The organism is Polaromonas sp. CT11-55 (assembly GCF_047303325.1).
GTDB lineage: Bacteria > Pseudomonadota > Gammaproteobacteria > Burkholderiales > Burkholderiaceae_C > Polaromonas.
Map to the genome: position 1 here is coordinate 1 of NZ_JBKBEX010000017.1, position 55,696 is coordinate 55,696.

The following is a 55,696-nucleotide window of genomic DNA, read 5'->3' on the forward strand; positions in this document are numbered from 1 at the left end:
GCTTTGGCGGCGGGTGTGCTCATGGCGGGCTTTCGGTGGGTTGCAATGAAGAATCTCTGGGATGGATTCTGTTTGAACCGATATTCTGAATAAATGACCAAACTTGCATTTAACTAATCCATTAACTGGATTAATGGCCGCCACAGGCGTAGCATCCCGCTCATGGACAAACTCAAAGCCATGCAGGCCTTTATCCACATTGCCGAGCAAGGCAGCCTCACGGCCGCGGCCCAGGTCATGGAGTCCTCCTTGCCGGCCATGGTGCGCACGCTGGCGGGTTTTGAGGCGCAGCTGGGCGTGCGGCTTTTCAACCGCACGACGCGGCGCATCTCGCTGACCGAGGAAGGCCGGCGCCACCTGGAAAGCTGCCGCCAGTTGCTGGCCGCGCTGGCCGATGCCGAGTCGGCACTCTCGGCCGACGCGGCCGAACCCGCGGGCCAGTTGACCATTACCGCGCCCATGCTGTTCGGGCAAATGCATGTGGCGCCCGCCGTCACGCGTTTTGTGCAGCAGCACGAGAAGATGCGCTGCTCCATGGTGCTGCTGGACCGCGTGGTCAACCTGCTGGAAGAAGGCATAGACGTGGGCATACGCATAGGCGAGCCCGAGGACTCCAGCCTGGTGGCGCAGCAGGTGGGCCAGATACGCCGCCTGGTGGTGGCCAGCCCGGCCTGGCTGCGCCGCCACGGCGTGCCCCAACATCCGAAAGACCTGCTCAAGGCCAACTGCGTGCGCGTGACCGACCATTCCCCCACATGGGGCCCGTTCATAGACCAGGGCAAGCCGCTGCGCCTGGCGGTCAGTGGTAATCTGGAGTTCAACCAGATCGCGCCGGCCGTGGCGGCCTGCGCGGCGGGCGCGGGTTTTGGCTCGTTCCTCTCTTACCAGGTGGCGCCGTATTTGCAGACCAAACAGCTGCGCACCGTGCTGGAGGAGTTCGAGCCACCGCCTCGGCCCATCAACATTGTTTACCCGCACGCCCGGCTGCTGCCCATGCGCACGCGGGTGTTTATTGAGTGGATGAAAAAGGAACTCAAGGAGTTCCAGCCTTGAGGGACGGCATTCAGGCACCAGGTAAGAGAAGAAGATACGAAGGAACACAGCGCATGCAGACATTTGACTTTGACCTCTTTGTGATCGGCGGCGGCAGCGGCGGCGTGCGCGCCGCGCGCATGTCGGCCCAGCGCGGCGCGCGCGTGGGCCTGGCCGAGGTCGCGGCCATGGGCGGCACCTGCGTGAACGTGGGCTGCATCCCGAAAAAGCTTTACAGCTACGCCGCCCACTACGGCGACAGCTTTGAGGAGTCGCATGGCTTCGGCTGGGTCGGCGAGAAGCCGGTGTTCGACTGGGACATCCTGAAAGCCAACCGTGCGCGCGAGATCTCGCGGCTTAACGGCGTGTATGTGCAGTTGCTCGAAAGCGCGGGCGTGAAGATCATCAAGGGCTGGGCCCGGCTGCTCGACGAGCACACCATCGAAGTCGACGACCGGAAGTTCACCGCCAAACACATCCTGGTGTCCACCGGCGGCACCCCCACCGTGCCCGCGCTGCCGGGCCGCGAGCATGTGCTGACCTCGGACCATATGTTCGACCTCAGCCCTTTTCCCAAACGCCTGATGGTGGTGGGCGGCGGTTACATCGCCTGCGAGTTCGCGTCCATCTTCAACGGCCTGGGCTCGGAAGTGACGCAGGTGCACCGCCGCGACATGCTGCTCACGGGTTTTGACGAGGACGTGCGCCGCTTTATCGCGGCCGAGATGGGCAAGACCGGCATCACGCTGCGGCTCGGCAGCGAAGTGAGCGCCATCACCAAGACCGACACCGGCCTGCAGGTCGAGTTCAAGGACGGCGCCGCCGGCCTGGAAGTGGACGCGGTGCTTTACGCCACGGGCCGCGTGCCGAATGCGAACGGCATAGGCCTGGAAACCGTGGGCGTGGCGGTCAACGCCGCCGGCGCGATACAGGTCAACGAGCACTACCAGACATCGGTGCCCTCGATCTATGCGCTGGGCGACGTGACGGCACGCATGCAGCTGACGCCGGTGGCGCTGGGCGAAGCCATGGTGGTGGTGGATCAGCTCTTCGGGCCGGCCGCCGGCAAGAAGCCGCGCAACATGAGTTATGAGTTTGTGCCGACCGCCGTCTTTACGCATCCCAACATCGGCACCGTCGGTTATTCAGAAGCCGACGCGCGCGCCAAATTCGGCAAGGTCACGGTGTTCCGCGCCGACTTCAAGGCGCTCAAGCACACGCTGAGCGGCAGCACCGAACGCACGCTGATGAAGCTGCTGGTCGAAGACGCCACCGACCGCGTGGTGGGACTGCACATGGTGGGCCCGGACGCCGGCGAAATCGTGCAGGGTTTGGCCGTGGCCATGAAGGCTGGGGCGACCAAGGCGGTTTTTGACAGCACGATTGGGATTCACCCCACCGTGGCGGAAGAGTTTGTGACGATGCGGGAGCCAGTCAGTACCTAGTGCTGTGTTTGATCCTCGGGTGAAATAAATCGATGGTTCGTCGCTTGAGTTTCACAAAAACGAAGCGATACACTAACGAACGGGCGCGATGCACGCACAGTTCTGTCCTCGATCATCCAGGAGCGCAAGCAACATGGGTAGTTTGATTTTCAACATCCAGAATTTGATAAGGTTCGTCGCATTCAGTGCAACCGTTGCGGCTTGTACATCTTCCTGGGCGCAGCTTAATCCTTTGTGCAAGGCGATGATGAGCAAGCGCTCATATGACGAAGCCGTCAGCCTGATTGCCCAAACAAATGACGTCAACATCGGGTGCAACTCGTCGGGCTCTAAAGTAGCCCTGCCATTGGATTTTGCGATCGAGAGCGCCGCGATCAACCCTATGGCACCGGATCTTGCCGCATTGCTGTTGGCCAAGGGCGCGATGGTGGGCGGCTACCGCAAGGATGTTTTTTTCTTTCGCGATCCGAAACGCCAGCAGGAGTTCGACACCAAGCCGGCCGGAGTCCCGTTTGCAATCACTCCCGAAGAGACACAGTACACGATGTACACGTGGAAGACGTACATCGAGAAGCAGGCCGAAATCTCAAGACAGGAGTTCCTTGAACGCGCACGGCAGCAGGATAGGGAAACAATCGCCGCATTCGGGAAAGTTTTGTTGAGCGTGGCGCGTTCCGCCGCGGCCAACCAGGCACTCAAGCACGGCGGCCTCAGCGCGGTGCCTCAGGCAATTGACAATCCATCGGCAAGAAGCGCAATACCTGTCGCGCCGTAGCCGGCACAGCCGTCGACATACGTTGACTCCTCGAATACCCGTGTGGCAAAGCTAGATGGTTCTTTGGCGACCGCGGGCGGATATCCGGGCGGGAGCGGATACGCAGGCAGTTCGCCAGGCAGCTCACGCCCGAAAAAGCTTTATCCGCTGGTCCGGCATTCCACCTATCCGACGCTTGGCAACACCGAGCAAGAGGCTTGCGCAAATGCAACGAAGAAAATCGATGAGCATATTGCGAATGGACGCTGGGAACGATCATCAATAAATACTAGTCAGCATCCGGGTCTTCCGGCGTGTCGGCATCGGGTTCCCGGTCCTTCAGGCGTTCATCCAGGCGTTTGCGAATAGACCCGGCCTCATCCAGAAACTGCGCCACCGGCACCGCGGGCGCTACGCGCAATGAAGGCGGGTACAGCGTGGACAGGTAAAGCTTGTTGGACAGGCGTTTGTTCTGCAGCCAGTTGGTGCCCAGCAAGGCCACCGTGCCGAGCACGGCGATGCCGGCCACCAGCGCGGCCAGGCCGCGGCGGCGCTGCGGCGCGATGACGGTGAGGTGCACATAGATGCCGGCGGCGGCGCCCAACAGCAGCATCAGGCCCTCAAAGCGCGCCAGGCTTTCGAGCGAGAACATAAAGGCCAGCAGGCCGGCCAGGGTGGACACCGCCTGCACCGCGAGCGAGCTGAAGCAGGCGATGCGCACATGGCGCCAGAACTGCAGGTGGCCGGTGAACAGCTTGGTTGCCAGCGCCCACAGCCCGGCCCAGACGCTGACCGCCAGGACCACCCCGCCCAGCAGGCCGGGCAGTTGCCGCGCAAGCTGCGAAGGCTCGGTCAGCGTGAGCCAGGACTGGCCCAGCACCAGGGCCAACATGCCGGCCAGGGCCAGCAGTGTCCAGCCGGTGGTGCGCCAGGGGAAATGCGGCAGCAACTCCTCGGCCGCCACCGGCGCCTCGGCCAGGCGCAGGCCCAGCTTGAGACGGCCCAGGGCCAGCGCCTCGCCCGCCGGCCAGTCGAACTGCGCACCCTGGCCATGGCGGGCGCGGCCCAGGGCCACGCCGTTGACGCTGTCCAGCACCTGCACGCTGACGCCGCCTTCGGGCGTGCGGCTGATACGCAAATGCTCGCCGGCCACGTGGCTGTCGTCCAGCACCAGGTCGCATGTGAGCGCGCGCCCCACGGTGACGGGCCAGTGCCGCACTTCGAGGCGGCCGACCAGGGCGCCGGTTCGGTCGGTGGCCTGCAGCAGGCCCAGGATAGGGGTGGCGCTCATTTGGCGGCCTCCCACTTGAAGCCGGCGAGGTAATGCGCGACCAGCTTGAGGCCGTTCTCGAAACTCACGCCCTGCGCATCCATGCGGCCCTGCACGCCGCGCGTGGACTGGTTGACCGACATGGTGAGCACCGACACGTCGTAAAGCCCGGTCAGCTTGCGGTAGGCGCTCATGCAGACCACGGCGCGCATGGGCATGCCGCCGGTCTCGACGAAGCGTTCCGAGCATTCGGCGGGCGTGGCCTTGCGCGAGCCGCGTGTGGCGAAGTATTCATTGCCAAAACTTTGCGAATACATCGCGGAAAAGCGCAGCGGCCCCAGCTTGGGCGCGTTGTAGGCCTCGTAGCGCAGGCGTATGTAGCCGGTGTTGAAGTCGCCGGCGTACACATGGCTGTCGATCTGGCAGTCGGTGCGTTCCAGGTCGAAGGCCTTGAAGTCGGGTTCGCGCCCGCGGCCCCAGCAGCGGGCCAGCGCGTCGTCGGGCACCGGCACACTGTAGCCGCCGTGCTTTTGCGCGGTCAGGGGTTGGGCGGTGAAACGCTGCGTCAGCAGGGCCTGGTGCTCGCCGAGCTGGCGCGCGACCTCGGCGTGCGCGGGCTTGGTGATGGGCTGGGCCGTGGCCGCCCTGGCCAGCAGGGCCTGGGCGAATTCGGCGGGGATCAAAAAGCTCAGCAAGTCGCCGTCCAGCCGCTTGGAGACATTGACGCCGACCACCTGGCCCGCGTCGTCAAGCGCCGGGCCGCCGCTCATACCGGGGTTGAGCGCGCCGCCGAAAAAAATGCGCGGGTAAAAGCTGCGCTGCACCAGGCCGTTGTAAGTGCCTTCGGTGACGGCAAAACCTATGTCCAGCGGGTTGCCCAGCGAATAGATGCGCTCGCCGCGCGCCAGCGGGCGGTCGGCGCCGCGAAAGGCCAGCTGCGGTGTCGCGCCCGAGGCCGGCGTCTTCACGCGCAGCAGAGCCAGGTCGTTGCGCACGTCAAAGGCCAGCAGCTCGACCTCGGCCTCCTTGCCGTCCACCGGCACATAGACGCCGCGGTAGCGCTCGGGCTCCAGCGCGAGCTGGCTGGCCACGTGGAAGTTGGTGATGATGAGGCCGTTGGGCGAGACAAAAAAGCCCGAACCCACGCTGGCCTGGGTGTTGGAGTTGCGCAGCAGGGTGCGTATCTGCACCAGCTTGTCGCGCGTGGTCTCGTAAGCGCGCTGGGCGTCGCGGGAAATCTGGGCCGGCGCCGCGGCGGCGCCGCGCGCAGGCGCGGGGGCCTGGGCATGGACGGCCTGAAGGCACAAAGCCCCCAGGAGAACGAAGGCGCCCCACATCGCGCACGACGGCCCAAAGAGTTGCCCAAAGGGCCTGGAATAAGTCATCGACGCATTCTAGGGTCTGAAGATGAAGAACGGCTTCCGGGGAGTTGCCGCACAATGGCAACATACACAGTACACCCCCTACACAGCAGAAAGACAGGCCAGCCCTTCATGCCCTATCTCCCTCCCTTTATCGCCCCCACCCGTTACAGCGACCCGGCCGCAGCACTGGCCCAGGTCCGCGCGATTTACGACCAGCAGATCGCCCATTTGCGTGACGCGATGCAGCGTTACGTGGCCGGCGAAACCCTGCCAGGCCATGTGCGCGCCTGCTACCCTTTTGTGCGCATACACACCGACACGGTGGCGCGCGCCATCCTGGAGACGCCGGACATCGCTCAGCTGAGCTTCGGTTTTGTGGCCGGGCCCGGCCGCTTTGAAACCACGCTGACGCGGCCCGATCTTTTTGGCAACTATTACCTCGAGCAATTCCGCCTGCTGATGCAGAACCATGACGTGGAGCTCGAAGTCGGCACCAGCGCGCAGCCGATTCCCATCCACTTTTCGTTCGCGGAGAACGACCACATCGAAGGCAGCATGACGGCCGCGCGCCGCATGCTGATGCGCGATGTGTTCGACCTGCCCGACCTGAGCGCGATGGACGACGGCATCGCCAACGGCACTTACGAGCCCCTGCCCGGCGAGCCGCAGCCGCTGGCGCTGTTCACCGCGGCGCGCGTCGACTATTCGCTGCAGCGCCTGCGCCACTACACCGGCACTTCGCCGCACTGGTTCCAGAATTTCGTGCTGTTCACCAACTACCAGTTCTACATCGACGAGTTCGTGCGCCTGGGCCACGAGGCCATGGCCGACCCCAACAGCGAATACATCGCCTTCATCGAACCCGGCAATGTAGTGACCCGGCGCACCGGCCTGCCCGCCGCCGAGGGCGACGAGCTCGGCGTGCCGCCGCCGCGCCTGCCGCAGATGCCGGGCTACCACCTGCTGCGCGCCGACCACAGCGGCATCACCATGGTCAACATCGGCGTGGGCCCAGCCAACGCCAAGAACATCACCGACCACATCGCCGTGCTGCGCCCGCACGCCTGGGTCATGCTGGGCCACTGCGCGGGCCTGCGCAACAGCCAGCAGCTGGGCGACTACGTGCTGGCACACGGTTATGTGCGCGAAGACCACGTGCTGGACGAGGAGTTGCCGCTGTGGGTGCCGATTCCGGCACTGGCCGAAATCCAGGTCGCGCTCGAAAAAGCCGTGGCCGACGTGACCCATGCGGTCGGGCCCGACCTCAAGCGCATCATGCGCACCGGCACCGTGGCCTCCACCGACAACCGCAACTGGGAGCTGCTGCCGGGCAACCAGCCGCAGCGCCGCTTCAGCCAGAGCCGCGCAGTGGCGCTGGACATGGAAAGCGCGACCATCGCGGCCAACGGCTTTCGCTTCCGCGTGCCCTACGGCACCCTGCTGTGCGTGAGCGACAAGCCGCTGCACGGCGAGATCAAGCTGCCCGGCATGGCCAACCACTTCTACCGCGAACGCGTGGACCAGCACCTGCGCATAGGCATACGCGCCATCGAGCTGCTGCGCGCCGAGGGCATCACGCAGCTGCACAGCCGCAAGCTGCGCAGTTTTTCGGAAGTGGCTTTCCAGTAAACCGGGCCATGACCCCAGCGCCCCTCGTCCAGATCCGGGAAGCCACGCACGATGTCGTGATCGACATGATGTACGCGCGGCCCGACAACTTCACCGGCCAGGTGATCTACGGCCACAAGCTCTGCTTTCTGCACCCCGAGGCCGAGGCCTGCCTGCGGCGCGCGGTGGCGGGCGCGCGCGCCTTTGGCTTCAAGCTCAAGATTTTTGACGCCTTCCGCCCGCACGAGGCGCAGGAAGCGCTGTGGGCGGTGCTGCCCGTGCCAGGTTATGTGGCCGACCCGGCCAAGGGCTCCAACCACACACGCGGCGTGGCGGTGGACCTGACCCTGCTGGACGACCAGGGCCATGAGCTGGACATGGGCACGCCGGTGGACACCATGACGCCAGCCTCGCACCACTTCTACGCCGACCTTTCGGCCGCGGTGCAGCTCAACCGAATGAAGCTGCTGACCATCATGCTGGAGGCCGGCTTTGTGCACCACCCCGTGGAATGGTGGCATTACCAGCTGCCCGAGGCCAAGGAGTTCGAGCTGGTCAGCAGCGCGGTGTTTGCCGGCTGCCTGGACGCCGCGGCCTAAGCGCCGGGCTTGAGGGCTTCACCGCCCTGCGTGATCTCGGCCCGCATCGTCGGCAGGAACTGCGGGTACTCGCGCTGCATGAAATCCACCAGGGCCTCGCGCACCTTGCAGCGCAAGTCCCAGTTCAGGCCCGAGTTGCCCGAGGTCACCAGCACGCGCAACTGCATGCTGCGCTCGCCGGCTTCCACCACCTGCAGCAGGCACAAACGCTTGTCCCATTCGGGCGCGGCTTCGCAGGCGCGGCGCGCGGCCTGGCGCAGCGGCTCCAGCGGCATGCGGTAGTCCACCCACATAAACACCGTGCCTATGATCTGGGCGCTGTTGCGCGTCCAGTTCTGGAAGGGGTTCTCGATAAACCACTGCAGCGGGATGATCATGCGCCGCTCGTCCCAGATCTTGAGCACCACATAGGTACCGGTAATTTCCTCGACGCGACCCCACTCGCCCTGCACGATGAGCACATCGTCGATGCGCAGGGGCTGGGCCAGCGCCAGCTGCAGGCCGGCGATCAGGTTGCTGAACACCGGCCGGGCCGCGATACCGGCGACGATGCCGATCACGCCGGCAGAGGCCAGCAGGCTGGCGCCCAGCTGCCGCGCGCCCGGGAAAGTCATCAGCATCAGCGACAGTCCCGCCACCAGCACCATGAAGCCGGCGGTGCGCGCGAGCAGCCGCGTCTGGGTGTGGATGCGGCGCGCATTGAGGTTGTCTTCGACCTCGACCGAATGCTGGCCGATCACGCCTTGCGCCACGCCGTCGATGGCGCGCAGGGCCAGCCAGGTCAGGGTGGCCAGCAGCAGCAGGGCATTGCCGTGGCGCACCTGGTAGATCAGCGGCAGCGCATCGGGCGCCGCCTGCCAGACGGCCTGCAGCGCGATCAGGGGCAAGGCGAAACGCGAGGGCCGCCAGCTGCGGCGCGCCACCGCGCTGGAGATGGGCAGCTTGCGCGTGAGGCGCCAGATCACCGCGGCGCCGACGCGGTGCACCACCAGGGCCAGCACCACGGCCACGACGGCCGAGAACAACACGCGCCAGGCGGTGTCTTCCAGGAGATGAAGATCGCCGATATTCATCCGTGGAAAGCTTCTTTCAACCGGCCTTGCGCGGCCGGACCAGGGCCGCGGCGGTTTTGGCGTTGATGCGCGCGGTTTCGACGTCGGCATCAAAGGCCAGCGCCACGCCCATGCGGCGTTTCACAAAACTCTCGGGCTTGCCGAAGAGGCGGATGTCGGAGTTGGGCACGCGCAGCGCCTCGGCCACGCCGTCGAAGACGATGCCCTGGGCATCGACGCCGCCGTAAATCACGGCGCTGGCGCCCGGGCTCTTGAGCGCGGTGTTGACCGGCAGGCCCAGGATGGCGCGCGCATGCAGCTCGAACTCGTTCTGCCATTGCGTGCACATCGTCACCATGCCGGTGTCGTGCGGACGCGGGCTCACTTCGCTGAACCAGACGTCCTCGCCCTTGACGAACAGCTCCACGCCGAACAGGCCCTGGCCGCCCAGGTTGTCGGTCACGGCCTTGCAGATCTCGCGGCATTTTTGCAGCGCGGCGGGGCGCATGGGATGCGGCTGCCAGCTTTCCACATAGTCGCCGCTGACCTGCACATGGCCTATGGGTTCGCAGAAATGGGTTTCCACCTTGCCGTCGGCGCCCAGGGCGCGCACGGTGAGCTGGGTGATTTCATAGTCGAAGTCGATAAAACCCTCGACGATCACCCGGCCATGGCTCACGCGGCCACCGGCCATGGCGTAGTCCCAGGCTTTTTTCACGTCGGCGGGGCCGGAGATCTTGCTCTGGCCCTTGCCCGAGGAGCTCATCACCGGTTTGACGACGCAGGGGTAGCCGGTGGTCGAATCAATCGCGGCCTGCAGCTCTTCCAGCGAATCGCAGAACACATAGGGGCTGGTCGGCAGGCCTAAAGTTTCGGCGGCCAGGCGGCGTATGCCTTCGCGGTCCATGGTCAGGCGCGCGGCGCGGGCCGTGGGGATCACGCGCACCGTGCCGGCGGCTTCGAGCTCCTCGAGCATGGCCGTGGCAATGGCTTCGATCTCGGGCACGACCAGGTCGGGCTTTTCTTTTTCGATCAAGGCTTTGAGCTGGGCCGGGTCGCTCATGGTGATGGTGCGTGCGTGGTGGGCCACCTGCTGGCCGGGCGCGTTCTCATAACGGTCGGTGGCAATCGTCTCCACGCCCAGTCGCTGCAGCGCGATCAGCACCTCCTTGCCCAGCTCGCCGGAGCCGAGCAGCATGACTTTGGTGGCGTGGGGGGACAAGGGGGTTCCGAAAGTTGTCATAGATATAGGTATGGGTAAGCGCCAGGGGGAAGTGGGGAGGGAAGCGGCGGCCGCAGGGGCAAGCACCCGCGCACCGCTTGGGCTTACTTTACTGCACTCGTCCGGCGCCGCCGGGTAGGACGGCTGCTTGCTTTGCCCTTGCCCTGCAACGGACATTGCCGTCAGATGATAATTATTCTCAATAAGAAACCTGAGGGCCAAACGGCAGCCAATGCGCGGTCCCTCCTCTTGAAAGACAACATGTCCGCCACACCCGCCACACCCGCTTCACCCTCCACTTCGGCCGCTACCCCTGCACCCGAGGCCGCACCGCGCAAACGCCGTCCGCCGCGCCGCGTGCAGGTCACCCGCGTGCAGACCTTGAGCCCGCTGATGCGCCGCATCACGCTGCAGGGCGCCGAGCTTGAAGGCTTTGAGGTCAACGACCCGGCCTGCTATATGAAGCTGATATTTCCCGAGCCCGGCCAGACCGAGCCGGAGCGCCCGTTGCCCGACGGCCCCAGGCCGAAGTCCATGCGCACTTACACGCCGCTGGCCGTGCGCGCGGACGCACATGAGGTCGACGTCGACTTTGTGCTGCACGGCGACGGCCCCGCATCCACCTGGGCCGCGCAGGCGCAAACCGGCCAGGTGCTGTTCTTGATGGGGCCGGGCCCCGGCTACAAACTCGCGCTGGACGCGCCGGTCCACCTGCTGATAGGCGACGACAGCGCCCTGCCCGCGTTTGAAACCATCCTGGCCGCCTTGCCCGCCAGCGCACAAGCACAGGTGCTGGTTGAAGTGGTGGACGCAGCCGAAAAACGCCCGCTGCACAGCGCCGCGAACGTGGACGCCCGCTGGGTGGCGCGCGGCGCCGACAACAACAAGGCCGGCACCGCGCTGGAAGCGGCCTTGCGCCAGGCCGGCGCGCCCGCTGCGGATGCCCGCATCTATCTGGCCTGTGAGGCCGCGGCTATGCGGCGCCTACGCCAGTTGCTGATTGAAGAGCTGGGTGTGGAGCGTAGCCGCATTGTGGGGCGCGGTTACTGGAAGCTGGGGACGGTGAACCATCCGGACCATGATTACGGTGAGGATTGAGCCGGTGAGTCCTGCAGGGCTGCATGCAACAAGGCATCGCGGCCGGCCTTGGGCACAGTGACTCGATGAGTGAGGCGCTATGACCTGTTGCGATACCGGGCAAGAAACAACACCCCCGGGAAAGATGCCAATTCTCTGGCAAAAAGCAGGGACAAATATGAGCCAGCGATTGTTTGTGCCGATGCCAATTCCTCGTAAAACCATAGCAAGCAGAAAAGCGCCGGCACCGAAATCCAATGTACGGCGAAAGATGCCTTTCCGAATGTCGATGAAACCAATGCTCGCTTAACGTCTGTAGATGTTTTGGTTACCAAGAACGTGTCCGGCGAAGAATGCATGGCAAGAGATTGCAGCACCCCGACAGCAAATCCTATCAACGCGAATAGATAAATCACCTGCAAAGCCGGGGCTTTTCCAATCGAGAAGCTAGCGATAGTCAGTAGGCCCCACAGAAGAATGAACAAGCCGTTAGTTCGAACTGTGAGCGTCTTATGCATAGGCCTCGGACTAGACAGGTGGTTGCGGTAGCCCCGTCTTCTTGATGGAACATAGGAGAGCCATCGTAAGCGACGCAGGAGCGAGGCGTCAAAATCTACCCCGCCTGCCTCGCATAGCTGACGGTGAGCATCTCCCACTGGTGGCCTTCGGGCTCGTTCCAGTAAACACCCTTGCCGCCGAACTGCGTGTCGACCTGATGGTCCATGGGCCCGCGCACCGTACTGCGATAGGGAATGCCGGCCGCCTGGATGCGCGCCAGGATGGCATCGAACTCCTGCGGGCTCACACGAAAGCAGAAGTGCTGGACGGGAAAGTCTTCGTCGGTGTCGATAAAGTCCAGCGTCAGGCCTTCGTTGACATAGACGGCGGAGAACGGCCCCAGCGCCGTGGGCGCCCAGGGTACGCCCAGCAACTCCGCGAGCTGCCGGGCCGAGGCCACCTTGTCGCGGGCCGAGACGATGGAATGGTCGAGTTCAATGGTCATAGAGGTCTCCCTATGGGGAAACCGCTTTTATAGACCTTTCACACCCGGCCCGTCACACGCGGGCGCCACAAGCCCCCACGCGTTCACAGGTCGAAAAACACCGTTTCCTTGTCACCCTGCATATGGATGTCAAAGCGGTACTGCGGCCCGGCGCCCGTCGTCTCGCGTTTGGCGACCAAAGTGGCGCGCCGCGCGGCCGGCACACTGGCCAGCACCGCGTCCTTGGCATTGGCTTCGGCTTCATCCTCAAAGTAGATGCGGGTAAAGGTATGCACCAGCAGGCCGCGCATGGTCACGCAGACATTGATGAAAGGCGCCTGGCCTGGTGCCTCAACGCCGGGCTTGACGGTGAAGAACTCGTAATGGCTTTGCGGCAGGGTGCCGGTGCCGCAGCGGCCGAAGCCGGAGAAGCCGCGCGCTTCGGCGTCCGCCACCGATGTGACAGGCTGGCCGCTGCCGTCGGGCTGGGCGATCTCGACCATGGCGTCCATGATCGCGTTGCCGGCGCCGTCAAAGACCTGGCCGGTGATGCGTATGTGTTCGCCCTTGGCCTTGGGCTGGGCCAGCACGGGCGTGAACAGGCTTTTGAGGTCGTAGCCGTACTGGGTGGGCGTGAGGCCGTAGGCGAAGAAGGGGCCGACGGTCTGGGAAGGGGTTTGCTTGAGCTGGCTCATGGTGATGGTGTCCTTCCGCCACTTATTCAAAACGCGTGGCCTTGGGGCCGCGCAGCACGATGTCGAACACATAACCGAGTGCGTAGTCGGGCTGGGTCACGTCCAGGCTGAACTTGGAGACCATCAGGTCGCGCACGCTGTCGGGCGCGCCCATGTACATGGGGTCGTAGCGCAGCAGCGGGTCGCCGGGGAAATACATCTGTGTGACCAGGCGGCTCGCGAAGTAGTCGCCAAACAGCGAGAAGTGGATGTGCTGAGGCCGCCAGGCGTTGGGATGGTTGCCCCAGGGGTAGGCGCCGGGCTTGATGGTCTTGAAGCTGTAGCGGCCTTCGTTGTCGGTCATGCAGCGGCCGGCACCCAGGAAGTTGGGGTCCAGCGGCGCGTCGTGCTGGTCGACCTTGTGCACATAGCGGCCGGCCGCGTTGGCCTGCCAGACTTCCACCAGTGTGTTGCGCACGGGCCGGCCGTCTTCGTCGGTCACGCGGCCGGTGACGATGATGCGTTCGCCCAGCGGGTCGCCATTCATGACGGCGTTTTTGGTGAGGTCGTTGTCCAGGGGGCCGAACTGCTCGATGCCGTAGACCGGCGCGTTGAGCTGGGCCAGCGCCTGCTTGATAGGCACCAACGGCTGCTTGGGGCCGCGCAGCAGCGTGGATTTGTAGCCGGGGTAGATATGCGGCGAATGGCTGGTCCAGTCGCGCGGGGCGAGAAAGCTGTTGTTCAGGTCGTCGGGTTTCATGGGATGTCTCCGTGGGTCAGATGGGCGGCCTGGATGCCTTTTGAGGCAGTTTCCGGTGCAGGGAAGACTTTAATCGCCCTGAATGGTTATGTATATTGAGATTTTTTCGCTTTATCCATAACCAAGTATGCCGATAGCGGGTAAATTCAGGCCATGGTCGATGAGCGCATCAAATACCGGCATTTGCAGTGCTTCCTGGCGGTGGCGCAGCACGGCAGCCTGCAAAAAGCGGCCGACGTGCTGGCCGTCACCCAGCCAGCCGTCTCCAAAACCCTGAAAGAACTCGAAGACCTGCTGGCCGTGCGCCTGTTTGAGCGCGGGCGCCGGGGCGCGGTGCCCACGCGCGAGGGCGAGGCCTTTTTGCGCCATGCCGGCGCCAGCGTGAGCGCGCTGCGCGAGGCCGTGGCCAGCGTGGCGCAGACGCGGCGCCAGGGCAATGCGGTGGTTGCGATCGGTGTGCTGCCCACGGTGGCGCCCTGGCTGATGCCGCAACTGCTGCTGCGCCAGGATGCCGAGGCCGGGGACGGCGCTTACACCAGCCTGCGCATACACACAGGCGCCAACCCCGAGCTGCTGGCGCGCCTGCGGCAGCGCGAGCTGGACCTGGTCATAGGCCGCTTCGCCGAGCCGGCCCATATGCTGGGCCTGAGTTTTGAGCACCTGTACGCCGACCCGCTGGTACTGGCCGTGCGGCCCGGCCATCCGCTGCTCGCACAGGATGACGCCAAAGCCGACGTGCTGGCGGCGCTGCAGGGCTTCACAGTGCTACTGCCCACGCAGGGCACGGCGATTCGCCACACGGCGGATGGGTTTTTCCTCTCGCGCGGCCTGGCCCTGCCGGCGCGCACGATTGAAACACTGTCGGTGTCCATCGCCCGCGGCTACACACTGCAAAGCGATGCGGTCTGGGTCTCGCCGCTGGGCGCGGTGCGGCCCGAGCTGGACAGCGGCGTGCTGCTGCAACTGCCCGTGAGCATGGCGGGCACCGAGGAACTGGTGGGGCTCACGCTGCGCGCCGACATGGCGCCCACGCCTGCGCAGCAGGCGCTGATCGCGAACATTCGCCAGTTGGCGGCGGAACGTCGCAGCCTGGTTTAGGCCGTTTCAGCCTGCACGGCGAAGCGCGCGGTCAGCTCGCGCAGCCCCAGTTCATCGAGCACCTCGCGCAAACGCGCTTGCGCTGCGCGGGTCTTGCCGGCCTGGGGCTGGGCGGGCCGGCTGGCCAGGATCAACTCGTTTTTCATCGAATGCTCCCAGCCCACGAGTTCGGTCACGGTGACCTGGTAGCCGTTGGCTTCGAGCTGCAGGCAGCGCAGCACGTTGGTGATCTGGCTGCCGAATTCGCGTGTGTGCAGCGGGTGCCGCCAGAGTTCGGCCAGCGGGGTTTTGGCCAGCGACAGCGCGCGGCTTTTCTTGAGCACGCCGGCCACCTCGGCCTGGCAGCAGGGCACCAGCACCATGTGGCGCGCGCCTTTGGCCAGACCGAAGGCAATCGCGTCGTCGGTGGCGGTGTCGCAGGCATGCAGCGCGGTGACGATGTCGACGGTGGCCGGCAACTGGTCCGAGGTGGTGGCCTCCTGCACCGTCAAATTCAGGAAGGATATGCGCGCAAAACCGAGGCGCGCGGCCAGGCTGCGGGATTTGTCGACGAGTTCGGCGCGGGTTTCTATGCCGTAGACATGGCCGTCCATGGGCTCGCCCGCGTGCGCCACGTTGAAGAACAGGTCGTAGAGGATGAAACCCAGGTAGGACTTGCCGGCGCCGTGGTCGGCCAGGGTGAAACCGGCTTTGCGTGCCGCCACCTCGTTGACGTCATTGAGCAAAGGCTCTATGAACTGGTACAGGTGGTAAACCTGCTTGAGCTTGCGCCGCGTGTCCTGGTTGAGCTTGCCCTCGCGCGTGAGGATGTGCAGTTCCTTCAGCAACTCGATGGACTGCCCGGGGCGCAGCTCTTCAATGACCTGTGCGGCGGGCGCGGGCCTGGTATTGCCTTTGTGTGGTTTTGCGGCGCGCGCGCTGCTGGGGGTTTGCATGGCCCCGAGTTTAGTGGGAGGGCCTGGAGCCAGGCCCCAGCCAACGCAAAGCCCTTTTCGTCACGCCCTCTTCCAGGGGGAAAGGGAGCAAAACCGGGGAAAGAAAAACTAAAAGAGGGGTTTCGGCACTTATGGGCGCATAATCGAGCAGTACGGGTTGCAAAACACCCGCACAAGTTGGTGATCGGTCAGTTTCGCGCGCTACGGCGTTACTTTTGAGTTTGTTGTGCTTTCGGGACCCCATCGCTTTGTTTTTATGTGTTTTTAGGAGTCCCCATGGGCAATAAACTTTACGTCGGCAATCTGCCATACACGGTCCGCGACGAAGACCTGCAACAATCTTTTGGCGCCTTCGGCTCCATTACCAGCGCCAAAGTCATGATGGAACGCGACACCGGTCGCTCCAAGGGTTTTGGTTTCGTCGAAATGGGCAATGATGCCGAAGCACAAGCCGCAATCGCCGGCATGAACGGCCAGTCCCTGGGCGGCCGTAGCATCACCGTGAACGAAGCCCGTCCGATGGAGGCACGTCCTCCCCGCACCGGCGGCTTCGGCGGCGGTGGTGGCGGTTACGGCGGCGGTGGCGGCGATCGCTCCGGCGGTGGCGGCTACGGCGGCGGCGGTGGCGGCCGTTCCGGTGGCGGCGGCTACGGTGGTGGCGGTGGCGGCGGCCGCGGCGGCTACTAAGCCCTGCGATCCCGCTGACTCAGCCTCGCGCTGAGCAAAGCACCAAAGGCTTCAAAACTTCGGTTTTGGAGCCTTTTTCTTTTGGGGCAGCCCTTTCGGCAGGCCCAAGCCCCACACACCCGCAGCCCCTGAAACATCTTTTTCAAATTAACTTGTACACAATTTAATTGTGAGCTATAATTCGTCCATGCCAAACAAAACCGACTCCGTGGACGCCATGCTGCAACTGGACAACCAGCTGTGCTTCGCGCTGTATTCCACCTCGCTGGCCATGACCAAGCTCTACAAGCCCCTGCTCGAGGATCTGGGACTGACCTACCCGCAATACCTCGCGATGCTGGTGCTGTGGGAGCAGGACGGCCTCACGGTGTCCGAGCTCGGCGAGCGGCTGTACCTCGATTCGGGCACGCTGACGCCTTTGCTCAAGCGCATGGAAGCGGCCGGGCTGGTCTCGCGCCTGCGCGCCGTGGAGGACGAGCGCCGCGTGCACATCACATTGACGGCCGCGGGCCGCAAGCTCAAGGACAAGGCCGCCAAGATCCCGGGCTGCATCCTGAGCGCCACGCAATGCTCGATTCCCGAACTGGTGTCGCTGACGCAGCAAGTCCAGTCTTTCCGCAAGCGCCTCACGGCCTGATCCGTTTTACTTTTCACCGATTTTTAACCCGCCCCTGACCGGGGTATTTTCCAAAGGAAGCCACCATGACCACGCTCGAAAAAGTTCTCTACACCGCCCACGCCCACACTACCGGCGGCCGTGACGGCAAGTCCAAGACCGACGACGGCCGCCTGGACGTCACCCTGAGCTCGCCCGGCACCTCGGGCACCGGCACCAACCCCGAGCAGCTGTTCGCGGCCGGCTACGCAGCCTGCTTCATCGGCGCGATGAAGGCCGTGGGCGGCATGAAGAAGATCGACGTGCCCGCCGACGTGTCGATTGACTCCAGCGTCGACCTGGGCAAGATCCCCAACGGCTACGGCATCGCCGTGCGCCTGGACGTGACCCTGCCCGGCATGGACCGCGCCGCTGCCCAGGCGCTGGTGGACGCAGCCCACCAGGTCTGCCCTTACTCCAATGCCACGCGCGGCAATATCGACGTTGTGATCACCCTGAAGTAATCAGGCCTCAGTGTCACTAATGCGGCCCGCCGGTGTTGAACCGGTGGGCCGTTTCATTTACGGTGTGGCGCATGAGTACCGCAGCCCCCACCTCCAACTTCCAGGTCCGCAAGGACGCCCTCGCCGAAACCCGCTGGGAAACCGGCACCTCCCTGCCGCTGGCGCCCGGCCAGGTGCGGCTGGCCATCGAGTCCTTCGCACTCACGTCCAACAACATCACCTACGCGGCCTTTGGCGAGGCCATGAATTACTGGCAATTCTTCCCAACCGGTGAGGAGAGCTGGGGCTGCATCCCGGTATGGGGTTTCGCCACGGTGGTCGAGTCCTTATGCGAGGGTGTCACCGTGGGCGAGAAGTTTTACGGCTACTACCCCATGGGCAGCGAGCTGGTGGTGCAGCCCGCGCGCGTGACGCCCGCGGGCTTTTTTGACGGCGCTGCTCACCGCCAGGCGCTGCCGGTGGTCTACAACCAGTACATGCGCTGCAGCACGGACCCGTTTTACGACGCCGCCACCGAAGACGTGCAGTCGCTGCTGCGCCCGCTGTTCATCACCTCCTTCCTGATCGACGATTTCCTGGCCGACAACGATTTTTTCGGCGGGGGCACTACCCTGCTGCTGTCCAGCGCATCGAGCAAGACCGCTTACGGCACGGCCTTTCAGCTCGCCAGGCGCGCCGGCTTGGCGGTCGTGGGCCTGACCTCGCCGGGCAACATGGCCTTCTGCGAAAGCCTGGGCTGCTACAGCCAAGTGCTGGGCTACGAACAGCTGGACAGCCTGGCCGCCGAGACGCCCTGCATCTACGTCGACTTCGCGGGCAGCGCCCCCCTGCGCCAGCGCATCCACAACCGCTTCGGCCAGCTGCGCTACAACTGCTCCATTGGCGGCACCCATGTCGACGAACTCGCGGCCAAGGGCGGCAGCCGGGATTTGCCGGGCCCCAGGCCGGTGCTGTTTTTTGCGCCGGCCCAGGTCAAAAAGCGCGTCGCCGAGTGGGGCGCGGAAGCCTTCGGCCGCAAGCTGGCGCAAGCCTGGCAGGACTTCACCCGGCAGGTGGGCAGCACCCAGCCGCCCTGGCTCAGCCCCCAGCGGCATGCCGGCCAGGCCGCCGTGCAGGCGGTGTACCAGGAGGTGCTCGCCGGCAAGGGCGACCCGCGCACCGGCCACATCCTGCTGCCCTGAAAAGCTCTTCGCGGGAACAGCCATTTACAAGCCCCCGCTGGCTGGGCCCGGCAACTGCGCCGACAATCGGTGCATGACCGAGAAAAGCCAAGCCCCTGCCAGCGCCGCGCTGCATGCGTATGAGACGCTGACCCCTGACCGCGTGCTCGACGCGCTGGCCAGCGTGGGGCTGCTGGGCGACGGCCGGCTGATGGCGCTGTCCAGCTACGAGAACCGGGTCTACCAGGTGCACCTCGAAAGCCCCGTCGGCGAAGCCGAGCTGGCGGGCGACGTGGTGGTCGCCAAGTTCTACCGGCCGGACCGCTGGAGCGACGCGCAAATCATCGAGGAGCACGCCTTCGCGGCCGAGCTCATGGCGGCCGAAATCCCGGTGGTCGGCCCGCTGGTGCTGGAAGGCGCCACGCTGCACCACTTCGGCGGCTTCAGCTTCAGCGTCTCGCCCAGCCGCGGCGGGCGCCGGCCCGAGCTCGACAACCTCGAGGTGCTGGAATGGATAGGCCGCTTCCTGGCGCGCATACACACCGTGGGCAGCGCAAAACCTTTTGTCCATCGCCCCGCGCTCAACCTGCAGACCTTCGGCTTTGCCCCGCGCGACATCCTGCTGGGCGGCGGCCCGGGCTCCCACGGCTACATCCCGCTGGACATGGAGTCGCGCTGGCGCAAGGCCTTTGACGAAGCCATGCTGGTGGCGCAAACCGTGTTTGAGAGCGTGGGCGACGTGCGTACCCTGCGCCTGCACGGCGACTGCCACCCCGGCAATATCTTGTGGACGCCCGAAGGCCTGCCGCTGGCGGGGCCGCATTTTGTCGACCTCGACGACGCCCGCAGCGGCCCGGCCGTGCAGGATTTGTGGATGCTGGTCTCAGGCGACCGGGCCCAGAGCACCCGGCAACTGGGCGCGCTGGTCGACGGCTACGAGGAGTTCCGCGAATTCGACCGGCGCGAACTCGCGCTGATAGAGCCGCTGCGCACCCTGCGCCTGGTGCACTACAGCGCCTGGCTGGCGCAGCGCTGGCACGACCCGATTTTCCCCATCAACTTCCCGTGGTTCGGCTCCAGCGACTACTGGAAAGGCCAGGTCGACATGCTCGAAGAGCAGACCGAGGCCATGCAGGAAGCGCCGCTGGTCGTCTAGCCGGGAGACGGCGCGGCGACGCTCAGGCCAGCAACGCGTTCACCCGCCGCACATAGGCCGCCGGGTCATTCGGCATGCCGCCCTCGGCCAGCAATGCCTGGTCGAACAGGATGTGCGCGAGGTCGTCGAAGTGTTCGCCGCTTTCGAGCTTTTTGACCAGCGGATGCTGAGCGTTGACTTCCAGGATGGGCTTGACCTCGGGCACCGCCTGGCCGGCCTGCTTGAGCATGCGGGCCAGCTGGGTCGACATGTCGCCGTCCTGCACCACCAAGCAGGCCGGTGAGTCGACCAGGCGGGTGGTGGCGCGCACGTCCTTGGCCTTGTCCTTGAGGGCCTCCTTGAGCTTGTCGAGGATGGGCTTGAACTGGGTTTGCGCCTCTTCGGCGGCCTTTTTCTCGTCCTCGTCCTGCAGCTTGCCCAGGTCCACCGCGCCCTTGGCGACCGACTGCAGCGGCGTGCCGTCGAAGTCGTGCAGGTAGTTGAGCGCCCACTCATCGACGCGGTCGGCCATCAGCAGCACTTCGATGCCCTTCTTGCGGAAGATCTCGAGCTGCGGGCTGTTCTTCGCCGCGGCCAGCGTGTCGGCGGTGATGTAGTAGATCGCGTCCTGGCCTTCCTTCATACGGGCCTTGTAGTCGGCGAAACCTACGCTGACGGTGTCCGTCGTTGAGCTGGCGAAACGCAGCAGCTTGGCCAGGCGCTCGCGGTTCGCGAAATCCTCGCCCAGGCCTTCCTTGAGCACGGCGCCGAATTCGGCGTAGAAGGTCTTGAACTTCTCCGCGTCATTGGCGGCCAGGTCCTCGATCATGCCCAGCACGCGCTTGGTGCAGCCTTCGCGAATGGCCTTGACGGCGCGGCTTTCCTGCAGCAACTCGCGCGAGACGTTGAGCGGCAGGTCGGACGAGTCCACCACGCCCTTGACGAAGCGCAGGTAGGTCGGCATCAGCGCCTGGGCGTCGTCCATGATGAAGACGCGCTTGACATACAGCTTCACGCCCGCGGCCTTGTCGCGGTTGAACATGTCCATGGGCGCCTTAGACGGAATGAACAGCAGCTGCGTGTACTCGGTCGAGCCCTCCACGCGGTTGTGCGTGGTAGCCAGCGGCGCCTCGCTGTCGTAGCTGAGCTGGCGGTAGAACTCGTCGTACTGGTCCTGAGTGATGTCTTTCTTGGCGCGCGTCCACAGGGCCGCGGCCTGGTTCACGGTTTCCCACTCGCCGGTCGTCACCATCTCGCCGGGCTGGTCGTTTTCGCCCTCTTTCCATTCCTCTTTCTGCATCAGGATGGGCAGCGAGATGTGGTCGGAGTATTTGTTGATGATGCCCTTGAGCTTCCAGGCATTGAGGTAGTCGAGCGAGTCCTCCTTGAGGTGCAGGATGATGCTGGTGCCGCGCTCGGCACGTTCGATCTCGCTGACCTCGAACTCGCCGGTGCCGTCGCTGGCCCAGCGCACACCCTGGCCCGCCGGCAGGCCCGCGCGGCGGCTTTCCACCGTGATCTTGTCCGCCACGATAAAGCCCGAATAAAAACCCACGCCGAACTGGCCTATCAGCTGGGCGTCGTTCTTCTGGTCACCCGAGAGCTTGGCCATGAAGTCGCGCGTGCCGCTCTTGGCGATGGTGCCCAGGTTGTCGATGGCTTCCTGCTGCGACAGGCCTATGCCGTTGTCGGTGATGGTCAGCGTGTTCGCGGCCTTGTCGAAGCTCACGCGCACCTTGAGTTCGGCATCGTTCTCATAGAGCGCAGCGTCATTGAGCGCCTCGAAGCGCAGCTTGTCGCAGGCGTCCGACGCATTGGAAATCAGCTCGCGCAGAAAGATCTCGGGGTTCGAGTAGAGGGAGTGCGTGACCAGCTTGAGCAGCTGCGCTACCTCGGCCTGGAAGGAAAGGGTTTGTTTTTGCATGGTCTGAGGCATGATTGTTACTGATTAGTTACAAACCAACTATCTCGAGGCGAGAAGTTGTTTCTTTGAGGTCGTATTTACCATTGTTACGTGTAATTCTTTTGGATTCATTTACGAATAAACTCAATCTTTTCAACGATCTGACGTGATAAATTCCCCACTCCGGTGCTCTGTTACGGTTACAAATGTGCGTTTTTTTTGAAATACCTAGTTACAGTCCATTCACCTTCACATTTTGTCCCCCCGTTAACCCGTTCATTCAACCGGAGAACAGTCATGAAAAAGCTTATTTTAGTAATCGCCCTCGGTCTTGCCGCCATTGCCTCCGTGCCCGCCCAGGCAGCTACGGCTACTGGCAACTTCAATGTCACGATCAATCTGACATCGGCATGCCAGATTTCAACCGCACCGAGTACCCTCACCCTCGCCTACACCTCGTTCGGCGCAGCTCCCACGCCAGTCACCACGCCGTTTGCCGTTCAGTGCACCAACACCCTGCCGTACACCATGAGCATCGGCAGCGCGACTGCCACCATGGCAGGCGTGAACCTCGACTACTCCCTGGTGATCCGCAATTCCGGCGACACGGCTGATATCACCGGCTCGCAAACTGCCGGCGCGGCAGCCACCAACTATCTCATCAAGGCCTCCATGGCCGGCGGCCAGCAGGGCACTTGCGCCACCGCCACCTGCAACGCCACGGCATCCCGCACGCTGACCATCACCTACTGAGCCCCTCCCGGGCTTGATGCCAGGCACCACTGCCATGACCCGCAAAGCCGCCCTTGGTATTGCCTTGCTGCTGGCCGCCGCCGCCAGTTATGCGGGCACGGCGGCCGGGCAGTTTTCGGTCCAGATCACGCTGACCGACCCACGCAACACCACCGGCAACGGCAACGCTTGCATCAGTGCAAGCGGCGCGGGTGCAGGCGGTAGTTCGGTACAGGTGCGCTGCAACACCGATGTTTTTGTCAGCATCGCGCCGACCGGCAATGCCAACGCCTTGGGAAATGCCAGGTTCCTGCCGGGCTTTCGCCCCACCCGCGACTCTCTGCTGCCCGATTACTGTCGCAGCGAGGCCTCCCGCAACGATCCCGGGTCCCGCACGGCCTGCCGGCTGGATGACCAGCGCCAGGCCTCGGCCGGCGATGAAGCCGACGACGGATGGGAACTCGAAAGCCGGCGTTACGCCATGGGCCCGGAAGCCGCCGAGATCGAAAAGCAGGCCCGTTTGCGCTTCCAGGACGTCAAGGGAACACTCACGGCGGTACGCCTTGCCCACGCAGGCAACCAGCCGAAATCTATCGAGATGCTGGTATCCTTCTAGGGATGAACGTCCCTCCGCGCCGAAGCAGCCTCGTCACCTACGCTCTCCTGCTCAGCCTGCTGGCGCCCTGGGCCGCCGCCACGGCCGGCGTGTTTTCCGTGACGCCGGTGCGCCTTTACATGACGCCACGTGATCGCGCCATCGCTGTCACTCTGACCAACGAAGCGGACACCGAAGTGGTGCTGCAGGCCGATATCAACACCTGGAGCCAGAAGGCGGACGGCACCGACGAATTGGTGCTGACTGAAGACCTGATCCTGGCCCCGCCCATCATCAAGCTGGCCCCCAAAGCGCGGCAGGTGGTGCGTCTGGCACTGTTAAAACCGGCCGACGCCAGCCGACAGCTGACCTATCGCATGATCATCCGCGAAGTCCCGGAAATACAGTCCGCCCCGGGCATACAGGTTCCCATTGCGCTGGCCCTGAGCATGCCGGTGTTTATCACCCCTCCCGCGGCCAAGCGCCAGGTGAGCTGCACGGTCCAGCGCCCCGAAGCCAAAACCGTGAGCCTGCAGTGCGGCAACACAGGCACAGCCTATGCACAGATCCGCGAAGCAACGCTGATGCGGGGTGAGCAGGCCTTGGCCAAGTTCGAAGGCGGCAGCTACATCCTGCCGGGCGCCAGCAAATTCGTCGGCCTTAAAAGCGAGCAGGCGATCACGGCGGGGGAAGCCAAGCTCGTGGTGACCTTTGACGACGGGCAAAGCCAGACGACCAGTATCACCCTGCCTTGACCGAAAGCCCCATGACGAGGAGGCGTCGGCAGGTCTTACGAATGCATTCCCTGGCCATCGGCATCGCCGGCCTGTGCTGCGCCCTGGCCGCGCAGGCCCAAACCACTGCGCCCGCCAACGCTGCGCCTGCGGCTCGCGCCGCCAATGACCGCCTGCTTCCGCTGGAAGTCTTCATCAACAGCACCAAAGGCGGGGTCTGGACCCTGCTGGAGCGCAACGGCATTCTGTATGCGCCCGAGGACGCTTTTGAGGAATGGCGGCTGAACCGCCGCCCCAGCGCACAGGACATCGATTTCCAGGGCCAGCGCTGGTACGCCCTCTCGTCCATCCCGGGCTTCGAGGCGCGGCTGAACTTTGCCGAGCAGTCCGTCGATCTGGTGTTTTCGCCCTCTGCCTTCAATGCGGTGCGCCTGACGCAGGAATCCGCCATGCGCCCGCCGCTGTCGCCGTCCATCCCGGCTTTCTTTGCCAACTACGACCTGAACTACCTCACCACCCATGCACGCGACACGGGCAGCGGCGCAGCGACCGCCCGCGACCTGGGCGCCTTGACCGAATTCGGGTTTTCAGGGCAGTGGGGACTGCTGACCAGCAGCTATGTGGGGCGCAACCTGGTGAGCCAGGACCCGACGCTCAAGGCCTCATGGCGGCGGCTGGAAACCACCTATACGCGCAATTTCCTGGAGTCCAACAGCACCTTGAGGCTCGGCGACAGCAGTACGCGCACCGGTATTTCAGGGCGCCCGGTCTACTTCGGCGGTGTGCAGTTCGCCAAGAATTTTTCCCTGCAGCCCGGCTTCGTCACCCAGCCCATTCCCACGGTCACCGGGTTATCTGCGGCGCCCAGCACCGTGGAGCTGTACGTCAACGACGCGCTGCGGCAGACCTCCAAAGTGCCTTCCGGCCCCTTCAGTATCGACAACTTCCCCGCGCTGACAGGCGCCGGCGAGGCACGGGTGGTGGTACGCGACATCCTGGGCCGTGAGACCGTCATCACCCAATCCTTTTTCAGCAATGCCAACCTGCTGGAAGAAAACCTCAGCGACTGGAGCTTCGAGGCGGGCGCGATACGCAACCAGCTGGGCATCGAGAACGCCGACTACGGCCCGCGCTTTGTGTCGGGCCTGTGGCGCCAGGGCCTGACCAAAAGCATCACCGTTGAGGCCAACGGCGAATGGTCCCGGCCCCTGGCGCGCGTGGGCGCGGGTGCCAGCTACGAGCTGCCCTTCCAGATGCTGGGCCAAACCGCGGTCTCGTTCAGCCGCAGCGACACCGCCGGCCGCGGCCACAACTGGCTGGTCGGCATAGAACGCACCGGCCTGCGCCATGGCGTTTCGCTGAGCGCGGAAGGTGCCTCGCGCGGCTACCGGCAACTGGGCATAGACACGGCAAACCCGCTGCCGCGGCTGCAAACCACCGCCAGCTACAGCTACAGCACCGACAAGTTCGGCGCGTTCAACATCAGCTACGCAGGTTTTGACAACTATGACCAGGGCAAGCTCGACACCCTCAGCGTCAACTACACCATGCGGCTCGGGCCGCACAGCGCCCTGACGCTCAGCGCCACACGGCTCAGCGGAATCTCCACCGGCACGTCGGTGGGCGCGACATTGATCGTGCCGCTGGAAAACCGCATCACGATTGCCTCCGGCGTCACCAGCCGCAGCGGCACCACCGAAAGTTATGTGAATGCCAGCCGGGCCTTGAGCGCCGAAACCGGCTGGGGCTGGCGCACGGCGCTGGGTTCGCGTGCCGACGGCGGCTATACCGAGGGCGGCGCTTACTACCAGGGCAGCAAGGGCCTGTTTTCGGCCGACGTCAGCGCGGGGCAAACCCAGCAGAACCTGCGCCTGGGCTTGATAGGCGGCATGGTCGCGGCCGAAGGCCGGGTTTTCGCAACACGCAGGGTGCAGGACAGTTTCGCCATTGTTGAAGTCCCCGGCTATGCCAATGTCGGCGTGGGCTTCCAGGGCAGCACGCTGACCCGTACCGACAAGGATGGCGTCGCGCTGCTGCCTCGTTTGCTGCCGTTCCAGCGCAACAGCGTGCGGCTGGATCCGACCGAGCTGCCCATCAGCGCCGAACTCGACTCGATCGAGCGGGAAGCCGTGCCGGCCCTGCGCAGCGCCGTCAAAATCAGCTTCCCCGTGCGCTCGGGCCGCGGCGCCCTGATACGCATCGTGCTCGACGGTGGCGAGCCTGCGCCGGCCGGCGCAGAAGTCGAGCTCGTTGGCGACAAGAAAGAATTTTTTGTCGCCCGGCGCGGCGAGGCCTTCGTCACCGGCCTGCAAGCCACCAACAGCCTGCGCCTGAAATGGAATGGCGCAAGCTGCACCTTTACCGTCGAATTGCCGCCCGGCAACCTCGAAGACATCACCCGCGTGGGCCCGGTCCACTGCCCAGGAGTCAAACCGTGAATCCCTTCAACCCCTGGCGCCTCGCCACCGCGGCATGCCTGTCCCTGCTGGGCACGGCGCAGGCCATGGCCGCGCTGGTCTGCAACGCCACGGCCACACCCGTACAGATGGTGTACTTTGAAAACGATCCGAGCCCCACGGACGGCGCGTGGACCGTCACCATCAATTGCTCGCGTGGGCCCACGGACCCAACCACATCCGCCTACACGCTGCGGGCCGACGACGGCTTCAACCCGGGCGCAGGAAGCAGCAACCAGGCGGTGAACGGCACCGGCACGGCCAATCAGATGGCCTACGACCTCTTCAGGACGGCGCCTGGCAACGGGGAATGGGGCTACACCAATGCCACGGACTTCGCGGGAACCGTCAACTTCGGCACGGCCTTGACGGCCAGCGTCACGCACGTCTTCTACAGCCGGATTGCCGCCGGGCTCAACAAGAACGCCAAGGTATTTACCGATACCGTGACCATGCGGCTACGCTATGACAACGGACCGGGCAATACGGACGTCTTTCCGACTTTTCCCGTGAGCATCAACAACCAGTCTGTCTGCCTGCTGAGCACGCCGCCAGGGAACGTCGTGTTCAACTACACCTCGTTCCAGGCCACCCCCGCCACGGCCAGCGCGGCCTATGCCGTACGCTGCACCATAGGCGAAACCTACACCATGGCATTGGACGCGACGGCGGGAACCTTGCTGAGCCTCAATTACAGCCTGGCGCTGAGCAATCCCGGGGGCCAGACCGGTACCGGGTTTCCGCAGAACTTTACGATCAACGGCACCATCGCCGCAGGGCAGTCCGGTACCTGCGGCGGGGCCACGTGTACGAGTGCGGTATCGCGCACCCTGACCGTCAGCTATTGATACTGAGCCTGCCGCCCTGGGGCCTTGCGCCGTGACTTTTGTCACGGATTCATGGCCACTGAGTCCGCAAAAATGGCGCAGCGCGGCTCCATTCACGATACTGCTACAAGACGTTACCATCACCGGATAACGATCGCCGTGCGCTCAGAGGCATGGGCGATGTAACGGAGTCATCGATGAGTGTCTCTCACCTTTTGCGCATCGCCCTGGCAAGCCTTGTGTGCACCTGCGCGCTGCAGGCGCATGCGGCTATCAGTTGCGCACTCGCGTCCACCTCGGTCGATCTCAATTACGTCAACGGCCAGGCCACCAATGCCAATGCCTCAGGCACCATTACCCTGAACTGCACGCGCCTGGCGGGCGATGCCAACACCCAGACCTATTGGGTCAGCATTGATTTTGGGAGCCGCACGGGCACCCCTCGCCGCGTCTTTCGCCATGGGGGAGGCACCATCAATGCCGACCGGCTCGACGTCAGCATCTACAAGAGCGCCACCACGACCGACTGGACCAACACCGGGACCGCGCGCGTCAACGGGACACTCAACTTCGGCGCCGCGCTGAGCGCCAGCGTGGTGCTAACCTATGACTTCCGCGTGGGCTCAGGGCAAACCGGCAACACGGCGGGAATTTATGACGAGGCATTCATTGCCAGCCTGCAGCTGACCACGGCCGGCGCCGTCGTCGCGACCACCACCTTCGTCCCGACCGTGAGCATCACCGCCCAGTGTTTCGTGGGCCAGGTGGCCAGCGGCAACGCGGCAACGGGCGCTGTCTCCCCCTCCACCCTGACGCTGCCCTACACCTCGTTTTCGCCCACCAACCAGACGGCCAACATGACTTTTACGGTGCACTGCACACGCAACACCACCTATACGCTGGCGGTTGCGCCCGCCTCGGGCACCATGCTAGGCCTGAATTACACCTTGGCCATGAGCCCACCAGGAACGCCCGCCATCACCGGCACCGGCCTGGCCCAGTCCTACACGATCACAGGCACCATTACTTCCGGTCAAGCAGGCACCTGCTCGACCGCCACCTGCTCGGCGACCCAAAACACCACGCTGACGATTACTTACTGAAGGCCTGTTCCCGCCCAATGCGTGGGAGGCCGGTCAAACCGGGATCAACCGGCGCCCGCATTCCGCCACATCGCGCGCAGCATCACAGACCTTCCGACGTCGTTCGCGCAGCCCTTGCCCGTCCAAATTGAGAAATTCCCGGGAAATTATCAATTTTTGCGATTTACACGCGAAAAAATCTTTTAGATCAATTTTTTTCGTGAAAAATACCAAAAACTTCACGCATTAATTACAGAATCAATTTTTACTAAATTTATCAATTTAACTAAAATGGCCGTTACTACTTACAGTTTCAGGAGTAGACGCCATGCGAAATTTCAAGACAGCTTTGGGCACCCTGCTTGCAACGCAGGCTTTGCTGGCGACCCCAGTGCTCCATGCGCAAAGCGCTTCCGCGTCATTTGGCGTCACTATCGTGCTGAACACCTTCAGCGAGGCCGCCACGGCAGACCACCGCTGCACCCATCGCGGCCGTAACGACGGTCCCAAGGAAATCGTGCGCATCAGCTGTCCCGCCACAGTGGACGTGCAGGCGATTGCCAGCGCCTCGAATGGGAAGGCAGGACAGCAGCAACGCATGAACGCGCTTGCCGTCCTGGCCGGAACTCCCATGCGTTCCACGGAACCGCTTGAGCTGACCATCTCCTGGTAGCCGGCAGCGGCGCCCACGCCGCCCATGGCAGGAATCAAAGCCTCGACTCAGGCGCTTGAGGAGGCCCCCAACCACCGCACCAACTGCCGCGCCACTTCCGCCCGCCTGAGCAACTCCATGTGGTTCATGCCCTGCGCGATCCACTGGTTCTCGGGCGGAAAGGCCAGGCAGCGGCCAGGCTCGGCATGCAGGCCCAGCGCGCTGTCCAGCGACACCAGGCCGTCACCCACCATCTTGCGCGCCAGCGCCTCCCGCACCGCGACCATGGGCCCCTTGCCGGGCGCCAGCGTGGTGGCCGCCACGGTGTAGCAGGCCACGCCGGCCGGCAAGGGCACGGGCTGGCGCGTGTCCGGCCCGCGCTCGAAGCGTCCCGCGTCGTGCCAGTCGGCACGCAGCAAGTTGCCGTGGCGCAGGTCGGTGATGCCGGCGCTGCGCAGCTGGCCGATCTTCGCGAAAGGTTTGGTCACGATGTTGCCGCCCAGCACGCCGTCCACCCAGCTGCCCAGGCGCTCCAGCGGCGCGCCGTGGTGCGGCGTTCCCAGGAACACCAGGGCCTTGAGCTGCGCCGGCCAGCTATAACCGGCCGCGGCCGCCTGGTGGCAGGCGCTGCGCGCGACCAGGCCGCCCATGCTGTGCGTCAGCAACGTGATGTCCTCCACCGGCCGCGGCCAGGCTTTGACCAGCTGCTGCAGCAGGCCGGCCAGCTGTTCGCCGTTGTCCGAGGTGTGCAGGCCGGTGTTGTAGTGCAGGTAAAGCGGGGTGTAGCCCAGTTCGCGCGCCAGCTGTTCGCCGTGGCCGCTGTGCCCACCGGCAGGCGCATGGCTGTTCCACTGCAGGTCGTTCATGCACAAGCCGTGCAGCATCACCAGCAGCTTGCCGCTCGCGCCCGGCAGCCGCCCGGCCAATGCCTGCGGCTCCAGCAGCAGCGGCAGGCCCGCGCAGCGCAAGCGCATGGAAATCGCCAGCGGGTTGGCCGTCTCCTGCAGGCGGTCGCCAAGCACACCGTTGAGTGCCGACAACATGGCCTCGCGCTGCGGGGTCGAGGGGCGCTGGTCCGCCGGCGTCGCCGCGCGCGACAGCAGCGCGTTGGCCGCGCCGCCGGCCAGCCGCGTCACGCCCTTGATGCCGCCATAGACCAGGCCGGTGATGCCCCGCGCACGCACGCCGCTGCCGCCCGGCATGCGATCGATGAACTTCGCGCCCAGCGGGCCGAAGGGCTTGGCGACGGCTTTGTAGACATTGCCCTGCACGCTTTCGGCCAGGCCCGTGACGCCCAGGGTGGCCTGGGTGGCGAGTTGCGCCAGCCCCTGGATGTCGGAAACATGCAGCCAGGTGGGCAGCAACCCGCCGGGGAAAGAAGGTGGCGCGGACAGTGGCGCGGAAGAGGGCGCGCCGCCGGGCTGCTCGGGTGTAGGCATGCCCGATTGTGGGGGCAGGGCCCCGCGCGCGCCAGCGAATGTTGCGGCGCGATCTATTTGCAGAGGCTGAACAGCTCCGCCGGCGCGGCCGGCTCGACGATGCCGCCGCTGGGCGGCAGCGCCGGCACGGGTTCAGGCGCGCCCGGGTTGAGCACGTTGTGGATGCGCGCGGCCAGCACAAAGCGCGGGTAGGCCGCGTCGCCCACCGTGTTGCTGCCGTTGGCCAGCAAGACCACGTCATAGCCGCTGCCGTAGCTCGCGTTGGCCGCGGCGAAGCTGACCGTCTGCCCGGCCGCGCCGTAGCTGCCCGGCCCGCCCAGCGCCGCCAGCCCCATGCCTATGGGGGCGAACTTGCCGCCGCCCAGCGCGGCCGGCGTGCGCATGCGCGCGAGGCTGGCCGCCGAGATCACGGCGCCGCTTTTGAGCGCGCCGTTCCAGCGCACCATGTCCGAGGCGGTGGAGACCACACCGCCGGTCGCGTCAAAACCCGAATTGAGGTCGGGGCACACGCGCCAGGCGTCGCCGGGCTTGACGCGGGAATAGCCGACGGCGGCGCCGGGCCGCGGCTGCGGGCCCAGCAGGTAGGAGGCCGACATGCCCGCGGGCTTGAACAGCAGCTGCGTGTAAGCGGCCTCCAGCGGCTGCCCGCCGGCGCGTTCGATCACACGGCCCAGCACGATGTAGCCGGCATTCGAATAGTCATAGGCCGTGCCCGGCACGGCAAACAGGCCCGTCGCCTGCATGTTGGCAAACAGCCTTGCCCGGCTGAGGGGCGGCTCCTGCAGCACGGCCGGCATGCCGTCCAGCAGCAGATCGTCGGGGTCTTTCTCGGCGCCGGGAATGCCCGCCACCATGCCCATGACCTGGGCAATCGTCGGGTCCGGCTGGTAACGCAGCTCGGGAATCCAGCGCGACAGCGGGTCCGCCAGCGAAAGCTTGCCCTGCTCCTGCAGTTTGAGCAGCGCGGCCGCCGTGAGCTGCTTGGTGACCGAGCCTATCTTCACCGGCGTGCTGGGCGTCATGGGCACGCCGGCGCGCACATCGGCCGCGCCATAGCCGCGCGTGTAAAGCACGGCGCCGCCCTTGCCGACCGCGAGCTGCAGGCCCGGCAGTGCGCCAGGCACATATTCGGCGACCAACGCGTCGATCTGCGCGGCCACGGCCGGCGGGATCGGAGGCGGCGCCTCAGCCTGGGCCTGCACGACGCCGGCGGCCAAGGCCAGGCCGCAAGTGACGGCCGCGCGAGCCAACAAGTGTTTTGAAAAAATCCGGGCGGCATGGCAAGCGTGCATTCAGGCGTCCCTCCGTTTTTATGAATCCCTGGTGCAGCTTACTTTCCCCGACGCCGGTTTAGCAAGGGAAAACGCCTGCGCGCCCATGGCAAATAAAACCGGCCCGGGCAGCTCAATAAGCGGAGGATGATCCCAAATGGCGAGGCCCAAGTCGGGCGTTCACACACCTCACCACACATCGCGCGAATCGCGCAAATCGCGCAATTGCGGCCCCGCTGACGGCGCAGTAAAGCCGGTCGGATCAACCCCGCGAGGGCGTCCTGTGCGGCGCCGGGGCGGCCGCCGCGCGCAGGCGCAACACCGCCGAGAGCTGGGCCTGCCGGTTTTCCGGCTCCGCTTCACGGGAGGTCTGTTCCGCGCAGTAGGCGAACAGGTCGTCCAGTTCGCTGGATTTGTCGAACACCGCGTCGGCGCCCAGGTCCGCGGCGCGGCGGCGGATTTCTTCCGTGGCGTAATTGGTGAGCACCACGACCTTCTGGTAGGGCTCGCGCTTGCGGCAGCCCGCCAGCACGCCCAGACCGTTGCCCTCTTTGAGGAAGAGGTCGACGATGGCCAGGTGCCACTCGCCATCGTGCGAACTCAGCCACTGGCAGGCCTCGGCCTGGGTGGCTCCATGGCCCGTGACCTGGACAGAGGCGATCTCCTGGAGCGCCTCCATCAGGTTTTCCAGGACGATCTCGTTGTCTTCGACCAGATAAGTAATCAGTGCCATGAAACCCACTTTAGGCTGCGGCCGGGCAAACGCTGCCGTCCGTTGGCGCGCGTCCGGGTAGGACAGGGCACTGCTGCCGGCCACGCCGCCGGCAAGGTTAAAGGGCGCTAAAACCGCTCGTGCGGCGCCAGATAGCGCCACTGCCCCACCGGCAAATGCCCCAGATTGACCCGGCCAATGCGCACGCGCTTGAGCCCGGTCACAAACAACCCCACCTGCTCACACATGCGGCGGATCTGGCGCTTTTTGCCCTCCTTGAGCACAAAACGCAGCTGTTCGGGGTTTTGCCAGGAGACCTGCGCGGGCCGCAGCGCCTGGCCGTCCAGGCTCAGGCCGTGGTTCAGCAGGGCCAGTTTCTCGGGCGGGAACAAGGCCTGCACATTGGTGGTTTCGTCCCCTTTTTCAGTTCTGTAACTGACGCGCACCAGGTACTCTTTTTCAATCTCGGAGTCTTCGCCTATCAGCTGGCGCGCGATACGGCCATCCTGCGTCAGCACCAGCAGGCCTATGGAGTCGATGTCCAGGCGCCCCGCCGGCGCCAGGCCGCGCAGCTGTTCATGGCCCCAGCGCATGCGGCTGTTGCATTCGCGCCAGCGGTTTTGCGGCTGCACCAGCGCCACGGCCGGTTCATGGCCGTCCTCGGCCTGGCCGCTGACATAACCCACCGGCTTGTTGATCAGGATGGTGACCTGCAAGCGCTGCTGCTGCTCGGCCTGGCGGTCAACCTCGATGCGCGCGTCCACGGCCACGGGCTGGCCCATCACGGCCGGCGCGCCGTTCACGCGCACCCAGCCGCGCGCGATCCAGTCGTCGGCCTCGCGGCGCGAGCACAGGCCCAGTTCGGCCATGCGCTTGTTCAGCCGCACGGTGGCCGGGGGTGCGCCCGGCACAGCGGGCGCTTTGGGAATGCGAACGGCGGCGCCCACGGGTTTGGGGCCTGCGCCGGGTTTGAGGGGGTCTTGCATGGACTGTGTACTTTAGGGGCCGGCCTGGGCGGCCAGATCACCTCTTATTGTCCCACTCAGCCCATCAGCCCACCCAGAGCCGGTAACCCACCGCGGTTTCCGTCAGCAGGTGTTTGGGCTGGGCCGGGTCGGCCTCGAGCTTCTGGCGCAAATGGCCCATGTAGATGCGCAAATAGTGGTTCTGCCCCGCATGCGAAGGGCCCCAGACCTCGCGCAGCAGCTGCCGGTGCGTCAGCACCCGGCCGGCATGGCTGACCAGCACTGTGAGCAGGCGGTATTCGATGGGTGTGAGATGTACTTCCGCGCCGGCGCGGCGCACCAGGCGCGCCTGGCGGTCCACCTGCACGTCGCCGAAGCTGAACAGCGGCTCCTCGGGCGTGCCGTCGGTGCCGGCGCCGCGCGGTCGGCGCAGGTTGGCGCGCACCCGGGCCAGCAGTTCGCCCACGCCAAAGGGTTTGGTCAGGTAGTCGTCGGCGCCGGCATCCAGCGCGGCGATCTTGTCGGCCTCGTCGGTACGCGCCGAAAGCACCACGATGGGCACGGCCGACCAGCCGCGCACGTCGCGAATCACCTCCAGGCCGTCGCCGTCGGGCAGGCCCAGGTCCAGCACCAGCAGGTCGGGCTTGCGCGTGCCGGCCTCGGTCAGCCCGCGCTGGGCGGTGTCGGCCTCAAAGACCTGCCAGCCTTCAGCCTCCAGCGCCGCGCGCACAAAACGGCGTATCTGCGGCTCGTCTTCAATGACGACGGCGACGGGTGCGGGATGGGACATGGCTAAGGAAAAAGGAGATCAGGCGGTTTCGGGCAGGCCCTGGGGCGGCGGGCGCCGCGGCAGGGTGATGCTGAATTCTGCACCACCGCCGGCCGCCTGCGGCAGGCTCGCGGCCGTGATCTGCCCGCGGTGCGCCTGCACCACCGCCTGGCAAATCGCCAGGCCCAGGCCCACGCCCGGCGTGGCCGACTCGGCCTCGCCCCGCGTGAATTTTTCAAACAGCTCCTGCTCGCGCCCCTTGAGCGCGGCGGGCAGTCCGGGCCCGTGGTCGCGCACCGTCAACAGCAAGGCCGTGTCCGTCACCTCTGCGCGAACCTCTATGGGCGGCTGGCCATACTTGGCGGCGTTTTCCAGCAGGTTGACCAGCACGCGCTCCATCAGCGCCGCGTCAAATTCCACCAGCGGCAGGTCGGTCGGCAGCGACGTCACCACGGCCCGGCCGGCCAGCGCGTGTTGTGCCTGGCGTATTGCCGAGCCGACGATTTCCTCGACCGACTGCCAGTCGCTGCGCAGGTTGACCGCGCCGCTTTGCAGCCTCGCCATGTCCAGCAGGTTGTTGACCAGCGCGCTCAGGTGGCGTGCCTCGCCGGCGATCGCGCGCGCCGCCTGCGATTGCTCGTCGCTGAGCGGCGGCGCGGTGCGCTGCAGCGAATCGGCCAGGCCTATCAGCGCCGTCAGCGGCGTGCGCACGTCGTGGGAGATCGCCGCGAGCAGCATGTTGCGCAGTTTTTCCGACTCCATCTGCACCACCGCCTGCTGGGCCACGTCCACGTAATGCACACGCTCCAGCGCGATCGCGACCTGGCGCGCCAGGGTCTCGAGCTGCTGCACCTGCTCGGGAATCAGCAGCCAGCGCGCTTGCGCGGGCTTGACGGCCAGCACGCCGCGCACCCGCATAGGCGCCTTCAGCGGCAGGTAGTGCCAGGCCTGGGCCGACAGGGTGGCGGTGGCCAGCCCGGCCGGCTGCTCGTTGCGAAACACCCAGTCGGCCACGCTGGCGTCAAAGTCGGCCGGCGGCTTCACGGGCGGCAGCAGCTGGTCGTGGCCGTCGGTCGCCAGCACCAGCGCCTGGCCGCCGAAGTTGCGCTGTGCGGCCGCTTCGCCGAGTTCCACGACCTGCTCGCTCAGCAAGGCCGCCGACAAGTCGCGCGTGAGTTCGAACAGCGACTGCGCGCGACGCTCGCGGCTGGCCGCGATGCGCGCCTGGAAACGCAGGCCCGCCGTGAGCTGGCCGGTCAGCAGGCCCACCACCAGCATCACGCCGAAGGTCACCAGGTACTGCACGTCGCTGACGGCAAAAGACAGGCGCGGCGCGACAAAGAAGTAATCAAAAGCCGCAACGTTCAGGAAGGCGGCCAGCGCCGCCGGCCCGCGCCCGAACTTCAGCGCCACCAGCACCGTGCCCAGCAGGAAAAGCATCACGATGTTGGCCAGGTCAAAAAAATTCAGCAAGGGGTGGGCCAGAACGGTGATAACCGCGCTGGCGGCCGCGGCCCAGCCATAACCGGCCAGCTTGCCGCGCCAGGCCGCGGCTTCATCTTCCTCGGCCGAACGCTGCACCGCACGCGCCAGCCGCCGCGCGCTGTCGGCGTGGCCCACCTCCACAATGTCCAGCGTGGGCGCCAGCATGGCCAGCCGGCGCGTCATGCTGGGGCCGCTCCACAGCGCGCGCCAGCCCGGCAGCTGCGGCCGCCCCACCACCAGCGTGGCGCAATTGAGCTGCTGCGCCTGCGCCACCAGCGCCGCGGCCGCATCGCCGCCCGTCAGCACCGCCGTGGCCGCGCCCAACTCTTCGGCCAGCTGGATCACGGCCAGGATGCGGTCGCGGCTGGCGACCTCCAGCAGCTGCAGGCGCGGCGTTTCCACATACGCCGCATGCCAGCGCACATTGAGCTGGCCGGCCAGCCGCGCGGCCGTGCGCACCGTCTGCTCCGCGCCCTCGCGCGGGCCTATGCAGGCCAGGATGGCGCCTTCGGTGTTCCAGACCGGGGTGATGGATTTTTCGACGCGGTAGCTGCGCACGTCGTCTTCCACATGCTCGGCCGTGCGCCTGAGCGCAATCTCGCGCAGCGCGATCAAATTGCCCTTGCGGAAAAAATTCTGCGCCGCGCGCTCGGCCTGCTGCGGCATGTAGACCTTGCCGGCCTTGAGCCGCGCCATCAGTTCGTCGGGCGTGACGTCGACCAAAATGATTTCATCGGCGCCGTCCAGCACCGTGTCCGGCACGGTTTCATGCACGCGTATGCCGGTGATGGCGCCCACCGTGCCATTGAGGCTTTCCAGGTGCTGTACATTGACGGCCGACCAGACATCGATGCCGGCCTCCAGCAGCTCATGCACGTCCTGCCAGCGCTTGGCGTGGCGCGAGCCCTCCACATTGCTGTGCGCGAGCTCGTCGACCAGCAGCACCGCCGGCTTGCGCGCCAGCGCCGCGTCCAGGTCGAACTCCTTGAGCGTACGCCCGCGGTAGGCCACTTCGCGCAAAGGCAGCTGTTCCAGCCCGGCCAGCAGCTCCAGGGTTTCGCTGCGGCCATGGGTTTCCACCACGCCGACCAGCACATCGCGGCCGGCCTTGCGCTCGCGCTGCGCGGCGCTGAGCATGGCGTAGGTCTTGCCCACACCGGCGCTGGCGCCGAAGTAAATGCGCAGCCGTCCCCGGCGCGCTTTTTCCTCCTCGCCGCGCAGGCGGTCCAGGAGCTCGTCGGGGTCGGGGCGGGAGTCGGGGAAGCTGGCCATGATCAGTGCCTCATGGTATCGGCTTAACGCAAAGCCTCCAGCGCCAGGTTCAGCCGCAGCACATTAACCTGGGGCTCGCCCAGAACGGCCAGCAAAGGCTGCCCGGTGTGCTGCGCGACCAGGGCCTGGACTTTTTCGACCGGCAGATTGCGCGCCTTGGCCACGCGGGCCACCTGGTAAAGCGCCGCGGCGGGACTGATGTGCGGGTCCAGCCCGCTGGCCGAGGCCGTGACCAGGTCCACCGGCACAGGGGCGGTATTGCCGGGGTCGACCGCCTTGAGCGCCGCCACGCGGCCCTTGACGGCATCGACCAGCGCGGGATTGAGCGGCCCCTGGTTGGCACCGCTGGAAGCCGCGGCGTTGTAGGGCATGGGGCCGGTGGCCGAGGGGCGGCCCCAGAAGTGGCCGGGATCGCTGAAGTTTTGCCCAATGAGGCTGGAGCCGACCGGCTTGCCGTCGCGAACCATCAGGCTGCCGCCGGCCTGCGCCGGGAACAGCGACTGCGCGGCGCCTGTCACCACCAGCGGATAGGCCACGCCGGTCACCAGAGTCAGCACGGCGAACAGCACCAGTGCGGGACGAAGAATGTTTTTCATGGGTTTTCCTTAAACAAGGTTCATGGCCACGAGCAGCAGATCAATCGCCTTGATGCCGATAAAGGGCACGACCAGGCCGCCCAGGCCGTAGATCAACAGGTTGCGGCGCAGCAAGGTGGCGGCGCCCACGGCGCGGTATTTCACGCCTTTGAGCGCCAGCGGGATCAAAAACATGATGACCAGTGCGTTGAAAATCACTGCCGACAGGATGGCCGTCGAGGGGCTGCCCAGGCGCATCACATTGAGCGCGGCCAGCTGCGGGTAGGTGCTCACAAAAATCGCCGGGATGATGGCGAAATACTTGGCCACGTCGTTGGCAATCGAAAACGTGGTCAGCGAGCCGCGCGTCATCAGCAAGGCCTTGCCGGTTTCCACGATCTCCAGCAGCTTGGTGGGATTGGAGTCCAGGTCCACCATATTGCCGGCCTCCTTGGCGGCCTGGGTGCCGCTGTTCATGGCCACCGCCACGTCGGCCTGGGCCAGGGCCGGCGCGTCGTTGGTGCCGTCGCCTGTCATCGCCACCAGCCGGCCTTCGGCCTGGTACCCGCGTATCAGTTTCAACTTGTCTTCGGGTGTTGCCTCGGCAAGGAAGTCGTCGACACCGGCCTCGGCGGCGATCGCGGCGGCCGTGAGCTTGTTGTCGCCGGTGATCATCACCGTCTTGATGCCCATGCGGCGCAGCTCGCCGAAGCGCTCCTTGATGCCGGCCTTGACGATGTCCTTGAGCTCCACGATGCCCAGCACCACGGCGCCATCGGCCACTGCCAGCGGCGTGCTGCCGCGGCGCGCCACTTCGTCCGCCGCGCGCATCACCTCGGCCGGCACGTTGCCACCCAGCGCCTCCACATGCTTGCGTATCGCGTCGACCGCGCCCTTGCGCAGCTGGCGCGTGCTGCCGTCGGGGCGTTGCACGTCCATGCCGCTCATGCGTGTCTGGGCGGTGAAGGGAACCTCGTGGCTCTCTCCCACAAGCGACTCACTGGCGCCCATGCGCTGAGCCAAAGCCACAATGCTGCGGCCCTCGGGTGTTTCATCGGCCATGGAGGCCTGCATCGCGGCAGTGGCCAGTTTGGCACCGGTCATGCCGGGCGCCGGCAAAAAACTCGATGCCTGGCGGTTGCCGTGGGTGATGGTGCCGGTCTTGTCCAGCAGCAGCACGTCCACGTCCCCGGCGGCTTCCACCGCGCGGCCCGAGGTGGCGATCACATTGGCCTGCATCATGCGGCTCATGCCGGCCACGCCCACGGCCGACAGCAGGCCGCCTATGGTGGTCGGGATCAGGCAGACCAGCAGGGCCACCAGCGCGGTGATGCTGACCACCGTACCCGCACCGGCGGCTTGCACGCTGAACACCGAGTAGGGCAGCAGCGTGACCGTGACCACCAGGAAGACGATGGTCAGCGCCACCAGCAGGATGGTGAGCGCGATCTCGTTGGGCGTCTTCTGGCGTTTGGCGCCCTCGACCATGCTGATCATGCGGTCCAGGAAAGACTCGCCGGGGTTGACCACGATGCGCACCACCAGCCAGTCCGACAGCACACGCGTGCCGCCGGTCACGGCCGAGAAGTCGCCGCCCGACTCGCGCACCACAGGCGCCGATTCGCCAGTGATGGCGCTCTCATCGACCGAGGCCACACCCTCGATGACCTCGCCGTCCAGCGGAATCATGTCTCCGGCTTCGACCAGCACCACCGCGCCCTTGCGCAGGTTCTCGGCCTGTTCGGGCAACCAGGCGGTGCCATGGAAAACCTTGCTGTTGGCTTCCTTGAACTTCTTGGCCCAGGTGCTTTTTTTCAGGCTGCGCAGCGAGGCGGCCTGCGCCTTGCTGCGGCCTTCGGCCAGCGCCTCGGCGAAGTTGGCAAACAGCACGGTGAACCACAGCCAGATCGCCACGGCAAAGATAAAGCCTGCCGGCGCCTCGCCCTGCCCCTGCAAGGCCTGCAGGCCCAGCAAGGTGGTGAAGATGCTGCCGATGTACACGACAAACATCACGGGGTTGCGCCACTGCACGCGCGGGTTCAGCTTGCTGAAGGAGGCCGCGATGGCTGGTTTGAGCAGCGCGGGGTCCAGCAGCACAAAAGGTTTTTGGGTGTTCATATCGATTTCTCTTTCGCGGCGGTTCAGTGCGCGGGCCAGAGCATCAAATGCTCGACCACCGGGCCCAGCGCCAGGGCCGGCACGTAATTGAGCAAGCCCACCAGCAGCACGGTGCCTATCAGCAGCAACACGAACAGCGGGCCGTGCGTGGGCATGGTGCCGGCCGTGACCGGCAGGCGTTTCTTGGCGGCCAGCGCGCCGGCAATCGCCAGCACCGGCACGATGACGCCGAAGCGGCCCAGCCACATCACCATGCCCAGCAGCGTGTTGTAGAAGGGCGTGTTGGCCGACAGGCCGGCGAAGGCGCTACCGTTGTTGTTGCCGGCCGAGGTCAGCGCATAGAGGATTTCAGAAAAGCCATGCGCACCCGGGTTGGCGATGCCGGCCTTGCCGGCGCCGGCCAATACCGCGATGGCCGTGCCGGCCAGAACCAGGATGGGCGTGACCAGGATGGTGATCGAGGTCAGCTTCATCTCGTGCGACTCGATTTTCTTGCCCAGGTACTCGGGCGTGCGGCCAATCATGAGGCCGGCGATAAACACCGCGAGGATGGCAAAAATCAGCATGCCGTAAAGCCCGGTGCCGACGCCGCCGAACACCACCTCGCCCAGCTGCATCATCACCATGGGCACCATGCCGCCCAGCGGCGTGAAGGAGTCGTGCATGGCATTGACCGCGCCGCACGATGCCGCCGTGGTGATGACCGCGAACAGGCTGGAGGCATTGATGCCGAAGCGGGTTTCCTTGCCTTCCATATTGCCGCCGGCCTGCAGCGCGCTGGCCGCCTGGTCCACGCCCAGGGGCGGCAACAGCGGGTTGCCCGCCTGTTCGGCCGGCGTGATGGCCACCACGGCAACCACAAAGATCAGCGTCATCGCGGCCAGCACGGCCCAGCCCTGGCGCGTATCGCCCACCGCGCGGCCAAAGGCAAAACACAGGGCCGCGGGAATCAGGAAGATGGACAGCATCTGGAAAAAATTACTCAGCGCCGTCGGGTTCTCATACGGGTGGGCCGAGTTGGCGTTGAAGAAACCGCCGCCATTGGTGCCCAGCATCTTGATGGCCTCCTGCGAGGCGACCGGGCCCATGGCCAGGGTCTGCGTGCCGGTTTTGGCGTCTTCCATGACGGGATTGCCCTTGTCGTCTTTCAGGGCCTGGCCGTCAGGGCCGTTTTTCGGCTGCTGGTAGCTGGTGACTTCGAGCGTGCTGACGTCCTTGTAAGCGTCAAAATTCTGGATCACCCCTTGGCCCACGAGGAAAATCGCAAACACCAGCGACAGCGGCAGCAGCAGCCAGGCCGTGACGCGCGTGATGTCCACCCAGAAGTTGCCGATGGCGCCGGTCGCACGCGCGGCAAAGCCGCGGAACAGCGCAAAGACCACGGCAATGCCGGTGGCGGCCGAGAAAAAGTTCTGCACAGCCAGCGCCAGCATCTGCGTGAGGTAGCTCATGGTCGACTCACCGGCATAGCCCTGCCAATTGGTGTTGGACACAAAACTGACGGCGGTGTTAAAGGCCGAGTCGGGCGAGACGGCGGCCATGCCGGCCGGATTCAGCGGCAACCAGACCTGCAGGCGCTGCAGGGCATAAACGGCGACCACGCCCAGCGCATTAAAGGCCAGCAAAGCCAGCGCGTAGTGCGACCATTTCATGTTCGTATCGGCCGAGGTGCCGGCCAGGCGGTACAGCGGCGCTTCCACCCGATGCATCCAGCCGGGCAACCGGCCCGCATACAGGCGCTCCAGCCACAGGCCCAGCGGCCAGGCGGTGGCCAGCAGCGCAATCAAAAAGAGAGCCAGCAGGCCCCAGCTTGAGGCGTTCATCAAAACTCCTCGGCGCAGATCAGCGCATAAACGAGGTAAGTGAGCAGCAGGATGGCGCAGACGCCGCCAAAGCCGTACAAAACGTCCAGGGGGATCATGAGCGGCTCCCTTCGGGCTTTTCGAGCTTCTCAAAGCCCCAGACCAGCAGGACCGTCACACCCCAAAGGGCGGCGGCGCCAACCATAAACGCAAGATCCATGATCTTTCTCCAACGAATAACGATGGAGAAAGTGTCGGAGCCAGCGTGTAAAAACGGGGATGAAAGACGGGCGGCCGGTATAAAGAAAGCGTAAAAACCGGCCGCAATACCGCGCCGGTGCCTGGGGCCTGTAGCCGTTTACCCCGCAAGCCAGCGGATTGCGCTGCCAATCACCATATAAAGGCCTATGGCCAGCAAGCCCGCAAAGAACAGGCGCTTGAAGGTTTTTTCATCGAGCCGGCCTCGCAGCACCTGGCCCACCGCCATCCCCAGCAAGGCCGCGGGCAAGGCCACCAGCCAGCCCCAGCCACCGGGCAGGGCAGCGGCCGAGAACGCGCCTTCAAGCACGAGGCGCCCAAAAAGCGCGACGGTGGAAACCGTGAAAGACAGCCCCAGCGCCTGTACAAGTTCATCCTTCCTGAGAGCCAGAGCCTGCAGGTAAGGCACCGCCGGAAACACAAACACACCGGTGGCCGAAGTGATGGCGCCGGTGATGAGTCCTATGGCGCCGGATAAAAAGTGCTCACCGTGACGCGGCACAGCCAGCGGAACGGCCACCAGCCCCAGCACCGCATAGGCCATCAAGGCCGCCCCCAGGCCCGCCGAGGCCGCATTGGCATTGAGGGTGACCAGGCTCACGGGCGCCCACAGCGTTCCGGCGACCACGCCCAGTTGCAGCGGCCAGAGGCGCCTGAGCAGCCGGCCCAGCGCAGCACCGTCCCACATCTGCCAGGCATTCGTCAGAAACGAAGGCAGTATCAGTATCACCGCCGCCTGCGCGGGCGGCATCACGCCGGCCAGCAGGCCCATGGACAGCGTCGGCAGGCCCAGGCCGACCACGCCCTTGACCAGCCCGGCCAGCAAAAATACGGCGGCGACGATGGCGACCAGCAGGGTATCGTGCCCCATGTCCGCGAAGTTGTGCAAGTTCATGAAACCGATTCTGCGCAGAGGCGTGTCCCGCGCTCAAGCGGTAATATGCGCTGGCAGCCTTCGCTTTTGCCGAAGGCTCAACAGGTTCCCACACCGCCATGCCCGCAATGCCCGCCAACATTCGCTTTGACTTGGTCGACCTCCGGCTGTTTCTGCACGTGGTCGACACCGGCAGCATCACGGCCGGCAGCAAACTCTCGCACCTGGCGCTGGCCTCGGCCAGCGCGCGCATACGCGGCATGGAGGACGCCCTGGGCGTGCCGCTGCTCGAACGCCTGCGCGGCGGCGTCAAGCCCACCAAGGCGGGCCTGGCCGTAGCCCACCATGCGCGCCTGGTGCTGCAGCAGATAGAGCGCATGCACGGCGAGATCGCCGACTATGCGGGCGGCCTGGCGGGCCGAGTGCGCCTGCTGTCCAACACCGCCGCCATCACCGACTACCTGCCGCAGGCGCTCGCGGCCTTCCTCAACACCCATCCCGGCATTGATGTGGACCTCGAAGAGCGCCCCAGCCACCTGATCGTCTCGCAGCTGCTGGCCCAGGCGGCCGAGCTCGGCATCGTGGCCGACTCCGCCGATGTCTCCAGCCTTGAATCCCGGCCTTTCCGGCGCGACCAGCTGGTACTCATCGCGCCACGATCCGCCGGCTTCGGCCGGCTGCGCCAGGTCGCGTTCGCACAAGCCCTGGCCCATGATTTTGTGGGCCTGGGTGAAGACAGCGCGCTGCAGCAGCACCTGGTGCTGCAGGCCGAACGCCTGGGGCTGCGCATGCGCACGCGCATACGGCTGCGCAGCTTTGAGGCCGTGTGCCGCATGGTGGAGGCCGGTGTCGGCTTGGCCGTGGTGCCGGCCGTCGCGGCCGAGCGCCATGCGGGCGCGGGCAAACTGCGCATGCTCAAACTCACCGACGCCTGGGCCGACCGGCAACTGCTGATTTGCGCGCGCCGCTTCGACCAGTTGTCGCTGCCGGCGACCAAGCTGGTGGAGGCGCTGTGCGCACCCCATAAGGAATAAAGTCATGCCCATGAACACCCAAGCCGACCCCCACACCATCACCAGCCTGCCGCAACTCGAGGCGCTGTTCGGCGCCGTCGGCGAAGCCTCCTTCAAAAAAGAGGTGGACTATTTGCACCCGGCTTACCAGGCGCTGATCCAGGCCTCGCCTTTCGCGGTGCTCGCCACTTCGGGGCCTGGCGGGCTGGACGCCTCGCCGCGCGGAGACCCGCCGGGCTTTGTCGCCATCCAGGACGACAAGACCCTGCTGCTGCCCGAGCGCCGCGGCAACAACCGCATCGACAGCCTGCGCAACCTGCTGGTCGACTCTCGGGTGGCCTTGCTGTTCCTGGTGCCCGGCGTCGGCGAGACGCTGCGCGTGAACGGCCGTGCCCGCATCACGGTCGCGCCCGAGATGCTGCAGCGCTTTGCCATGGAAGGCAAGCCGCCCCATTGCGTGCTGGTGATCAGCGTGGAATCGGTGTTCTTCCAGTGCGCGCGGGCCCTGCAGCGCTCAAAGCTCTGGCAGGCCGCGCCGCCAAGCCGGCCCGATGTGCCCACACCGGGCGCCATGCTGCAGGCGCTGACGGCCGCCGCCATAGACGGCGAAAAGTACGACCGCGAGCTGCCGGCGCGGCAACAGTCCACACTCTACTGATGGCACACACCACCCCCGAATCCATGGACCTGCTGGCCCGCTCCTGGCGGCGCTGCACCAGCGCGCTCGTGCCGCGCACCATCACCGGCAGCGTGTTTGACCAGCTGCTGGCGCGCTATTCAGAGCCGCACCGCCGGTACCACACGCTGCAGCACCTCGCGGAATGCCTCGCGCATGTCGAGGCGGTCCGCCACCTGGCCGAACAACCGGGCGAAGTCGAGTTCGCGCTGTGGTTCCATGACGGTATTTACGACACGCAGCGCCATGACAACGAACGGCAAAGCGCCGACTGGGCACGCGCCGTGCTGCAGGGCCATGGCGCGGTGCCGGCCGCCGTGCAGCGGATCGACGAATTGATCATGGCCACCTGCCACAGCGCGCTGCCGGTAACGCCCGATGCGCAGCTGCTGGTGGATATCGACCTGTCCATCCTGGGCGCCTTGCCCCCGCGTTTTGCCGAATACGAAGAACAGATACGGCAGGAATACGCTTTTGTGCCCGAGGACCTCTTTCGCCAGAAACGCGGCGAAATTCTTCGCGCCTTCCTCGCCCGGCCAGTGATTTACAGCACGCCGCATTTCCAGGCCGCGCTGGAAGCACGCGCACGGGGCAACCTGCGCCTGGCCATCGCCGGTATCACCGGCTAGCTCACCGGCCAGGGCTTACCTGCCAGGGTTGGTGCGCGCGGCCAGGCCCTCGTCCTTGCCCGCGAACACGCTGGAGCGCAGCGCCTCCAGGTCCAGCACGCGCAGGCCACCGTATTCGATGCGGATAAAACCCTGGTCCTGCAGGGCGCTGAGCGCCTCGTTCACGCGCTGGCGCGACAGGCCCACCAGGTAGGCCATCTCCTGCTGCGTGATGCGCAGCATCTGGCCCACTCCCGGGTAGAGCACCGGATTGAACAGCGCGGCCAGGCTGCGCGCCACGCGGATGTCGGGATTGTTCATGCGGTCGATTTCGCGCGCGGCGATGAACTGGCCCAGGCGCTCGTTGAGCTGGTTCATCACAAAGCGGTTGAAACCAATGGAATGGTCCAGCAGCCAGTGGAAGGTGTCTATCGGCAAACCGGCCACCACACTTTTGCGCAGCGCCTGGATGTTGTAACGGTAGGGCTCGCGCTTGAGCGCCGTGCCTTCGCCAAACCAGCCGCCGGGCGGCAGACCGGCAAATGTCATGGTCATGCCCTGGGCGTTGTCGCTGCTCATCTTGAGCAGGCCTTCCACCACGCCGAACCAGTAGGTCACCGGCCTGCCGACACGGCAGACATAGTCGCCCGGCGCGGCGTCGCCGACCTGCAGCACCGCCACCGCGCGTGCGCGCTCATCCGGCAGCAGCAGGGGCAGCCAGGGAATGCCGCGCAGCTCGTCCGGCGTGGGCGCCCTGCGGCGCAGGTGAAGGGGTGACTCGGTGGCCATGCTCGCAATGTTCAAGCAAGAAAGAGGGTGGGTAGATCAGGGAAAGCCCGGGCGGGCGCAACCCTTGGATTGTCGTTGGGCAGACAGTTGGCCGCGCCTCCAAAGCATAGCATCGGCCTCGCGTAGACAGGCCGCCAAGAGCCCACCGCAATCCCATCACGACCAGGAGACACCCGCCATGACAAGCCTTTTCACCGCCTCGAAAGCCGGCTTACCGCCGCCCGCTGATCACCTGACACGCCGCCGCATGCTGGGCGCGCTCGCGGCCATTCCCGCCGCCCTCTACGGTCCCGCGCGCGCGCAAGACAGCAGCCCGGTCCGCATCGCGCAATCCATCGCGCTGAGCGGCCCGCTGGGCGAGCTGGGCCAGGCCATGCACCAGAGCGCCAAGGCCTGCTTTGCCGGCATCAACGCCAGGGGCGGCGTGAACGGCCGGCCCATAGAGCTCACGGCGGCCGACGACGGCTACGACGTCAAGCGCGCGCTGGGCAACGTCAAGGGCTTTATCGACGACAAAAGCACATTCGCGCTCTTCAACTGCATGGGCACGCCCATGATCGAGGCCATGCTGCCGCAGGTGATCGACTCGGGCATGCCGTTTTTCGCGCCGTTTTCGGGCGCGCTGTCGGCACGGCCGGCCAACGCGCGCAATGTCTTTAACATACGCGCCAGCTACGCCGACGAGGCCGAGCAGCTGGTGCAGCACCTGGCCACCATCGGCATACGGCGCATCGCCATCGTCTACCAGAACAACTCCTTCGGCAAGGAAGTCTTCGACGCCACCCAGCGCTCCATGGCCAAGCACAAGCTGGAGGCGACCGCGACGGTCACCGTGGAAAACAACGCCTCGGACGCCGGCCCCGCGGCCGAAAAAATCGCGGCCTCCAACCCCGAAGCCGTGCTGGTGGGCCTGGCCGGCAAGCCGACCATCGATTTCGTGAAAGCCATACGCGCGCAGCGCAAGGGGCTGTCGCTGTATGCGCTGTCCATCATGGGCGCGGCCGCCACGCTCAAGGCCATGGGCGAGGACGCCACCGGCATCGCGGTCTCGCAGGTGGTGCCGCTGCCGGGCAACACCGTGGTGCCCATGGTGCGTGAATTCCAGCAGGCCTGGAAGGCCGCCGGCGTGGCGCTGGAGCCTTCGCACCTGGCGCTGGAGGGCTATATCAATGCCCGCGTGTTCGCCGAGGCGCTGCGCCGCGCCGGCAAAAACCCGACGCGCGCCGCCTTCATCGACAGCACCTGGAATTTGAAGCGCTACGACCTGGGCGGCTTTGAAGTGAGCTTCAGCGATTCGGCCCGCAACGCCTCGCGCTTCGTGGAACTGACCATGGTTTCGCGCGACGGGCGCTTTATCCGATAAACCGGCCGGACCCCGGGGACACCCCAGTAGGACTTACCCGGAAATTGTCGTCGCAATGACACCATAGCGTCAAAGCCGGTCCTACTATTCGCCCCATACCAGCGGTTTTCCTGAAAAACCGCGCACAACGGAGACAAGAAGCGAATGCAGACCACGTTCCCACGATTGCTGCTCAAACATGCGGCCGAACGCCCCGGCGCCCCGGCCATGCGCGAAAAAGAGTACGGCATCTGGCAGGCGCACAGCTGGGCCGGCATGGCGCAGCTGGTGGAGCACATTGCCTGCGGCCTGCACCAGCTGGGCCTGCAGCGCGGCGAGCACATGGTCATCATCGGCGCCAACCGGCCGCGCCTCTATGCCACCATGCTGGCCGCGCAGGCGCTGGGCGCCATACCGATTCCGCTGTACCAGGACGCGGTGGGCGCCGAATGCATTTTCCCGATCAACAACGCCGACGTGCGTTTCGCGCTGGTGGAAGACCAGGAGCAGGTCGACAAGCTGCTGGAAATACGCGGCCAGTGCCCGCAGCTGGCGCACATTGTTTACGACGACCCGCGCGGCCTGCGCAACTATGCAGAGGACGGCCTGCAGTCGCTGGACGCGCTGCTGGACGCGGGCCGCGGTTTTGTGGCCGGCCAGCCGGGCTTCTTCAAGGCCGAGGTCGAGAAAGCCCGCCCCGACGACGTGGCCGCGATGTTTTTCACCTCGGGCACCACGGGCAATCCCAAGGGCGTGGTTCACACCCACAACACCTTGCTGGACCGCGCCAAGGCGGGTGCCGATTTCGACAGGCTGACCTCCAACGAGGAAGTGCTGGCCTACCTGCCGCCGGCCTGGATAGGCCAGAACATCTTCAGCTACGCCCAGTGGCTGGCCTGCGGCTATGTGGTCAACTGCCCCGAAAGCGCGAGCACGGTGACGATTGACCTGAAAGAAGTCGGCCCGACCTATTACTTCGCGCCGCCGCGCATTTTTGAAGGCCTGCTGACCACGGTGATGATCCGCATGGAAGACGCCGGCCGCATCAAGCGCGGCATGTTCCATTACTTCATGGGCGTGGCCAAACGCGCCGGCCCCGCGCTGATGGACGGCAAGCCCGTGGGCGCGCTGGACCGCGTGCTGTACGCGCTGGGCGGCCTACTGGTCTACGGCCCGCTGCGCAACACCCTGGGCTTTTCGCGCGTGCGTGTGGCCTACACCGCCGGCGAGGCGATTGGCCCCGACCTCTTTACCTTTTACCGTTCCATAGGCATCAACCTCAAGCAGCTCTACGGCTCGACCGAGACCGCGGTGTTCGTCTGCCTGCAGCCCGACAACCAGGCGCGCGCCGACACCGTGGGCGTGCCCATCCAGGGTGTGCAGATCAAGGTGGCCGAGAACGGCGAGATCCTGGTGAAGTCGGCCGGGCTGCTCAGGGAATACTATAAAAACCCCACGGCCACCGCCGAGGTGCTGAGCGCCGACGGCTGGTACCACACCAGCGATGCCGGCTTCCTGGACGCCAGCGGCCACCTCAAGATCATCGACCGCGTGAAAGACGTGGGCCGCATCAAGGGCGGAGCCAACGACGGCGCCATGTTCGCGCCCAAGTATGTGGAAAACAAGCTCAAGTTCTTCCCCCACATCAAGGAAGCCGTGGCCTACGGCGACGGCCGCGAAAAATGCTGCGTGATGATCAACATCGACTTCGATGCCGTCGGCAACTGGGCCGAGCGCCGCAACCTGCCCTATGCCGGCTACACCGACCTGGCGCAAAAACCCGAGGTCTACCAGCTCATCAAGGAATGCGTGGAGAAGGTCAACGCCGACCTCAGCGTGGACGCCCTGCTGGCCGGCTCGCAGATCAGCCGCTTCCTGGTGCTGCACAAGGAACTCGATGCCGACGACGGCGAGCTCACGCGCACCAACAAGGTCCGGCGCGGTTTTATCGCCGAGAAATACCAGCCGCTGATTGACGCCCTTTACGGCGGCAAGACCGAGCAGTTCATTGAAACCGTGGTGAAGTTTGAAGACGGCCGCAGCGGCAGCGTAAGCGCCACGCTCAAGATCAGCGACACCCAGACCTTTGCACCCGTGAAGGCGGCAGCATGAGCAAGAAAATCGGCGACGTCATCCTGGACGTCAAAAATATCTCCCTCAGCTTCGGCGGCGTGAAGGCGCTGTCGGACATCTCCTTCAATGTGAAGGAGCATGAAATACGCGCCATCATCGGCCCCAACGGCGCCGGCAAAAGCTCCATGCTCAACTGCATCAACGGCGTGTATGCGCCGCAGCAGGGCTCCATCACCTTTCGCGGCCAGACCTTCAAGCACATGAACAGCCACCAGGTGGCCGTGATGGGCGTGGCGCGCACCTTCCAGAACCTGGCGCTGTTCAAGGGCATGAGCGTGCTCGACAACATCATGTCGGGCCGCAACCTCAAGATCAAAAGCAACCTGCTGCTGCAGGCCCTGCGCATAGGCCCGGCCGAAAAAGAAGAAATCATGCACCGCGAGGCGGTCGAAAAAATCATCGACTTCCTGGAAATCCAGGCCTACCGCAAGACGCCCGTAGGGCAGCTGCCCTACGGCCTGCAAAAACGCGTGGACCTGGGCCGCGCCCTGGCCATGGAGCCGCAGGTGCTGCTGCTCGACGAACCCATGGCCGGCATGAACGTCGAGGAAAAACAGGACATGTGCCGATTTGTGCTCGACGTCAACGACGAGTTCGGCACCACCGTGGTCCTGATCGAGCACGACATGGGCGTGGTCATGGACATCTCCGACCGCGTGGTCGTGCTCGACTACGGCAAAAAAATCGGCGACGGCACCCCTGACGAAGTCCGCAACAACGAAGACGTGATCCGGGCCTACCTCGGAACCAGCCACTGACATGTACAACAAAACTCAGACCACTTTAGATCGCCCCGTCTTTTCCAGCGGCCGCAGCGGAACTGGCTTTGCCAGGCCGCAAGCGGCGTCCCCCGGAGGGGGAGAGGCCGCTACGCGAAGCGAGTCGGCAACAGGGGGGAACCCAAAATGCTAGGTTCGTTCCTGGAAACCATCATCGGCGGCCTGATGTCGGGCATGCTGTACTCGCTGGTCGCGCTGGGCTTTGTGCTGATCTACAAGGCCTCGGGCGTCTTTAACTTCGCACAGGGCGCCATGGTGCTGTTCGCGGCGCTGGCCATGGCGCGCTTTTCCGAATGGATTCCGCAGTGGACCGGCCTGGACAGCAAGTTCATCAACAACGCGCTGGCCTTCGCGGCCGCGCTGGCCATCATGGTGGTGATCGCCTGGCTGATCGAAAAACTGGTGCTCGGCAAACTCGTGAACCAGGAAGGCGTCGCGCTGCTGATGGCGACCCTGGGCATCTCGTATTTCCTGGACGGCTTCGGCCAGACCATCTTCGGCTCCAGCATCTACAAGATCGACGTGGGCATGCCCAAGGACCCGATCTTCCTGCTCGAAAGCGTGTTCCAGGGCGGCCTGCTGGTGAACCAGGAAGACCTGGTCGCCGCGCTGATCGCCACCGCCCTGGTGGCGGCGCTGGCCGCCTTCTTCCAGTACACCGGCACCGGCCGCGCGCTGCGCGCCGTGGCCGACGACCACCAGGCCGCGCAATCCATAGGCATACCGCTGAACCGCATCTGGGTCATCGTCTGGAGCGTCGCGGGTTTTGTGGCCCTGGTGTCCGGCGTGATCTGGGGCAGCAAGCTGGGCGTGCAGTTTTCGCTGTCGGTGCTGGCGCTCAAGGCCCTGCCGCTGGTGATCCTGGGCGGCCTGACCTCGGTGCCCGGCGCGATTGTGGGCGGCCTGATCCTGGGCGTGGGCGAAAAACTCGCCGAAGTGTTTATCGGACCCTACGTCGGTGGCGGTATCGAGATCTGGTTTGCCTATGTCCTCGCGCTGTGTGTCCTTCTGGTCAGGCCACAAGGATTGTTTGGCGAGAAGATCATTGACCGTATTTAAAGCCGCTACTACCTAAAGAAAAACCATGTTCTACAGAGAAAACGGCCAGTTCAAAACCAGCTACCGGTCCGACCAGCAGATTTTCCCCATCCTGCAGGACCGCATCGCCATAGGCCTGCTGCTGGCCTTTGCCTTTGTCGCCGTGCCCCTGCTGGCCAGCGACTATTTGTTCCGCGCCATCCTGATTCCTTTCCTGGTCTTTTCGCTGGCGGCGGTCGGGGTCAACATCCTGGTCGGCTACTGCGGGCAGATCTCGCTGGGCTCGGGCGCCTTTATGGCGGTGGGCGCTTACGGCGCCTACAACTTCTTTGTACGCATCCCCGGCATGCCGCTGATTCCGGCGCTGATTCTGGGCGGCCTGTGCGCCATGCTGTTCGGCATCCTGTTCGGGCTGCCCAGCCTGCGCGTCAAGGGCCTGTACCTGGCGGTGACCACGCTGGCCGCGCAGTTCTTCAGCGACTGGATGTTCCTGCGCATCAAGTGGTTCACCATGGACACGCCCTCGGGTTCGGTGTCGGTGTCCAACCTGCAGGTCTTCGGCCTGCCGATTGAAAGCGCCGTCAGCAAATACCTGTTCTGCCTGGCCATCGTGGTGGTGATCACCCTGCTGGCCAAAAACCTGGTGCGCAGCGCCATAGGCCGCGAGTGGATGGCGATTCGCGACATGGACGTGGCCGCCGCGGTCATCGGCATACGCCCCATGTACGCCAAGCTCAGCGCCTTCGCGATCAGCTCTTTCATCATCGGCATCGCCGGCGGACTCTGGGCTTTTATCTACCTGGGCGCCTGGGAGCCCGCCGCCTTCTCGGTGGACTATTCCTTCCGCCTGCTGTTCATGGTGATCATCGGCGGCATGGGCGCCATCATGGGCAGCTTCTTCGGCGCCGCCTTTATCGTGGTGCTGCCGATTGTGCTGAGCCAACTGCTGCCGGTGCTGGCCGGCTGGCTGGGCATCTCGATTTCCACCGCGGGTGTCTCGCACGCGGAACTGATGATTTTCGGCGGGCTGATTGTGTGGTTTTTGATTGTCGAGCCGCACGGGCTGGCCAAGCTGTGGGCCGTGGGCAAGCAGAAATTGCGGCTATGGCCATTTCCTCATTAAGGCCTTCCGGTGCGCCGGCCCTAGGGTTAAGGATTACTCGAAATCACCAATGCGCAATGGATGGTTAGGTCGTTTACTGAGGTGCCCCTTTTTTCACGGTGTTTATAAATTTTCCAGGAGACAACAATGAAGATTCGTAATGTGATGTTGGCGGTGGCAATCCTCGCCACCGGCGCTTCGTCCCTTGTGACGACCAGCGCATTCGCCCAGGCCAAGGAGCAGTTCTTTCCGGTGCTGTCCTACCGCACCGGGCCTTACGCGCCCAACGGCGTGCCCTGGGCCAACGGCTATGTGGACTACCTCAAGCTGGTCAACGCGCGCGGCGGCATCAACGGCGTGAAGATCTCGTTCGAGGAATGCGAAACCGGCTACGACACCGCGCGCAGCGTGGAATGCTATGAGCGCCTGAAGGGCAAGAACGGCGGCGCCACCCTGGTGCAGCCGCTGTCCACCGGCGCCACCTTCGCCATCACCGAAAAAGCCCCGATCGACAAGATCCCGGTGGTGACCGTGGGCTACGGCCGCAGCGAAAGCGCGGACGGCTCCATCTTCAAGTGGAACTTCCCGATCGCCGGCACCTACTGGGTCGCCGCCGACGCCATCCTCCAGGCCATCGCCAAGAAGGAAGGCGGCTTCGACAAGCTCAAGGGCAAGCGCATCGCGCTGGTCTACCACGACTCCCCCTTCGGCAAGGAGCCGATTCCGCTGATGCAGGAGCGCGCCGCCATGCACGGCTTCACGCTGCAGCTGCTGCCCGTGACCGCGCCCGGCGTGGAGCAGAAAGCCACCTGGCTGCAGATCCGCCAGTCGCGCCCCGACTACGTGGCGCTGTGGGGCTGGGGCATCATGAACACCACGGCCATCAAGGAAGCGCAAGCCACCGGCTACCCGCGCGAGAAGATGTACGGCGTGTGGTGGGCCGGCGCCGAGCCTGATGTGAAAGACGTGGCCGAAGGCGCCAAGGGCTACAACGCCGTGACCATGCAGCACGGCGCAGAGCCCAACTCCAAGCTGGCCAAGGACATGCTGACCCTGGTGCACGGCAAGGGCCAGGGCACGGGCCCGAAAGAAGAAGTCGGCCAGGTGCTCTACATGCGCGGTGCCATGAGCGCCATGCTGGGCGTGGAAGGCCTGCGCGCCGCGCAGGAGCGCTTCGGCAAGGGAAAAATCATGACGGGTGAACAGGTCCGCTGGGGCCTGGAAAACCTGAACCTGACCCAGGCCAAGCTGGACGCGCTGGGTTTTGCCGGCGTGATGCGGCCCATCAGCACCTCCTGCACCGACCACATGGGCTCGGCCTGGGCGCGCATCCACACCTGGGACGGCAAGGAGTGGAAGTTCACCTCCGACTGGCTGCAGGCCGACGAACAGGTGATCAAGCCCCTGGTCAAGGCCACGGCCGCCAAGTACGCGACCGAGAAAAAACTGACGGCGCGCACACCGGCCGATTGCCAATCCTGATAGTGGCTTGACCACCCCTCCCGCCGCGGCGGGAGGCGGCGGCTCCCCGGAGCCGTCAATTGAAAGGGCCGGTGGCACGGCTTTTTCAATTGGCTTCACCGACACGGACACACAACAATGAGTGACTCACCCGACATCGTTCTCAACGTCAACGGCATCGAGGTTATCTACAACCACGTGATCCTGGTGCTCAAGGGCGTCTCGCTGCAGGTCCCGCAGGGCCGCATCGTGGCCATCCTGGGCGGCAACGGCGCGGGCAAGACCACCACGCTGCGCGCGATCTCCAACCTGCTCAAGGGCGAGCGCGGCGAGGTCACCAAAGGCTCCATCGAGCTGCGCGGCGAGCGCATCGAAAACCTCTCGCCGGCCGACCTGGTCAAGCGCGGCGTGGTGCAGGTCATGGAAGGGCGGCACTGCTTTGCCCACCTGACCATCGAAGAAAACCTGCTGACCGGCGCCTACACGCGCGCCGGCAAGGCCGAAGTCGCGGCCAATCTCGAGAAGGTCTACAACTACTTTCCGCGCCTCAAAACCCGGCGCACCTCGCAGGCGGCCTACACGTCAGGCGGCGAGCAGCAGATGTGCGCCATAGGCCGCGCGCTGATGGCCACCCCCTCCATGGTGCTGCTGGACGAGCCCTCCATGGGCCTGGCGCCGCAAATCGTCGAGGAGGTCTTCAACATCGTGCAGGACCTGAACCAGAAAGAGAAGGTCACCTTTTTGCTGGCCGAGCAGAACACCAACATGGCGCTCAAGTACGCCGACTACGGCTACATCATGGAAAGCGGCCGCGTGGTGATGGACGGCGCGGCCGCCGACCTGGCCAACAACGAGGACGTGAAAGAGTTCTACCTCGGTGTGGGCGGCGGCGAACGCAAGAGCTTCAAGGATGTGAAAAGTTATAAACGCCGCAAACGCTGGCTTGCATAGGGCCCCCACGCTCCGCCGCTGCGCGGGTCGCTGCCCCCCGAGGGGGCGCTGCGCCTGCGGCCCGGCAAAGCCGGTTCCGCGGCCCCTGCTGGCTTGAAGTCTTTGCAGCGCACTGAGGTATTGACAGGATTTGGACGATATCGAATGACAACACATTACGACACCCTCGAACACCGGCCGCACGCAGAGCGCGAAGCCGCCCAGTTCGCCACGCTGCCGCAGCAGGTCGCGCACGCACAGTCCCACGCGCCGGCTTTTGCCGGCATCCTCAAAGGCGTGGACGCCTCGGCCGTCACTTCGCGCGCGGCGCTGGCGCGCCTGCCGGTCACGCGCAAGTACGAGCTGCTGGCGCTCCAGCAGGCCTCGCGCGAAGCGGGCGGCGATCCTTTTGGCGGCTTCAGCGCGCTGCGTTATGGCGCCGCCATGCCGCGCGTCTTCGCCAGCCCCGGCACGATTTACGAGCCCGACAGCACACGCAAGGACTACTGGCGCATGGCGCGGGCGCTGCACGCCGCGGGCTTCAGGGCCGGGCAGCTGGTGCACAACTGCTTCAGCTACCACTTCGTGCCGGCCGGCACCATGATGGAAAGCGGCGCCCATGCGCTGGGCTGCACCGTCTTCCCCGGCGGCACCGGCCAGACCGAGCAGCAGGTGCAGGCCATGGCCGAGCTCAAGCCCGTCGGTTATGTCGGCACGCCCAGCTTCCTCAAAATCATTGTCGACAAGGCCGCCGAGATGAAAATCGGCCTGCCCAGCGTGACGCGCGCCATGGTCTCGGGCGAAGCCTGCCCGCCCAGCCTGCGCGACTGGTTCGCCGAGCACGGCATTGCCGCCTACCAGTGTTATGCCTCGGCCGACCTGGGCCTGATCGCCTATGAAACCGAGGCCCGCGAAGGCCTGGTGCTCGACGAAGGCGTGATTGTGGAAATCGTGCGCCCCGGCACCGGCGACCCGGTCGCCGAGGGCGAGGTCGGCGAGCTGGTCGTCACCACGCTCAACCCCGACTACCCGCTGATCCGCTTCGGCACCGGCGACCTGTCGGCCGTGCTGCCCGGCAGCTGCCCCACGGGCCGCAGCAACACCCGCATCAAGGGCTGGATGGGCCGGGCCGACCAGACCGTCAAGGTGCGCGGCATGTTTGTGCACCCCGGCCAGGTCGCCGACATCGCCAAACGCTTTCCCGAAGTGCTCAAGGCCAGGCTGGTGGTCAGCGGCGAAATGGCCAACGACAGCATGCACTTCCAGGCCGAGGCGGCGTCCGTCCCCGAGGGGCTGGACCAGCGCATAGCCGACGCCATACGCGACGTCAC

General features: G+C 65.2%; 51 protein-coding genes (1 of these 51 cut by a window edge). 30 read left to right on the forward strand and 21 right to left on the reverse strand.

Translation table 11 applies throughout. The annotated features are described in order from the left end of the window. Positions 1-162 precede the first annotated feature (162 nt). The 3 genes from ACEN8I_RS15775 to ACEN8I_RS15785 all read left to right on the forward strand — a co-directional run bounded on the left by ACEN8I_RS15775 (position 163) and on the right by ACEN8I_RS15785 (position 3,252). Positions 163-1,053, forward strand: coding sequence for a LysR family transcriptional regulator (locus tag ACEN8I_RS15775; RefSeq protein ID WP_413329454.1), 891 nt, complete (start codon positions 163-165; stop codon positions 1,051-1,053). A 53-nt stretch (positions 1,054-1,106) separates the two neighbouring features. After that, positions 1,107-2,477 carry a glutathione-disulfide reductase gene (gene gorA / locus ACEN8I_RS15780; protein ID WP_413329455.1) on the forward strand — a complete coding sequence of 457 codons (1,371 nt, stop codon included), beginning with the start codon at positions 1,107-1,109 and terminating at the stop codon, positions 2,475-2,477. Positions 2,478-2,610: 133 nt separating this feature from the next. Then, positions 2,611-3,252, forward strand: a complete 642-nt coding sequence (locus ACEN8I_RS15785) for a hypothetical protein (RefSeq protein WP_413329456.1) — start codon at positions 2,611-2,613, stop codon at positions 3,250-3,252. 268 nt (positions 3,253-3,520) lie between these two features. On the opposite strand, the gene ACEN8I_RS15790 is transcribed toward ACEN8I_RS15785, so the two are convergent. Both ACEN8I_RS15790 and ACEN8I_RS15795 read right to left on the reverse strand, forming a co-directional pair. Further along, positions 3,521-4,522 (reverse strand): FHA domain-containing protein, encoded by a 1,002-nt coding sequence (locus ACEN8I_RS15790; RefSeq protein ID WP_413329457.1) that lies wholly within the window; start codon positions 4,520-4,522, stop codon positions 3,521-3,523. Further along, positions 4,519-5,886 (reverse strand): S1 family peptidase, encoded by a 1,368-nt coding sequence (locus tag ACEN8I_RS15795; RefSeq protein WP_413329458.1) that lies wholly within the window; start codon positions 5,884-5,886, stop codon positions 4,519-4,521. Before ACEN8I_RS15795 ends, ACEN8I_RS15790 begins: the two co-directional genes overlap by 4 nt. Before the next feature lie 108 nt (positions 5,887-5,994). Between ACEN8I_RS15795 and ACEN8I_RS15800 the strand changes: the two genes are divergently transcribed. Next, positions 5,995-7,494 (forward strand): AMP nucleosidase, encoded by a 1,500-nt coding sequence (locus ACEN8I_RS15800; RefSeq protein WP_413329459.1) that lies wholly within the window; start codon positions 5,995-5,997, stop codon positions 7,492-7,494. A gap of 8 nt (positions 7,495-7,502) precedes the next feature. After that, on the forward strand, positions 7,503-8,072 hold the full coding sequence (gene ddpX, locus ACEN8I_RS15805; protein WP_413329460.1) for a D-alanyl-D-alanine dipeptidase: 570 nt from the start codon (positions 7,503-7,505) through the stop codon (positions 8,070-8,072). Here ddpX and ACEN8I_RS15810 read toward each other — a convergent pair. Together ACEN8I_RS15810 and purT are read right to left on the reverse strand one after the other, a co-directional pair. Continuing rightward, entirely contained in the window at positions 8,069-9,145 is a 1,077-nt protein-coding gene (locus ACEN8I_RS15810; protein WP_413329461.1) for a mechanosensitive ion channel family protein, read from the reverse strand. The genes ddpX and ACEN8I_RS15810 overlap by 4 nt on opposite strands. A gap of 16 nt (positions 9,146-9,161) precedes the next feature. Beyond that, positions 9,162-10,367, reverse strand: coding sequence for a formate-dependent phosphoribosylglycinamide formyltransferase (gene purT / locus ACEN8I_RS15815; protein ID WP_413329462.1), 1,206 nt, complete (start codon positions 10,365-10,367; stop codon positions 9,162-9,164). Positions 10,368-10,607: 240 nt separating this feature from the next. Between purT and ACEN8I_RS15820 the strand changes: the two genes are divergently transcribed. After that, complete coding sequence (locus ACEN8I_RS15820; protein ID WP_413329463.1) at positions 10,608-11,444, forward strand: siderophore-interacting protein; 837 nt, start codon at positions 10,608-10,610, stop codon at positions 11,442-11,444. A gap of 592 nt (positions 11,445-12,036) precedes the next feature. Here the strand turns inward: ACEN8I_RS15820 and ACEN8I_RS15825 are convergent. The 3 genes from ACEN8I_RS15825 to pcaH all read right to left on the reverse strand — a co-directional run bounded on the left by ACEN8I_RS15825 (position 12,037) and on the right by pcaH (position 13,839). Continuing rightward, a complete protein-coding gene (locus ACEN8I_RS15825) occupies positions 12,037-12,426 on the reverse strand; it encodes a VOC family protein (protein WP_413329464.1) in 390 nt (129 codons plus the stop codon). An 83-nt stretch (positions 12,427-12,509) separates the two neighbouring features. Next, on the reverse strand, positions 12,510-13,100 hold the full coding sequence (pcaG, locus tag ACEN8I_RS15830; protein ID WP_413329465.1) for a protocatechuate 3,4-dioxygenase subunit alpha: 591 nt from the start codon (positions 13,098-13,100) through the stop codon (positions 12,510-12,512). 22 nt (positions 13,101-13,122) lie between these two features. Continuing rightward, positions 13,123-13,839, reverse strand: a complete 717-nt coding sequence (pcaH, locus tag ACEN8I_RS15835; protein ID WP_413329466.1) for a protocatechuate 3,4-dioxygenase subunit beta — start codon at positions 13,837-13,839, stop codon at positions 13,123-13,125. Positions 13,840-13,992: 153 nt separating this feature from the next. Between pcaH and pcaQ the strand changes: the two genes are divergently transcribed. Then, a complete protein-coding gene (gene pcaQ, locus ACEN8I_RS15840) occupies positions 13,993-14,937 on the forward strand; it encodes a pca operon transcription factor PcaQ (protein WP_413329467.1) in 945 nt (314 codons plus the stop codon). Here pcaQ and ACEN8I_RS15845 read toward each other — a convergent pair. Further along, positions 14,934-15,872, reverse strand: coding sequence for a class I SAM-dependent methyltransferase (locus ACEN8I_RS15845; RefSeq protein WP_413329468.1), 939 nt, complete (start codon positions 15,870-15,872; stop codon positions 14,934-14,936). The genes pcaQ and ACEN8I_RS15845 overlap by 4 nt on opposite strands. 276 nt (positions 15,873-16,148) lie before the next feature. Here ACEN8I_RS15845 and ACEN8I_RS15850 point away from each other — a divergent pair, with 276 nt between their 5' ends. The 5 genes from ACEN8I_RS15850 to ACEN8I_RS15870 all read left to right on the forward strand — a co-directional run bounded on the left by ACEN8I_RS15850 (position 16,149) and on the right by ACEN8I_RS15870 (position 19,994). Beyond that, on the forward strand, positions 16,149-16,559 hold the full coding sequence (locus tag ACEN8I_RS15850) for an RNA recognition motif domain-containing protein (RefSeq protein WP_413329469.1): 411 nt from the start codon (positions 16,149-16,151) through the stop codon (positions 16,557-16,559). Positions 16,560-16,746: 187 nt separating this feature from the next. After that, a complete protein-coding gene (locus ACEN8I_RS15855) occupies positions 16,747-17,196 on the forward strand; it encodes a MarR family winged helix-turn-helix transcriptional regulator (RefSeq protein ID WP_413329470.1) in 450 nt (149 codons plus the stop codon). Positions 17,197-17,261: 65 nt separating this feature from the next. Continuing rightward, positions 17,262-17,678, forward strand: a complete 417-nt coding sequence (locus ACEN8I_RS15860) for an organic hydroperoxide resistance protein (RefSeq protein WP_074579398.1) — start codon at positions 17,262-17,264, stop codon at positions 17,676-17,678. Positions 17,679-17,749: 71 nt separating this feature from the next. Further along, positions 17,750-18,859 (forward strand): DUF2855 family protein, encoded by a 1,110-nt coding sequence (locus ACEN8I_RS15865; protein ID WP_413329471.1) that lies wholly within the window; start codon positions 17,750-17,752, stop codon positions 18,857-18,859. A 73-nt stretch (positions 18,860-18,932) separates the two neighbouring features. Next, positions 18,933-19,994 (forward strand): serine/threonine protein kinase, encoded by a 1,062-nt coding sequence (locus ACEN8I_RS15870; protein ID WP_413329472.1) that lies wholly within the window; start codon positions 18,933-18,935, stop codon positions 19,992-19,994. 22 nt (positions 19,995-20,016) lie between these two features. On the opposite strand, the gene htpG is transcribed toward ACEN8I_RS15870, so the two are convergent. Beyond that, positions 20,017-21,897 carry a molecular chaperone HtpG gene (htpG, locus tag ACEN8I_RS15875; RefSeq protein ID WP_413329473.1) on the reverse strand — a complete coding sequence of 627 codons (1,881 nt, stop codon included), beginning with the start codon at positions 21,895-21,897 and terminating at the stop codon, positions 20,017-20,019. Positions 21,898-22,173: 276 nt separating this feature from the next. Between htpG and ACEN8I_RS15880 the strand changes: the two genes are divergently transcribed. The 7 genes from ACEN8I_RS15880 to ACEN8I_RS15910 all read left to right on the forward strand — a co-directional run bounded on the left by ACEN8I_RS15880 (position 22,174) and on the right by ACEN8I_RS15910 (position 28,975). After that, entirely contained in the window at positions 22,174-22,629 is a 456-nt protein-coding gene (locus ACEN8I_RS15880) for a spore coat protein U domain-containing protein (protein WP_413329474.1), read from the forward strand. Positions 22,630-22,663: 34 nt separating this feature from the next. Beyond that, positions 22,664-23,224 carry a hypothetical protein gene (locus ACEN8I_RS15885; RefSeq protein ID WP_413329475.1) on the forward strand — a complete coding sequence of 187 codons (561 nt, stop codon included), beginning with the start codon at positions 22,664-22,666 and terminating at the stop codon, positions 23,222-23,224. Between the two features lie 2 nt (positions 23,225-23,226). After that, positions 23,227-23,958: a molecular chaperone gene (locus ACEN8I_RS15890; protein ID WP_413329476.1), complete on the forward strand. Its 732-nt coding sequence runs from the start codon at positions 23,227-23,229 to the stop codon at positions 23,956-23,958. Between the two features lie 41 nt (positions 23,959-23,999). Then, positions 24,000-26,375, forward strand: coding sequence for a fimbria/pilus outer membrane usher protein (locus ACEN8I_RS15895; RefSeq protein ID WP_413329478.1), 2,376 nt, complete (start codon positions 24,000-24,002; stop codon positions 26,373-26,375). After that, on the forward strand, positions 26,372-27,241 hold the full coding sequence (locus ACEN8I_RS15900; RefSeq protein ID WP_413329479.1) for a spore coat protein U domain-containing protein: 870 nt from the start codon (positions 26,372-26,374) through the stop codon (positions 27,239-27,241). Before ACEN8I_RS15895 ends, ACEN8I_RS15900 begins: the two co-directional genes overlap by 4 nt. Before the next feature lie 176 nt (positions 27,242-27,417). Then, entirely contained in the window at positions 27,418-28,323 is a 906-nt protein-coding gene (locus ACEN8I_RS15905) for a hypothetical protein (protein WP_413329480.1), read from the forward strand. Positions 28,324-28,630: 307 nt separating this feature from the next. Next, positions 28,631-28,975, forward strand: a complete 345-nt coding sequence (locus ACEN8I_RS15910; RefSeq protein WP_413329481.1) for a hypothetical protein — start codon at positions 28,631-28,633, stop codon at positions 28,973-28,975. A gap of 47 nt (positions 28,976-29,022) precedes the next feature. On the opposite strand, the gene ACEN8I_RS15915 is transcribed toward ACEN8I_RS15910, so the two are convergent. The 11 genes from ACEN8I_RS15915 to ACEN8I_RS15965 form a co-directional block, all read right to left on the reverse strand. Next, the gene (locus ACEN8I_RS15915; RefSeq protein ID WP_413329482.1) at positions 29,023-30,393 is read right to left on the reverse strand and encodes an esterase/lipase family protein; all 1,371 of its coding nucleotides are present in this window, start codon (positions 30,391-30,393) and stop codon (positions 29,023-29,025) included. A 53-nt stretch (positions 30,394-30,446) separates the two neighbouring features. Beyond that, positions 30,447-31,646, reverse strand: a complete 1,200-nt coding sequence (locus ACEN8I_RS15920) for a serine hydrolase domain-containing protein (protein WP_413329483.1) — start codon at positions 31,644-31,646, stop codon at positions 30,447-30,449. Positions 31,647-31,926: 280 nt separating this feature from the next. Continuing rightward, complete coding sequence (locus ACEN8I_RS15925) at positions 31,927-32,397, reverse strand: response regulator (RefSeq protein WP_413329484.1); 471 nt, start codon at positions 32,395-32,397, stop codon at positions 31,927-31,929. A 107-nt stretch (positions 32,398-32,504) separates the two neighbouring features. Further along, on the reverse strand, positions 32,505-33,362 hold the full coding sequence (locus ACEN8I_RS15930) for a pseudouridine synthase (RefSeq protein WP_413329485.1): 858 nt from the start codon (positions 33,360-33,362) through the stop codon (positions 32,505-32,507). Between the two features lie 64 nt (positions 33,363-33,426). After that, a complete protein-coding gene (gene kdpE, locus ACEN8I_RS15935; protein WP_413329486.1) occupies positions 33,427-34,131 on the reverse strand; it encodes a two-component system response regulator KdpE in 705 nt (234 codons plus the stop codon). A gap of 18 nt (positions 34,132-34,149) precedes the next feature. Beyond that, on the reverse strand, positions 34,150-36,867 hold the full coding sequence (locus ACEN8I_RS15940; RefSeq protein WP_413329487.1) for a DUF4118 domain-containing protein: 2,718 nt from the start codon (positions 36,865-36,867) through the stop codon (positions 34,150-34,152). A 23-nt stretch (positions 36,868-36,890) separates the two neighbouring features. Further along, a complete protein-coding gene (gene kdpC / locus ACEN8I_RS15945) occupies positions 36,891-37,463 on the reverse strand; it encodes a potassium-transporting ATPase subunit KdpC (RefSeq protein ID WP_413329488.1) in 573 nt (190 codons plus the stop codon). 9 nt (positions 37,464-37,472) lie between these two features. Beyond that, complete coding sequence (gene kdpB, locus ACEN8I_RS15950; RefSeq protein ID WP_413329489.1) at positions 37,473-39,560, reverse strand: potassium-transporting ATPase subunit KdpB; 2,088 nt, start codon at positions 39,558-39,560, stop codon at positions 37,473-37,475. Between the two features lie 23 nt (positions 39,561-39,583). After that, entirely contained in the window at positions 39,584-41,383 is a 1,800-nt protein-coding gene (gene kdpA, locus ACEN8I_RS15955; protein WP_413329490.1) for a potassium-transporting ATPase subunit KdpA, read from the reverse strand. Continuing rightward, positions 41,383-41,481, reverse strand: a complete 99-nt coding sequence (locus tag ACEN8I_RS15960; protein ID WP_413329491.1) for a potassium-transporting ATPase subunit F — start codon at positions 41,479-41,481, stop codon at positions 41,383-41,385. Before ACEN8I_RS15960 ends, kdpA begins: the two co-directional genes overlap by 1 nt. A gap of 239 nt (positions 41,482-41,720) precedes the next feature. After that, a complete protein-coding gene (locus ACEN8I_RS15965) occupies positions 41,721-42,515 on the reverse strand; it encodes a sulfite exporter TauE/SafE family protein (RefSeq protein ID WP_413329492.1) in 795 nt (264 codons plus the stop codon). Between the two features lie 119 nt (positions 42,516-42,634). Between ACEN8I_RS15965 and ACEN8I_RS15970 the strand changes: the two genes are divergently transcribed. The 3 genes from ACEN8I_RS15970 to ACEN8I_RS15980 are packed head-to-tail and all read left to right on the forward strand — an operon-like array spanning position 42,635 to position 44,812. Further along, entirely contained in the window at positions 42,635-43,528 is an 894-nt protein-coding gene (locus ACEN8I_RS15970; protein WP_413329536.1) for a LysR family transcriptional regulator, read from the forward strand. Between the two features lie 10 nt (positions 43,529-43,538). After that, positions 43,539-44,165 carry a pyridoxamine 5'-phosphate oxidase family protein gene (locus tag ACEN8I_RS15975; RefSeq protein WP_413329537.1) on the forward strand — a complete coding sequence of 209 codons (627 nt, stop codon included), beginning with the start codon at positions 43,539-43,541 and terminating at the stop codon, positions 44,163-44,165. Beyond that, positions 44,165-44,812: an N-methyl-D-aspartate receptor NMDAR2C subunit gene (locus tag ACEN8I_RS15980; RefSeq protein ID WP_413329493.1), complete on the forward strand. Its 648-nt coding sequence runs from the start codon at positions 44,165-44,167 to the stop codon at positions 44,810-44,812. The genes ACEN8I_RS15975 and ACEN8I_RS15980 overlap by 1 nt, the downstream gene beginning before the upstream one ends. 15 nt (positions 44,813-44,827) lie before the next feature. On the opposite strand, the gene ACEN8I_RS15985 is transcribed toward ACEN8I_RS15980, so the two are convergent. Then, positions 44,828-45,580, reverse strand: a complete 753-nt coding sequence (locus ACEN8I_RS15985) for a Crp/Fnr family transcriptional regulator (protein WP_413329494.1) — start codon at positions 45,578-45,580, stop codon at positions 44,828-44,830. A 178-nt stretch (positions 45,581-45,758) separates the two neighbouring features. Between ACEN8I_RS15985 and ACEN8I_RS15990 the strand changes: the two genes are divergently transcribed. The 8 genes from ACEN8I_RS15990 to ACEN8I_RS16025 form a co-directional block, all read left to right on the forward strand. Next, complete coding sequence (locus ACEN8I_RS15990; protein ID WP_413329495.1) at positions 45,759-46,943, forward strand: ABC transporter substrate-binding protein; 1,185 nt, start codon at positions 45,759-45,761, stop codon at positions 46,941-46,943. Positions 46,944-47,087: 144 nt separating this feature from the next. Next, positions 47,088-49,034, forward strand: coding sequence for an AMP-dependent synthetase/ligase (locus ACEN8I_RS15995; RefSeq protein WP_413329496.1), 1,947 nt, complete (start codon positions 47,088-47,090; stop codon positions 49,032-49,034). After that, positions 49,031-49,813, forward strand: a complete 783-nt coding sequence (locus ACEN8I_RS16000) for an ABC transporter ATP-binding protein (protein WP_074579355.1) — start codon at positions 49,031-49,033, stop codon at positions 49,811-49,813. Before ACEN8I_RS15995 ends, ACEN8I_RS16000 begins: the two co-directional genes overlap by 4 nt. A gap of 147 nt (positions 49,814-49,960) precedes the next feature. Further along, the gene (locus ACEN8I_RS16005) at positions 49,961-50,893 is read left to right on the forward strand and encodes a branched-chain amino acid ABC transporter permease (RefSeq protein WP_413329497.1); all 933 of its coding nucleotides are present in this window, start codon (positions 49,961-49,963) and stop codon (positions 50,891-50,893) included. Positions 50,894-50,918: 25 nt separating this feature from the next. Continuing rightward, positions 50,919-51,995: a branched-chain amino acid ABC transporter permease gene (locus ACEN8I_RS16010; RefSeq protein ID WP_413329498.1), complete on the forward strand. Its 1,077-nt coding sequence runs from the start codon at positions 50,919-50,921 to the stop codon at positions 51,993-51,995. 126 nt (positions 51,996-52,121) lie between these two features. Further along, positions 52,122-53,456 carry an ABC transporter substrate-binding protein gene (locus ACEN8I_RS16015; RefSeq protein WP_413329499.1) on the forward strand — a complete coding sequence of 445 codons (1,335 nt, stop codon included), beginning with the start codon at positions 52,122-52,124 and terminating at the stop codon, positions 53,454-53,456. Positions 53,457-53,573: 117 nt separating this feature from the next. Further along, entirely contained in the window at positions 53,574-54,386 is an 813-nt protein-coding gene (locus ACEN8I_RS16020; RefSeq protein ID WP_413329500.1) for an ABC transporter ATP-binding protein, read from the forward strand. A 144-nt stretch (positions 54,387-54,530) separates the two neighbouring features. Continuing rightward, a protein-coding gene (locus ACEN8I_RS16025) for a phenylacetate--CoA ligase family protein (protein WP_413329502.1) crosses the window boundary here: on the forward strand, positions 54,531-55,696 show its 5' portion. Its footprint extends 88 nt past the window's final position; the window shows 1,166 of its 1,254 coding nt (coding positions 1-1,166); it begins with the start codon at positions 54,531-54,533; its stop codon lies beyond the right edge, outside the window.

Excerpts from the sequence above, each read along its gene's own strand:
- pcaQ (WP_413329467.1), top strand. The coding sequence starts at position 13,993 with ATGGTCGATGAGCGCATCAAATACCGGCATTTGCAGTGCTTCCTGGCG.
- ACEN8I_RS15820 (WP_413329463.1), top strand. The coding sequence starts at position 10,608 with ATGTCCGCCACACCCGCCACACCCGCTTCACCCTCCACTTCGGCCGCT.
- gorA (WP_413329455.1), top strand. The coding sequence starts at position 1,107 with ATGCAGACATTTGACTTTGACCTCTTTGTGATCGGCGGCGGCAGCGGC.
- ACEN8I_RS15860 (WP_074579398.1), top strand. The coding sequence starts at position 17,262 with ATGACCACGCTCGAAAAAGTTCTCTACACCGCCCACGCCCACACTACC.
- ACEN8I_RS15825 (WP_413329464.1), bottom strand. The coding sequence starts at position 12,426 with ATGACCATTGAACTCGACCATTCCATCGTCTCGGCCCGCGACAAGGTG.
- ACEN8I_RS16000 (WP_074579355.1), top strand. The coding sequence starts at position 49,031 with ATGAGCAAGAAAATCGGCGACGTCATCCTGGACGTCAAAAATATCTCC.
- pcaH (WP_413329466.1), bottom strand. The coding sequence starts at position 13,839 with ATGAAACCCGACGACCTGAACAACAGCTTTCTCGCCCCGCGCGACTGG.
- ACEN8I_RS15870 (WP_413329472.1), top strand. The coding sequence starts at position 18,933 with ATGACCGAGAAAAGCCAAGCCCCTGCCAGCGCCGCGCTGCATGCGTAT.
- ACEN8I_RS15960 (WP_413329491.1), bottom strand. The coding sequence starts at position 41,481 with ATGATCCCCCTGGACGTTTTGTACGGCTTTGGCGGCGTCTGCGCCATC.
- kdpE (WP_413329486.1), bottom strand. The coding sequence starts at position 34,131 with ATGTCCCATCCCGCACCCGTCGCCGTCGTCATTGAAGACGAGCCGCAG.
- ACEN8I_RS15940 (WP_413329487.1), bottom strand. The coding sequence starts at position 36,867 with ATGGCCAGCTTCCCCGACTCCCGCCCCGACCCCGACGAGCTCCTGGAC.
- ACEN8I_RS15790 (WP_413329457.1), bottom strand. The coding sequence starts at position 4,522 with ATGAGCGCCACCCCTATCCTGGGCCTGCTGCAGGCCACCGACCGAACC.
- ACEN8I_RS15785 (WP_413329456.1), top strand. The coding sequence starts at position 2,611 with ATGGGTAGTTTGATTTTCAACATCCAGAATTTGATAAGGTTCGTCGCA.
- ACEN8I_RS15980 (WP_413329493.1), top strand. The coding sequence starts at position 44,165 with ATGGCACACACCACCCCCGAATCCATGGACCTGCTGGCCCGCTCCTGG.
- ACEN8I_RS15975 (WP_413329537.1), top strand. The coding sequence starts at position 43,539 with ATGAACACCCAAGCCGACCCCCACACCATCACCAGCCTGCCGCAACTC.
- ACEN8I_RS15915 (WP_413329482.1), bottom strand. The coding sequence starts at position 30,393 with ATGCCTACACCCGAGCAGCCCGGCGGCGCGCCCTCTTCCGCGCCACTG.
- ACEN8I_RS16015 (WP_413329499.1), top strand. The coding sequence starts at position 52,122 with ATGAAGATTCGTAATGTGATGTTGGCGGTGGCAATCCTCGCCACCGGC.
- ACEN8I_RS15985 (WP_413329494.1), bottom strand. The coding sequence starts at position 45,580 with ATGGCCACCGAGTCACCCCTTCACCTGCGCCGCAGGGCGCCCACGCCG.
- ACEN8I_RS16020 (WP_413329500.1), top strand. The coding sequence starts at position 53,574 with ATGAGTGACTCACCCGACATCGTTCTCAACGTCAACGGCATCGAGGTT.
- ACEN8I_RS15800 (WP_413329459.1), top strand. The coding sequence starts at position 5,995 with ATGCCCTATCTCCCTCCCTTTATCGCCCCCACCCGTTACAGCGACCCG.
- ACEN8I_RS15810 (WP_413329461.1), bottom strand. The coding sequence starts at position 9,145 with ATGAATATCGGCGATCTTCATCTCCTGGAAGACACCGCCTGGCGCGTG.
- ACEN8I_RS16010 (WP_413329498.1), top strand. The coding sequence starts at position 50,919 with ATGTTCTACAGAGAAAACGGCCAGTTCAAAACCAGCTACCGGTCCGAC.
- ACEN8I_RS15885 (WP_413329475.1), top strand. The coding sequence starts at position 22,664 with ATGACCCGCAAAGCCGCCCTTGGTATTGCCTTGCTGCTGGCCGCCGCC.
- ACEN8I_RS15855 (WP_413329470.1), top strand. The coding sequence starts at position 16,747 with ATGCCAAACAAAACCGACTCCGTGGACGCCATGCTGCAACTGGACAAC.
- ACEN8I_RS15910 (WP_413329481.1), top strand. The coding sequence starts at position 28,631 with ATGCGAAATTTCAAGACAGCTTTGGGCACCCTGCTTGCAACGCAGGCT.
- ACEN8I_RS15965 (WP_413329492.1), bottom strand. The coding sequence starts at position 42,515 with ATGAACTTGCACAACTTCGCGGACATGGGGCACGATACCCTGCTGGTC.
- ACEN8I_RS15845 (WP_413329468.1), bottom strand. The coding sequence starts at position 15,872 with ATGCAAACCCCCAGCAGCGCGCGCGCCGCAAAACCACACAAAGGCAAT.
- kdpC (WP_413329488.1), bottom strand. The coding sequence starts at position 37,463 with ATGAAAAACATTCTTCGTCCCGCACTGGTGCTGTTCGCCGTGCTGACT.
- ACEN8I_RS15890 (WP_413329476.1), top strand. The coding sequence starts at position 23,227 with ATGAACGTCCCTCCGCGCCGAAGCAGCCTCGTCACCTACGCTCTCCTG.
- ACEN8I_RS15795 (WP_413329458.1), bottom strand. The coding sequence starts at position 5,886 with ATGACTTATTCCAGGCCCTTTGGGCAACTCTTTGGGCCGTCGTGCGCG.
- kdpA (WP_413329490.1), bottom strand. The coding sequence starts at position 41,383 with ATGAACGCCTCAAGCTGGGGCCTGCTGGCTCTCTTTTTGATTGCGCTG.
- ACEN8I_RS15865 (WP_413329471.1), top strand. The coding sequence starts at position 17,750 with ATGAGTACCGCAGCCCCCACCTCCAACTTCCAGGTCCGCAAGGACGCC.
- ACEN8I_RS15880 (WP_413329474.1), top strand. The coding sequence starts at position 22,174 with ATGAAAAAGCTTATTTTAGTAATCGCCCTCGGTCTTGCCGCCATTGCC.
- ddpX (WP_413329460.1), top strand. The coding sequence starts at position 7,503 with ATGACCCCAGCGCCCCTCGTCCAGATCCGGGAAGCCACGCACGATGTC.
- htpG (WP_413329473.1), bottom strand. The coding sequence starts at position 21,897 with ATGCAAAAACAAACCCTTTCCTTCCAGGCCGAGGTAGCGCAGCTGCTC.
- ACEN8I_RS16005 (WP_413329497.1), top strand. The coding sequence starts at position 49,961 with ATGCTAGGTTCGTTCCTGGAAACCATCATCGGCGGCCTGATGTCGGGC.
- ACEN8I_RS15990 (WP_413329495.1), top strand. The coding sequence starts at position 45,759 with ATGACAAGCCTTTTCACCGCCTCGAAAGCCGGCTTACCGCCGCCCGCT.
- purT (WP_413329462.1), bottom strand. The coding sequence starts at position 10,367 with ATGACAACTTTCGGAACCCCCTTGTCCCCCCACGCCACCAAAGTCATG.
- pcaG (WP_413329465.1), bottom strand. The coding sequence starts at position 13,100 with ATGAGCCAGCTCAAGCAAACCCCTTCCCAGACCGTCGGCCCCTTCTTC.
- ACEN8I_RS15905 (WP_413329480.1), top strand. The coding sequence starts at position 27,418 with ATGAGTGTCTCTCACCTTTTGCGCATCGCCCTGGCAAGCCTTGTGTGC.
- ACEN8I_RS15930 (WP_413329485.1), bottom strand. The coding sequence starts at position 33,362 with ATGCAAGACCCCCTCAAACCCGGCGCAGGCCCCAAACCCGTGGGCGCC.
- kdpB (WP_413329489.1), bottom strand. The coding sequence starts at position 39,560 with ATGAACACCCAAAAACCTTTTGTGCTGCTGGACCCCGCGCTGCTCAAA.
- ACEN8I_RS15925 (WP_413329484.1), bottom strand. The coding sequence starts at position 32,397 with ATGGCACTGATTACTTATCTGGTCGAAGACAACGAGATCGTCCTGGAA.
- ACEN8I_RS15850 (WP_413329469.1), top strand. The coding sequence starts at position 16,149 with ATGGGCAATAAACTTTACGTCGGCAATCTGCCATACACGGTCCGCGAC.
- ACEN8I_RS15775 (WP_413329454.1), top strand. The coding sequence starts at position 163 with ATGGACAAACTCAAAGCCATGCAGGCCTTTATCCACATTGCCGAGCAA.
- ACEN8I_RS15895 (WP_413329478.1), top strand. The coding sequence starts at position 24,000 with ATGCATTCCCTGGCCATCGGCATCGCCGGCCTGTGCTGCGCCCTGGCC.
- ACEN8I_RS15995 (WP_413329496.1), top strand. The coding sequence starts at position 47,088 with ATGCAGACCACGTTCCCACGATTGCTGCTCAAACATGCGGCCGAACGC.